The 57,671-nt window shown below is 56.4% G+C and carries 40 protein-coding genes and 1 tRNA gene (1 of these 41 running past the window's edge); 21 read left to right on the forward strand and 20 right to left on the reverse strand.

The annotated features are described in order from the left end of the window. Window positions 1–81: 81 nt before the first annotated feature. Entirely contained in the window at window positions 82–426 is a 345-nt protein-coding gene (locus NZ823_14145; GenBank protein MCS6806268.1) for a hypothetical protein, read from the reverse strand. 358 nt (window positions 427–784) lie between these two features. Here NZ823_14145 and NZ823_14150 point away from each other — a divergent pair, with 358 nt between their 5' ends. The 8 genes from NZ823_14150 to NZ823_14185 all read left to right on the forward strand — a co-directional run bounded on the left by NZ823_14150 (window position 785) and on the right by NZ823_14185 (window position 17,932). Further along, the gene (locus NZ823_14150) at window positions 785–970 is read left to right on the forward strand and encodes a hypothetical protein (protein ID MCS6806269.1); all 186 of its coding nucleotides are present in this window, start codon (window positions 785–787) and stop codon (window positions 968–970) included. Window positions 971–1,136: 166 nt separating this feature from the next. After that, window positions 1,137–2,669 carry a sigma-54-dependent Fis family transcriptional regulator gene (locus NZ823_14155; protein MCS6806270.1) on the forward strand — a complete coding sequence of 511 codons (1,533 nt, stop codon included), beginning with the start codon at window positions 1,137–1,139 and terminating at the stop codon, window positions 2,667–2,669. 721 nt (window positions 2,670–3,390) lie between these two features. After that, the gene (locus tag NZ823_14160) at window positions 3,391–8,133 is read left to right on the forward strand and encodes a right-handed parallel beta-helix repeat-containing protein (protein ID MCS6806271.1); all 4,743 of its coding nucleotides are present in this window, start codon (window positions 3,391–3,393) and stop codon (window positions 8,131–8,133) included. Window positions 8,134–8,691: 558 nt separating this feature from the next. Then, entirely contained in the window at window positions 8,692–12,825 is a 4,134-nt protein-coding gene (locus NZ823_14165; protein MCS6806272.1) for an FG-GAP-like repeat-containing protein, read from the forward strand. A gap of 815 nt (window positions 12,826–13,640) precedes the next feature. Beyond that, the gene (locus tag NZ823_14170) at window positions 13,641–15,713 is read left to right on the forward strand and encodes a DEAD/DEAH box helicase (protein MCS6806273.1); all 2,073 of its coding nucleotides are present in this window, start codon (window positions 13,641–13,643) and stop codon (window positions 15,711–15,713) included. A 106-nt stretch (window positions 15,714–15,819) separates the two neighbouring features. Beyond that, a complete protein-coding gene (locus NZ823_14175) occupies window positions 15,820–16,656 on the forward strand; it encodes a metallophosphoesterase (protein MCS6806274.1) in 837 nt (278 codons plus the stop codon). After that, a complete protein-coding gene (locus NZ823_14180; protein ID MCS6806275.1) occupies window positions 16,653–17,288 on the forward strand; it encodes a CDP-alcohol phosphatidyltransferase family protein in 636 nt (211 codons plus the stop codon). Before NZ823_14175 ends, NZ823_14180 begins: the two co-directional genes overlap by 4 nt. Window positions 17,289–17,500: 212 nt before the next feature. Beyond that, window positions 17,501–17,932 (forward strand): AI-2E family transporter, encoded by a 432-nt coding sequence (locus tag NZ823_14185; GenBank protein MCS6806276.1) that lies wholly within the window; start codon window positions 17,501–17,503, stop codon window positions 17,930–17,932. A gap of 90 nt (window positions 17,933–18,022) precedes the next feature. On the opposite strand, the gene NZ823_14190 is transcribed toward NZ823_14185, so the two are convergent. The 3 genes from NZ823_14190 to NZ823_14200 form a co-directional block, all read right to left on the reverse strand. Continuing rightward, the gene (locus tag NZ823_14190) at window positions 18,023–18,814 is read right to left on the reverse strand and encodes a hypothetical protein (GenBank protein MCS6806277.1); all 792 of its coding nucleotides are present in this window, start codon (window positions 18,812–18,814) and stop codon (window positions 18,023–18,025) included. Between the two features lie 286 nt (window positions 18,815–19,100). Then, on the reverse strand, window positions 19,101–20,390 hold the full coding sequence (locus tag NZ823_14195) for a protein phosphatase 2C domain-containing protein (GenBank protein ID MCS6806278.1): 1,290 nt from the start codon (window positions 20,388–20,390) through the stop codon (window positions 19,101–19,103). A gap of 65 nt (window positions 20,391–20,455) precedes the next feature. Further along, a tRNA-Thr gene (locus NZ823_14200) sits at window positions 20,456–20,531 on the reverse strand. A 480-nt stretch (window positions 20,532–21,011) separates the two neighbouring features. On the opposite strand from NZ823_14200, the gene NZ823_14205 reads away from it, so the two are divergent. Then, window positions 21,012–21,272, forward strand: a complete 261-nt coding sequence (locus NZ823_14205; GenBank protein MCS6806279.1) for a hypothetical protein — start codon at window positions 21,012–21,014, stop codon at window positions 21,270–21,272. A gap of 19 nt (window positions 21,273–21,291) precedes the next feature. On the opposite strand, the gene NZ823_14210 is transcribed toward NZ823_14205, so the two are convergent. The 6 genes from NZ823_14210 to dusB all read right to left on the reverse strand — a co-directional run bounded on the left by NZ823_14210 (window position 21,292) and on the right by dusB (window position 32,914). After that, window positions 21,292–23,226, reverse strand: coding sequence for a tetratricopeptide repeat protein (locus NZ823_14210; protein ID MCS6806280.1), 1,935 nt, complete (start codon window positions 23,224–23,226; stop codon window positions 21,292–21,294). Between the two features lie 483 nt (window positions 23,227–23,709). Continuing rightward, window positions 23,710–24,483, reverse strand: coding sequence for a hypothetical protein (locus tag NZ823_14215; protein MCS6806281.1), 774 nt, complete (start codon window positions 24,481–24,483; stop codon window positions 23,710–23,712). Between the two features lie 460 nt (window positions 24,484–24,943). After that, window positions 24,944–25,849 (reverse strand): zinc transporter ZupT, encoded by a 906-nt coding sequence (gene zupT / locus NZ823_14220; GenBank protein ID MCS6806282.1) that lies wholly within the window; start codon window positions 25,847–25,849, stop codon window positions 24,944–24,946. A gap of 122 nt (window positions 25,850–25,971) precedes the next feature. Beyond that, window positions 25,972–26,964 carry a 2-hydroxyacid dehydrogenase gene (locus NZ823_14225; GenBank protein MCS6806283.1) on the reverse strand — a complete coding sequence of 331 codons (993 nt, stop codon included), beginning with the start codon at window positions 26,962–26,964 and terminating at the stop codon, window positions 25,972–25,974. Between the two features lie 14 nt (window positions 26,965–26,978). Next, window positions 26,979–30,596 (reverse strand): FAD-dependent oxidoreductase, encoded by a 3,618-nt coding sequence (locus tag NZ823_14230; GenBank protein MCS6806284.1) that lies wholly within the window; start codon window positions 30,594–30,596, stop codon window positions 26,979–26,981. A 1,142-nt stretch (window positions 30,597–31,738) separates the two neighbouring features. Then, a complete protein-coding gene (gene dusB / locus NZ823_14235) occupies window positions 31,739–32,914 on the reverse strand; it encodes a tRNA dihydrouridine synthase DusB (GenBank protein ID MCS6806285.1) in 1,176 nt (391 codons plus the stop codon). Between the two features lie 69 nt (window positions 32,915–32,983). On the opposite strand from dusB, the gene NZ823_14240 reads away from it, so the two are divergent. From NZ823_14240 to NZ823_14265, 6 genes are all read left to right on the forward strand, one after another. Continuing rightward, the gene (locus NZ823_14240) at window positions 32,984–33,190 is read left to right on the forward strand and encodes a hypothetical protein (protein MCS6806286.1); all 207 of its coding nucleotides are present in this window, start codon (window positions 32,984–32,986) and stop codon (window positions 33,188–33,190) included. A 2-nt stretch (window positions 33,191–33,192) separates the two neighbouring features. Next, window positions 33,193–34,290 (forward strand): 3-phosphoserine/phosphohydroxythreonine transaminase, encoded by a 1,098-nt coding sequence (gene serC, locus NZ823_14245; GenBank protein ID MCS6806287.1) that lies wholly within the window; start codon window positions 33,193–33,195, stop codon window positions 34,288–34,290. Window positions 34,291–34,509: 219 nt separating this feature from the next. Beyond that, window positions 34,510–34,977 (forward strand): CBS domain-containing protein, encoded by a 468-nt coding sequence (locus NZ823_14250; GenBank protein ID MCS6806288.1) that lies wholly within the window; start codon window positions 34,510–34,512, stop codon window positions 34,975–34,977. A 71-nt stretch (window positions 34,978–35,048) separates the two neighbouring features. Next, window positions 35,049–36,908: a 2-oxoacid:acceptor oxidoreductase subunit alpha gene (locus NZ823_14255; GenBank protein ID MCS6806289.1), complete on the forward strand. Its 1,860-nt coding sequence runs from the start codon at window positions 35,049–35,051 to the stop codon at window positions 36,906–36,908. 13 nt (window positions 36,909–36,921) lie between these two features. Further along, window positions 36,922–37,977, forward strand: coding sequence for a 2-oxoacid:ferredoxin oxidoreductase subunit beta (locus NZ823_14260; protein MCS6806290.1), 1,056 nt, complete (start codon window positions 36,922–36,924; stop codon window positions 37,975–37,977). 135 nt (window positions 37,978–38,112) lie between these two features. Continuing rightward, entirely contained in the window at window positions 38,113–38,637 is a 525-nt protein-coding gene (locus tag NZ823_14265) for a CBS domain-containing protein (GenBank protein MCS6806291.1), read from the forward strand. Window positions 38,638–38,954: 317 nt separating this feature from the next. Here the strand turns inward: NZ823_14265 and NZ823_14270 are convergent, their stop codons facing one another. Both NZ823_14270 and thiS read right to left on the reverse strand, forming a co-directional pair. Then, the gene (locus NZ823_14270; protein MCS6806292.1) at window positions 38,955–40,112 is read right to left on the reverse strand and encodes an aminotransferase class I/II-fold pyridoxal phosphate-dependent enzyme; all 1,158 of its coding nucleotides are present in this window, start codon (window positions 40,110–40,112) and stop codon (window positions 38,955–38,957) included. A gap of 105 nt (window positions 40,113–40,217) precedes the next feature. Continuing rightward, on the reverse strand, window positions 40,218–40,430 hold the full coding sequence (gene thiS, locus NZ823_14275; GenBank protein MCS6806293.1) for a sulfur carrier protein ThiS: 213 nt from the start codon (window positions 40,428–40,430) through the stop codon (window positions 40,218–40,220). 44 nt (window positions 40,431–40,474) lie between these two features. Here thiS and lipB point away from each other — a divergent pair, with 44 nt between their 5' ends. Beyond that, window positions 40,475–41,155, forward strand: coding sequence for a lipoyl(octanoyl) transferase LipB (gene lipB, locus NZ823_14280; protein ID MCS6806294.1), 681 nt, complete (start codon window positions 40,475–40,477; stop codon window positions 41,153–41,155). A gap of 41 nt (window positions 41,156–41,196) precedes the next feature. Beyond that, window positions 41,197–41,769, forward strand: coding sequence for an ATP-binding protein (locus tag NZ823_14285; GenBank protein ID MCS6806295.1), 573 nt, complete (start codon window positions 41,197–41,199; stop codon window positions 41,767–41,769). A 75-nt stretch (window positions 41,770–41,844) separates the two neighbouring features. On the opposite strand, the gene NZ823_14290 is transcribed toward NZ823_14285, so the two are convergent. Both NZ823_14290 and NZ823_14295 read right to left on the reverse strand, forming a co-directional pair. Beyond that, window positions 41,845–42,720: a D-amino acid aminotransferase gene (locus tag NZ823_14290; protein ID MCS6806296.1), complete on the reverse strand. Its 876-nt coding sequence runs from the start codon at window positions 42,718–42,720 to the stop codon at window positions 41,845–41,847. A 1-nt stretch (window position 42,721) separates the two neighbouring features. Continuing rightward, complete coding sequence (locus NZ823_14295; GenBank protein ID MCS6806297.1) at window positions 42,722–43,714, reverse strand: dihydrodipicolinate reductase; 993 nt, start codon at window positions 43,712–43,714, stop codon at window positions 42,722–42,724. 107 nt (window positions 43,715–43,821) lie between these two features. Between NZ823_14295 and NZ823_14300 the strand changes: the two genes are divergently transcribed. Together NZ823_14300 and NZ823_14305 are read left to right on the forward strand one after the other, a co-directional pair. Next, the gene (locus NZ823_14300) at window positions 43,822–44,853 is read left to right on the forward strand and encodes a DUF4922 domain-containing protein (protein MCS6806298.1); all 1,032 of its coding nucleotides are present in this window, start codon (window positions 43,822–43,824) and stop codon (window positions 44,851–44,853) included. Beyond that, on the forward strand, window positions 44,850–46,271 hold the full coding sequence (locus NZ823_14305) for a SpoIID/LytB domain-containing protein (GenBank protein ID MCS6806299.1): 1,422 nt from the start codon (window positions 44,850–44,852) through the stop codon (window positions 46,269–46,271). The genes NZ823_14300 and NZ823_14305 overlap by 4 nt, the downstream gene beginning before the upstream one ends. Window positions 46,272–46,797: 526 nt before the next feature. Here the strand turns inward: NZ823_14305 and NZ823_14310 are convergent. The 4 genes from NZ823_14310 to NZ823_14325 form a co-directional block, all read right to left on the reverse strand. Beyond that, window positions 46,798–49,950 (reverse strand): efflux RND transporter permease subunit, encoded by a 3,153-nt coding sequence (locus NZ823_14310; GenBank protein MCS6806300.1) that lies wholly within the window; start codon window positions 49,948–49,950, stop codon window positions 46,798–46,800. A gap of 3 nt (window positions 49,951–49,953) precedes the next feature. Continuing rightward, window positions 49,954–51,159 (reverse strand): efflux RND transporter periplasmic adaptor subunit, encoded by a 1,206-nt coding sequence (locus NZ823_14315; GenBank protein MCS6806301.1) that lies wholly within the window; start codon window positions 51,157–51,159, stop codon window positions 49,954–49,956. Further along, on the reverse strand, window positions 51,156–51,830 hold the full coding sequence (locus tag NZ823_14320) for a TetR/AcrR family transcriptional regulator (protein ID MCS6806302.1): 675 nt from the start codon (window positions 51,828–51,830) through the stop codon (window positions 51,156–51,158). Before NZ823_14320 ends, NZ823_14315 begins: the two co-directional genes overlap by 4 nt. Window positions 51,831–52,133: 303 nt before the next feature. Next, a complete protein-coding gene (locus tag NZ823_14325) occupies window positions 52,134–53,237 on the reverse strand; it encodes a rod shape-determining protein (GenBank protein MCS6806303.1) in 1,104 nt (367 codons plus the stop codon). Window positions 53,238–53,712: 475 nt separating this feature from the next. On the opposite strand from NZ823_14325, the gene NZ823_14330 reads away from it, so the two are divergent. After that, window positions 53,713–54,516: an energy transducer TonB gene (locus NZ823_14330; GenBank protein ID MCS6806304.1), complete on the forward strand. Its 804-nt coding sequence runs from the start codon at window positions 53,713–53,715 to the stop codon at window positions 54,514–54,516. Between the two features lie 155 nt (window positions 54,517–54,671). Here the strand turns inward: NZ823_14330 and NZ823_14335 are convergent, their stop codons facing one another. Beyond that, a complete protein-coding gene (locus NZ823_14335) occupies window positions 54,672–55,757 on the reverse strand; it encodes a ferritin-like domain-containing protein (protein MCS6806305.1) in 1,086 nt (361 codons plus the stop codon). A 383-nt stretch (window positions 55,758–56,140) separates the two neighbouring features. Between NZ823_14335 and NZ823_14340 the strand changes: the two genes are divergently transcribed. Continuing rightward, window positions 56,141–56,731, forward strand: coding sequence for a methyltransferase domain-containing protein (locus tag NZ823_14340; protein ID MCS6806306.1), 591 nt, complete (start codon window positions 56,141–56,143; stop codon window positions 56,729–56,731). A gap of 185 nt (window positions 56,732–56,916) precedes the next feature. On the opposite strand, the gene fadJ is transcribed toward NZ823_14340, so the two are convergent. Then, window positions 56,917–57,671, reverse strand: partial view of a fatty acid oxidation complex subunit alpha FadJ gene (gene fadJ / locus NZ823_14345; GenBank protein ID MCS6806307.1) — the 3' end only. It continues 1,375 nt past the right edge of the window; 755 of the gene's 2,130 nt are visible here — the last part of the coding sequence; the start codon falls outside the window, past its right edge; it ends in the stop codon at window positions 56,917–56,919.

Genomic DNA, 57,671 nt, shown 5'->3' on the forward strand with positions numbered 1-57,671 from the left:
CACGTTACTAAGCCGACACGCCAGAGCGCAGCAGCTTGGCCGCCAACACCACGTTGCTCGATCCGCCTTTGCGCCAGACCTTCATCCCAATGGAACCCGCCGCTGCCCATCGGTCCAGAGGGGGCAGTACCAGGTTGATCCCTCGCACCACCTTGCCCAATCGTGAAGAAGAGACCCCATAAACCCCAGACATGGGTTGCCCCCGTTTCTGACCGTATCGTCCAGCAGCAAGTAGCCTCCTTCCCCGATCAGTCGCCGAGCGAAGTCCTGCCACAGGCGTGTTGGCCAGCAGCGAACTTCTCCCAGCATTCGACTGAACGGATCATGACTGAGGCCCTCAAAGCATTCGGCTACCTCCACACAATTGGCTCTCGTATCGCGATAGATCAAGGCGATGATGTAACGGGTCATCAGGGTTTCTATCATTATTTTGCTCACAATCTGGTGTAGAAACCCTGACCATACCCTCACTTCCCTCACCGGCGTAAGATCTGAGAAGAATCGCGCATGCGCTCCGCGCACGCCACGAAGCATGAAAACTTGGGAGCGCCAGCGTGCATCAGCCCGCAAGATGTGGGCCCACCAGACTAAATGCAATTGAAAATTGCTCTAGCCATTGGGCGCTGACCCTAAGCGCGGATAACTAACGCAGGCAATTTCCTACTCGATTGAAAATTGCTCTAGCCATTGGGCGCTGACTCTAGCCCACACAAGGTTTCGAGTGTTGTGCACTATAACGTGCGGCTGAAAATCTTTTTTCCGAGCATAGGAGCTGGCCGACCGTGTGGGGATCATGAAGGAGGGACGCAAGGTGATGGAGCGGACACGTGAAGAATTGACGCATGAAGACATCGAGCAGCTCTATCTCGATTACATGCACGGCAGTCCAGAACCAGACGCCGCGCACGAGGCACTGGAGCCGCACGCACCACAACAGGATTCGCTCAACAGGACGATGCTCAACCGATGAATAAAAGAAGCTCGGCGAGCCGCCGACGTAGCATTCGGCTGGACACGAACGCGTGACGGGCGATACACTCTCATCCTTCTCCGAGGAGAGCACGTTGACCCAATGTGACCCGATAGAAAGCTGAGCTACCCTCGGTCGCACATTGTGTTTAAGGGGGAATGGGCCGATGTCAGCAGAGGCGACATTGCCGGCGAATTTTCTTTCTGAGCTTTTAGGCTTCGCTTCGCGTCCGGCGAGCCGATTAGACGGGCTGCTGCGCTTGCTGCTGGAAAAAGCGTTGAAGCTGACCGGTTCGGATGTGGGTGGGGGCATTCTGATCTTTGCGGCAGAAGGGCAGCAGCCCACGTTGGTAACATCTGTTCTAGAAGGCGAGTTGGCAGACACGCTAAGCAATCTGTTAAGGGCGTGGCAGCAGCATCGGCGCAGTCCGGCGTTGATCGTTTTCAATTCTGGGCAGGCGTACAGCAGTGATGATCACCGGCAAGAGCCAGTTTATTTTCCGCTGCTGGCAGGGAGTCGGTCATCGGTGTGGGTGCCGTTGTTGGATGGGAAGCAGGTGGTTGGGGTGTTGCATGTGGAGGCGTCGCAGGCAGGGCACTACGGGGAGCGTGAGGTTGTTCAGCTTGAGGAGTTGGCGGCTGAGGCGGTGGCAGCGATCAATCGGCTGCTGTTGAAGGAGTGGATGGCGCACGGTGGCGCTTGGGTGGAGATTGTGGGAGCCAGCCCTGCGTTTGTGGCGTTGGAGCGGCAGCTCAAGCAGGTGGCCGGTTCGGCCAGTCGTTCGGTGTTGCTCAGCGGGGAGCGGGGCAGTGGGAAGGAGTTGGCGGCGCGGGCGATTCACTATTGGAGTGAGCGGCGGGACAAGCCGTTTGTGCCGGTGCTGGTATCGGCCATGACGGAGAGCATGGTGGCTGATGAGTTGTTTGGGCATGAGCGGTATGCGTTCACGGATGCGAAGCAAGCGCGGAAGGGGAAATTCCGGGCTGCTGATGGTGGGACGCTGTTTTTGGACGAAGTCGGCGATTTGTCGCCGGCGGTGCAAGCGGCATTGCTGCGGGCGATTCAGTGGGGTGAGATTCAACCTGGGGGACGAGACCTGCCGGTGCGGGTGGATGTGCGTGTGGTGGCGACCACCAACCAACATCTTCCAGAGTTGATCGCGCAGGGGCGGTTTCGGCAGGATTTGTATGATCGGTTGAGAGTCGTTGAAATCCGTGTGCCGCCGTTGCGTGAGCGGCGGGAAGACATACGGTTGCTGGCCGAGCATTTTCTGCGGAAGTATTGTCAGCAGACGCGGCGAGAGGTGATGAGCGAGGGTGTGTGCGCTGCTTGTTCACAGACCGAAGAGGTGTGCTGTGCCACGGCGGCGTTCTACGAGGCGTTACAGGCGTATGATTGGCCGGGCAATGTGCGTGAGTTAGAGAATTTGATCATTCGGTTGCTGACGGATGTGCGCGATGAGGTGCTGGATGTGAAGCATCTGCCGGAGGAGATTCGACGGGCTTCCATGCAGGTGAACAAGCCGACGGTGGAAGAGCTCCGTCTGGATGTAGCGATGAAGAGACACATCGAGCTAGTGCTGCGAATGACCAACTACAACCAGCGCCAGGCGGCTAAGATTTTGCGTATCCCGTATTCTACACTTCAGAACAAGATCAAAAAATTAGGAGTCGAGATCAAAAGAAAGCTGAGGGTTTAGGCTCAGATTGTCTCGAACGAAACGGGCTCCCTTCACCATTTTGTGAATACGAGGTTTTGATTCACCGTATTTGGTGAACGGGATTTCTTCTTTATAGGAAATAGCTTTCCTCGATTTTCTCGCCGCTCCTATTCTGAGTCACCATATTCGGTGAATCGGAGTCTTGAACCGGTTGACTTGGCAGATCGGCCTCTTTCGTCTATCCGTGGGCATGCAAGCAGTTAGCAATTTCCTTTGTTGTTAGCTTCTCTGGCACTGAGATTGCAAAGAAAAAGATTGATAACCAAGCTGAACTGGCATGCCGAACTCTTCTTGGTGAGAGAAGTGAATTGTGAAGCATGAGGTGAGTTTATGGTGGTGTTCAATAAGAAGTTTTTGAATGTAGTGGGGGGTAAGACTTGCGCGAGAAGAAACGGTGCACAACTTGGCTAACGGCAGGCTAGGATTTTGTTTCTTCTTCGGTGGCTTGAGTCCTCTTTGTGATTTGGCAGGACTCGCGGAACGAGTAGCTTAAGCCCCCAACGATCTGAAACAAGGTTCTATTGTTGTTAAGGTCTCGTTAAGGAGGGGACGATATATGCAACGCTCAAATTCATTTAGAATGCTCGCGTCTATCCTGGTTTTTGGCCTCATAATCAATCTCTTTTGGGTCCGGCATTTTCATCAAGCGGCTTCCGTAGCTCATGCTGTTTTGCCGGAGGCCAGGCCTTTTGGACACGTTATGCTACCTAGTCTTGACATTGAGCCTGCGGCGGCAGCGCCCATGCAAGGGCCGAGCGTGGACATCGAAGGCGGGAGTATCCTGATTGGTCAGCGGGTGCAGGGAGTGATTGACTCCAATTCGGATGCTGACGTGTATCAATTTCAGGGCGTCGCCGGTGAGTCGGTGAGGATCGAAGTGAATACCACATCGGGCGCACTCGATCCGGCGGTCACGCTCTTTCTCGATGCCTCGCGATTCTTCCCGCGTCCGCCGAGTCCCGCACATTCACTTTCCGCCGGCATGGAGGTCTTCACGCAATCATTCGCTGAAGACCTGGCTCAGCAGGGCACGGTATTTGTTGACATCACCGCGCCACCCGATGGCTCGACAATTCCTATTCCCGCCAATCCGACTAATATTCAGTTAAGCGGCAAGGCGGGAGTCACGGGAACTGGCGTTCCGACGAATCTCGAAGTCTGCATCGTGCTCGACGTTTCAGGCAGTGTGGACGATCAGGAGCACAGCTTGCAGGTCGCGGGTGTGCGCGCGATTCTGGCCGCCCTTGACCCCGATGGTGATGGGTTGCTCACATCGTCGGTCGCATTGGTTCAATTTCATACCACGGCCGCCATCGTCGTTCCGCTGACTCGATCGCGCGCCCAAATAGAGAGCGGCCTGGCGCGAATCGGATCGGGCAGCACCAATTACTGGGACGCGCTTGAGAAAGCCCTTCAGGCACTGGCTCCTTCCAGCGCGACAGATAATATCGCCGAGATGGTGCTCTTTTTCTCGGATGGAGAACCCAACACAGGTGGGGATTACAGAGCGCCTGGAGGCCCGCTCGAACGCTTCCGTCCTGCTGGGATTCGAATTGATACGTTCGGCATCGGCACTGAAGTGCGTGCATCCACACTGATCGAAATCGCCCAAGCCACAGGCGGCACGTTCACGGCGATTCCCACGTTCGCGGATGTTCCGAGGGTTACCGCCTCGCTGCCGGGCGTCGTTGGGCTTCAATCCGTCGTGATTGATACCACCGGTGATGATCGCGGCGATGTCACCGCCAATGTCGGCGTTGACGGGAGCTTCACTGCCACTGTGCCCTGTCGCGTCGGGCGAAATGTTTACACGGCGATTGCGACGGCCACTAATCCGAGTCTGCCGGCAGCAAGGGACACAATCACTGTATTTGGTCAGCTTCGGCCACATGTCGGTTCCAACATCGGCGTCATCCATGATGATAATTCCGGTCCTGGCAACAATGCGCTCATCAACGTAATTCAATTGCCGGTGTCGGGCAGATACCTCATTCTGGTAGCTTCCTCTAGGAGCGCTAGCAGCGGCGGTTATGAACTGATTCTCAGTCCGATTGACAAAAATAGCAACGCCGTGGCCATCGGTGTGGGCAACGAAGTCAGGATCCATAGTACGCAGACCGGCGCTCAAGCGCTGTCGCTTGGCTTGGCCACATTTCTCGGCTTTAGTCCGAGTGGCGAAACAGCCGCCATCGGTGTGGGCAATGAGGTTAGAATCCTCAACACCCAAACAGGCAATCAGACGGTCTCACTCGGGTTGGCGACGTTCTTGGCGTACTCGCCTGATGGAGAGGCGGTTGCAATCAGAGTTGGCAACGATGTTCGCATCCACAATGCTCTCACCGGCCAGCAGATGGTATCACTCGGCTCAGCTACGTTTCTCGGTTTCAGTCCGACTGGAGAAATGGTAGCCGTCGCCGTCGGCACTGATGTGAGAGTTCACAACACACGCACCGGCGCGCAAACGGTATCGCTTGGGTCGGCGACGTTCCTGGGGTTTTCACCTGAGGGGGAGACGGCGGCTATCGGTGTCGGCGCGGACGTTCGGGTTCATAACGCTCGTACCGGCGCGCAAGTGATCTCGCTAGGCTCAGCGACGTTTCTGGGATTCTCGCCCGATGGGGAGGCGGTCGCCTTCGGTGTGGGCACGGATGTTCGGATTCATAATACTCGGACGGGCGCGCAAGTGATCTCGCTTGCGGCGGCCACGTTTTTGGGTTTCTCGCCTGACGGACAATCCGTTGCCGTCGGCGTTGGAAGGGATGTTCGCATTCATAATGTACAGACTGGTCAGCAGGTGCTCTCACTTAGCTCGGCCACGTTTTTGGGTTTCTCGCCAGATGGAGATACTGCTGCCATTGGCGTCGGGACCGACGTTCGCATTCACAATACGCGAACCGGCCAGCAGATGGTATCGCTCGGCTCGGCCACGTTCTCGGCATTTTCGCCAGATGGAGAGACCGTCGTGATGACTGTTGGCGGCGATGTTCGCATCCACAATGTTCAGAGCGGCGCGCAAGTGTTGTCGCTCGGCTCGGCCACGTTCCAAGGGTTCAGCCCGGATTCAGGAGCAGTGGCACTCCGAGTGGGAAATGATGTACGCATCCACAACGCTCGCACGGGCGGGCAAACGGTGTCGCTGGCATCAGCGACCTTCTTGGCATTCTCGCCGGACGGACAAACCGCTGCTATCGGCGTCGGCACTGATGTGCGAATTCACAACACGCGGACGGGTCAGCAGGTGGTGTCACTTGGGTCGGCGACGTTCTTGGGATTCTCGCCTGAGGGGGAGACAGTGGCCATCGGCGTTGGCACGGATGTGCGGATTCATAACACACGGTCTGGTCAGCAAGTGGTGTCGCTTGGGTCAGCGACGTTTCAGGCGTTTTCGCCTGACGGAGAGACGGTCGCCATCCGCGTCGGCACTGATGTGCGCATTCACAATGCGCGAACCGGCCAACAGATGGTCTCGCTCGGCTCGGCCACGTTTGTGGCGTTCAGCTTGGATGGGGATGCTGTGGCCATCGCCGTCGGCACTGATGTGAGAGTTCACAACACACGCACCGGCGCGCAAACGGTATCGCTTGGGTCAGCGACGTTTTTGGCGTTCAGCTTCGACCATACGCGGGGACCCTCCGGCGGGCAAGGCCTGAACGATCTTTGCATCAACGCCAGAGAGATTACCAGAGTGCCATTCACCGAGACGCTCGATACGACGCGAGCGACCAGGTCCGATGACGATCCGCTGCAATCATGCACAGGTTCGCTGCGGAATTCCAATAGCGTTTGGTATAGGTTCACCCCAAGCACGAGCGGCACCGTCACTGCCGACACCGCCGGGAGTAATTATGACACAGTTCTCTCGGCCCATATCGGGTCGTGTGGTGCGCTGAGTGAAGTAGCTTGTGATGATGATAGCGGCCCCGGCCTCACCTCGCAGATAAGGTTCGAGGCGATTGGTGGGCGAGCGTACTTTTTCATGGTGACCTCCTTTGGTTCCAGTTCAGGGGGCGGCACGTTGGTGTTCAACCTGCAATTTGCGCCGCGCGGGCAGCGGATCATTCGTGTTGCTCAACGCGGCGGCGGCGATTTCGCCAGCGTGCAAACGGCCATTGACGCTGCACGACAGGGCGACATTGTCGAGATCATTGATTCGGAGACGTATCGTGAGAATCTGCTGATCACGACCAATGACATCACGGTACGTGCTGCGCAAGGTCGAACGCCGGTGATTGATGGAAGCTCCAGAGAAGGGCACGCCATCGAAATAAACGGCGCAACCGGCGTCACCATCGAACGGTTAACCATTCGAGGTGCAACTGGAGGCGGCGTGGCCGGCGTGCGGGCTCGCAACGGCGCAAGCGCAACGCTGATCAACAACGTGATCACGAGTAATACACGCGGCGTCAGCGTCTCTGCCTCGCAGGTGATTCTGCGAAATAATCGGGTCGAGAATAATCGTGGGACGGGCATCATCTTCTTCACTGGATCGTCCGGCTTCATCGAGGGTAATACGATTCAAAACAACAATGACAATGATCCCACTTCGCCGTTCGATCGGGGAATCGAGCTTCAGAATCTGGCACAGACGATGGAAATCAGGAACAACACGATCTCCGGCAATGCCAGCCACGGGGTCATTATTTTCAGCTCCAACGTGACACTGACAGGCAATACCATCTCGGGGAACGTTCTCGGTATCCTGGCAACGCTCTTCAGCAGCTCGGCCTCGGGGTCAGTCGCCATGATTCGGAGCAATACCATTGAGAATCACCAGCAAGGGGGTATCTTGCTTCTTGCTCAGACATCAGGAGAGATCACCGCCAATAAGATTCTCAATAACAACGATCGGAATGCCAGTACCTTCTTTGATCGTGGGATTGAGCTGGTCAACACGGCGGGCGAGATGCGGATCCAGAACAACGAGATCACCGGCAATGGGAATCAAGGGGTGATCATCTTCTCGACGCGAGCGCGGTTGATCAACAACTTGATCGCCAATAACACGGCGGGAGTTGTCCTGAACGCGTCCTCCGATACGCCGACGGTTGGGGCGCAAGTGAGTCTCATCAACAACACGGTCGCGTTGAACCGCGATCTCGGCGTCGGCGTCGTCACGGGCTCGAACTCGCGGGCAACCATCATCAATTCGATCATCAGCGGCAATACTGATGATCTCGATGGTGTGGCTGCCGCTGATGTGAGCTTCACGTTGATCGGAGACGGGACGTTCGCCACGCTGAACAACAATCTGACCGGCGATCCGAGGTTCGTGAATGCTGCGGGCGGCAATTTCCGGCTCCAATCTAATTCGCCAGCGATTGATCGCGGCAGCAATGCAGCCATCGCCGGCGTCACGACCGATTTGGCCGGCAACCCGCGCATCGTGGACGGCAATCGGGATGGCACGGCGACCGTAGATCTCGGCGCGTATGAGTTTCAATAGAGCGATTTGTGAATAAGTTGACCCTGGGGGCGCGTGCTTGCAGCGTGCATGAGCCGGCAAGATCCGAGGCCCCCAGTCAAAGGCAACTGAAAATCGCTCTCGATCACCCGGCAAAACACGCGGACGAGGCCAGATGAGAACCCTCACTATGACCTGCGTCAATTGCGGGATGACTGGTGTTTCAGAGATGAAACGGAGATTTCAAATATGAGCGGATCATTTCGACTATAGTTTTTGCGCTAGAGCTCATTGATTCGGATAGGATTTTTCTCAGCAAACCATCGGTTGGCGACACAACTTGTTGGTGAACTGGTTATTTGGTTCATTCTGTGCAGAAGGTGTTTCAGCATCGCAACGTGTAGAGCAAAAATAGAAGAGCACGGCTTGAAAACCTTCGAGGCAATCTCTAGCCAAGCTATTTTCAAATCAGGTGATTAAGCGGTTTGAGCTGCGCTTGCTGCTCTGGCACGTTGATTGCTTCGTAACGGCTGGTTCTCGGCAAGGAACTGAGAGCCAATGCTGATAGCGAAATTTTTGAAGCTAAAGGAGAGAAGAATCATGAATCGGATTTTGATAAGCGTTGTATCCGTGACCGCGCTCTTGGCCTCTGCTGCGGCCCTTCCGGTGGTGGATGCTTATCGGGACGGTGGACAGAAGGTGGTGGTGTCAGGAGCGAGGTCAGCTCCTCATCAATTGAACACTCATACAGAAACGAATTGGGCCAGGATGGCCTATGTGGTGAGGCCCGACACGGCGAAGACGGCATCAGCGCTGGCCGGGCTACGGGCCGTCCAGTTAATTGAGCGCGACTTCAACGGAGATGGACGGGCTGACATGCTGGCTGTCTACCGAGGCGCTGGTCAGGCTCAGGTGAGTTTGCGCTTAAATCAGGAATCGGGAGGTTTTTCTCAACACCATGTTTCGGCGCTGGCCGGTCAATCTCCAACAGCCGTGGTGGTGGAAGACATCAATTTCGACGGGCATCCGGATGTGTTGATCGCGTTTGAGGACCTTGCTGCTGTTTCCTTGGTTGAGGGCCTCGGTGGGGGCACTTTTGGCGAAAAGCAATTTGCTACTGGAACTGCTGTGCAGGCGATGACAGTGGCCGATTTTGACCAGGATGGCTATGTGGATATCCTTGCAGCGGGCGCTTCGGCTCAGGCTGTGGTGTTATTGCGGGGTAACGATCACGGGTTTGGATTGCCGGTAACGTTGTACACTTGGCCAGAGGAGAAGCGGATTGAGCCGGTCGCGCTGAACGTCGTTGATGTGGATCAAGATGGGTTATCCGATGTGGCTGTGACGCACCGTCGTGGAGTAGACGTGTTGGTGGCGGCCAACGTGTATGAGCCAACAACGTTAATCGTCACACCGGCGAGCGTGGTTGATGTAGCGTGGGCGGATTTCAATGACGATCAGAAGCTGGATTATCTGATTGCCTTAAGTAATGGCTATCTGCAGATAGGGTTGAGCAATCAAGATGGTCGTTTTAGCAGAACGCAGACGTTGCAAACTGGTATGCTGATCAAACAGGTTGCCACGGCTCAGTTGAATGATGACGGCTATGCCGACGTGGTGATGGTCTGCGCCGAAGAAAAGAGTTTGTTGCTTGCGCTCAACGATGGCAGTGGCGGCTTGAGCCGCACGTCTCGGTTAACGCTCACTGCCCAGCCCGATGCCGTGACAAAGACGCGGCTGAATAAAGATGGGATTGATGATTTGGTGATTGCTGCGGATGATGGTGGCATGCACACGGCGGCGAGCGTGACAGCGACGATCACCGTCAATTCCACACGCGATGTCATGGATATTCCAGCCAACGGGCAAATGAGTCATCTGCCTGGGCCGGATGGCCGAGTCTGTTTGCGGGAAGCCATCGTTGCAGCCAATAACACGGCTGGTCCGCAGACGATCGTGTTCAACATTCCCAGGTCAGATAGCGGGTTTGATGGCAGAGTATTTCGTTTGCAAGTGACGTCAGCCTTGCCGGAGCTGAGCGGCGGTGGAACGACGATTGATGGATCGAGCCAGACGTTGTTCACAGGTGACACCAACCGGGCCGGTCCGGAAATCTTTCTTGATGGCCGCGCTGCCGGTCGCAATGTGGATGGCCTTTCGATGACGTCCTCGCTTAACGTCGTTCAGGGGTTGATTGTGTCGTCGTTTTCAGGCAGCGGTGTGAAGATGCTCGGTCGGGCGGTCCAGAATATCTTGGTTGGTTGTTACATCGGCACCAATGAAACCGGCACAGAAGCTCGTCCAAACGGCTTCTCCGGCGTCGTGGTGGCCGGTCAGGGATCGCAATCCAACCTGATTGGCGGGACCGTCGCAGAAGATCGGAATGTAATTTCCGGCAACGGCAGTCACGGCATCACGATCCAATTTCCTTCATTCGACAATCGCGTGTGGGGCAACTATATCGGCACGACAGCCGCTGGCGATGCGCCACTGCCGAATCTGGCCAACGGCGTGTACATCACGAGCGCCCGAGAAAACTTGATCGGCGGCGTTTTTCCAGGCGCTGGCAACGTGATTGCCGGCAATGGGCGACATGGCATCAGCATTGAATCCGGTTTGAGCAATCAGGTTCAAGGCAATCTGATCGGGACCGATGCGACAGGCTCAGTCGCACTCGCCAACGGACAACACGGGATTGTCGTTTCATTTGGTTCCGACTCAACGCTCATTGGCGGCACAGGCGCGTTGGCCCGCAACGTCATTTCGGGCAATGGACTGAACGGCGTGGAAATCACCCAGAGCAGTCAGAATACGCGCGTGTCGGGCAATCTGGTGGGCACGAATCAAGCCGGCACAGCCCCGTTGCCGAACGGCGTCAACGGCGTGTTGGTAACAACCGGCGCCACACAAACTCTTATTGGCGGTTTGAACCCGCAATCGAAAAACGTCATTGCCGGCAATAAAGGAAGTGGCGTAGTCTTGGAACGCGATTCTTCATTGAACAACCTGCAAGGCAACTATATTGGTCTGGATGCAACCGGCGCAGCGGTGTTGGCTAACGGCGGTGACGGCGTGACGTTGCGTAACACGACCAATAACACGATTGGCGGCCGTGAGCCGGGTGCAGCCAATGTGATTGCCGGCAACCGTGGCAACGGCGTCATGTTGTCTGGCGCCAATGGCAATCGCGTGATCGGCAATATCATTGGCGCCAATGTGGATCAGACCGTGCAATGGGGCAATGCCGAGAACGGCATTCTCGTTCAGGACGCCGGCAGCAATACGTTCGAAGCGAACACGATCACGGCCAGTGGTCGAGCCGGCGTGATGGTGCTGGGCGCGTCGCTGCAAAATCGAGTCAGCAAAAATGCCATCTACAACAACCGCACGCTTGGTATTGATCTGAACGGCGACGGTGTGACGCATAATGATCCGAGCGACCTGGATTCAGGCCCCAACGGACTGCGCAATTTCCCCATCATCACCGGCGTCAGTGAAGAAGCATCGGGTTTGATGGTCAGCGGATTCTTGCCGGCGCCAATGGCTTCAACACAGACGATTGAGCTGTTCCGCGCTATGCCGAGCCCATTTGGGTACGGTGAAGGTGGACAGTTCCTTGGCGAAATCAGGCCCGGCGCCGATGGTCAGTTTTCAATCATGATGCCGAAGCTGTCGGGCGATGCGCCGCTGGCCACAGCGTTGGCTAATGGCGATCAACTCACGGCGACGGCGATTGATATTGCCGGCAACACGTCGGAGTTCTCTCCCAATTTCATCATTGGCATCGGCGACACCATCGCTCCCACGGTGCAACTGTTCTCGCCTAATGGCGGTGAGCTGGTCAATGCAGGTGAGACGATGACGATCCGCTGGCAATCGTTTGACAACGTTGGCGTGGTCGCGCAAGACGTGTTGTTGTCCACCGACAATGGCAGAACGTTCATGGCGCTGCAGACGAATCTGGCCGGCGCCATTCAACAACTTCAGGTGTCTGTGCCCATCGTGTTAGAAACGGCGCAGGCCGTGGTGTGCGTGGTCGCCCGCGATGGCAATCGGAATGAAGTGCGCGATTGCAGTGACAGTCCGTTTGTCATCTTCGGGCGCGATGTGATGCCGCCCTCGGTGAGGCTCGCTTCACCCAACGGCGGCGAAATTCTTGCAGCCGGTCAACCATACACCATCACCTGGCAGAGCAGTGATGATCGTCCGGGCATGACGTGCACCGTGCTGTTGTCCACTGACGGCGGCCTCAGTTACACGACGCTGGTTGCGGGCCTGACTGGTGTCAGCTCTTACACCTGGCACATTCCCGCGACGCTCGGTTCAACACAAGCGCGAATTCGTGTCATCTGCCGCGATGCCGCTGGATTGACCTCTCAGGATGAAAGCGACGCCAACTTCGCCATTGACCAACGCCGGCCAGAAGTTCGACTGGCCGAGCCCAACGGCGGCACAATCGTCCTGCGATTGGCAAACAATCCCGTGCGCATTCAGTGGGCATCGGCCGATGATGTGGCCGTCGCCTCCCACGACATCCTGCTCTCACTGGATGGCGGTGAAACATTCTCAATCACGGTGGCGGAGAACCTGCCTGGCTCGGCGCAATCCTACGATTGGGTCGTGCCGAGGCATATTCGTTCAGGCAAGGCTAAGGTCCGCATTATCTCCAAGGACTTTGTGGGCCGACTGAATCAAGATGATTCGGATCGGACATTTATTTTGTTCCGTCCCTAAGGTCTTCTCTCTGTAGCGTTGGCTCACAACCAGAAGGGCATCGCTCGCGTGCGGGCGATGCCCTTTTTATTTAGAGCGATTTTTAATTGCCTGTGGCCTGGGACCCCGCATTTGGTGTGCCAATGCACGCGCGCTCCCAGGCTTTGATGCTTCGTGGTGTGCGCGGAGCACATGCACGACTCCTCTGAAAAAGTCCGACATCAGCTTGCGCCGGAGGCGCAAACAGCAGGTAGCCCAGACGTGCAACGTCTGGAACAGCCGATCAAACAATCGTAGCGCGTTGGAGACGCGCTGAGCCAAGGGTGGTTGCGGCGAGCGGTTCGACGGCATGAACGACCCAGTGGGAGAACTGGTGGCGCCTCTGCAAGGCGCCCTGGAATTGGGAGGATGACACCCTTCTAGACGTTTCACGTCTGGCTACCCTCTTGTGGCGTCTGCCGACGCCGCTTCCCGAGATCGTTGCCTTGAAAATCCGTGGGCGTGCACGCCTGCGGCGTGCTCGTCGGCAGGCAAAGCCTGGCCCGCTGCACGCGCGTGCTCCCACGGTAAGATCATTCGCTAACCGCCCTAGGGCGTAGAGGGACGCGATGAGCTACTTCCATCGAAGCTTTTGCCACTGATCCGATCAGTCAGCTCAGAACGCCTGCTTTTTACCTCAGCGAGCCACTCCCCTCCTTTGTCACCCGCGTCACACGTGATCACAGATCCAAAGACGTTGGTGTGAACATCGGAGTTCATCTGCGACTGATTGCGTCTGTAAGTAGCATCATGAACGCTTCGATGGGTCTGCCTGCCGTGCCTGAGCAAGCCTGCTTTTGCTACCGTTGGTTCTTTTGGAATATAATCCCAGCGCGATGCCGTATTCGTTGCGACAAGTCTTCGAGCCAGGTGGTCTGATTGCTCAACATCATCCCAATTACGAAGACCGGCCAGGCCAGCTTCAGATGGCGCAAGCGGTGCTGGAAGCCATCTCTGAAGGCGGCCACCTGTGCGTTGAGGCGGGCACTGGCACGGGCAAAACACTGGCCTATCTGGTGCCGGCCTTGGCTGCCCATGAACGGGTGATCATTTCTACCGGAACCAAAAACCTACAAGAGCAGCTCTATGCCAAGGACGTTCCCTTCCTGGAACAAGCGTTAGGGCGAAAGCTGCGCATCTGTTACATGAAAGGCCGATCCAACTATGTCTGCCTCTATCGCCTCAAGAAGGCCGATCAAGCACCCATCCTGGAAGCGCTCGACGAGATGGATTACTTCAAAACTGTCCGCCAATGGGCTTTTCAGAGCGAGACTGGCGACCGCGCTGAATTGAGTGACTTGCCGGAGTCGTTAGGATTTTGGTCGAGTGTGGATGCGCGCTCGGAGATTTGCCTTGGTCAAAAATGTCCTGATTACGAGCCGTGCTTCATCACGAGAATGCGGCAGCGCGCGCTCGAATCCGACATCGTCATCGTCAATCACCATCTGTTTTTTGCTGATCTGGCGTTGCGCGGGCAGGACTACGGCGCTGTGTTGCCCGAATACTCAGTCGTCATTTTCGACGAAGCGCACGAGTTGGAGGATGTGGCCTCGGAATACTTCGGCGCACAGGTGAGCAATTATCGGATCGCCGAGTTAGTGCGCGACGCGCAGAACACGCCTATTACCGACACAATTGCTGCCGGTGAAATCGTCAAGGTCTGTGCGCGACTCAAGCAACGCGCTGACCGATTCTGGCAACACTTTGTCGCTGCCCCCGACAGGCTTCGGCGTCGGTGGGAAAACGAATCACCCTTTGGTCCCGAAGGGCGGTATGCGCTGGATGCTAGTTTCTGCATGCGCCGGCCCGGCGCGTTGAGCGGCAGGCCATCAGATGATGAGAGCCCTGAGGATGAGCCTGCCGACTCACTCGAATTGACGCCGGCAGGACAAAGTGTGTTGGCGTTGCTCAATGCGCTCACAAGGTTGGAAACGACGCTGGCATCGCTCAAGGACGCGCCGCCGGAGGTGAGCAACCTGGTGCGGCGAGCTGGGCAGGTTCGCCACGATCTGGAATTCATCATGAGCTGCGCCGAGCCAGAGTACGTCTACTGGTATGAACGGCGCGGGCGCGGCATCTTTCTTCAAGCAACGCCGATTGACGTCTCGTCTCTATTGGCCGAACGGCTCTTCGATCGTGTGCCGACGGCGATTCTGACGTCGGCCACACTGGCCAGCAATCAATCCTTCAGCTTCATCCGTTCTCGTCTTGGGATCAAGCAAGCGCGTGAGTTGATCATTCCCTCGCATTTCGATTTTGCGCGGCAGGCCATTCTCTACCTGCCGCCCCATTTGCCTGACCCGCGTGAGCCGGGCTTTCTGGAACAGGCCGTTGAGGAGATCATCAAGGTTTTGGAGATCACGTCGGGCCGGGCGTTCGTGCTCTTCACGTCGGTTAATCAGATGACGGAAGCCTACAAGCGCGTCAGCGCGCGGGTTTCGTTCCCATGTTTGCTTCAAGGGCAGGGTTCCAAAGGGGGCCTGCTGCAACGATTCCGGCGCACGCCTCACGCGGTGTTGTTTGCCACGAGCAGTTTCTGGCAGGGCGTTGACGTTCAGGGCGAAGCGCTCAGTTGCGTCATCATTGATCGGTTGCCCTTTGCTGTGCCGACCGATCCGGTGGTGGCAGCCCGTTGCCGTTACATCCAGCAGCGCGGCGGCGACCCCTTCTACGAGTATTCACTGCCTCAGGCGGTGCTCATGCTCAAGCAGGGACTAGGGCGACTCATCCGCAGCAAAGATGACGTCGGCGTCTTGTGCGTTCTTGATCCGCGACTGCGAACAAAATCCTATGGAGAAGTTTTTCTGCGAAGTCTGCCGCCCTGTCCGGTGACCACCGATATTAACCAGATCGCTCGCGTGTTCGATTGAAACCTTCTGTTGCAGGCTGTGAGATGGCCTGTCTATAATGGCCGCTTCCAAGCAGTCTTTGGCAACCCAGGTGACCATGCTCATCAGGCAACGAAGAACAAGACGAATGCAGACCTTGACCAGGACGCTGATTGAAGCGGCTCGCCACGTTCATAACGAAGCGCGCGATATTGAAATCGTCCAGCGAGCGATCTATCTGCCGAATTTACCCGCCGCCTTTGAAGGGTACACGTTGGTTCAGCTCTCTGATGTTCATCACGGCGCGCTGGTCCGAGCGGATTACATCCTCTCGGCTGTCGCCATGATCAATGAGCGGCAGCCTGACGTCGTGGTGTTGACGGGCGATTACATCACGCATTCGCGAGCGTATATGGAGCCGTGCGCTGAATTGCTGAGCCAGCTCCGGGCCAAAGATGGCGTTTTTGCCGTGCTCGGTAACCATGAATTTTGGACGGACGCCGATAAGATGACGCGGTCGTTCAAAAAGCACCACATCCATGTATTGCGCAACACGCATACGCACCTTGAGCGCAAGGGTGAGCGCCTCGCCCTGGTCGGCGTGGATGACTCGACAACGGCACAAGATGACATACGCGCGGCGTTGCACGGAGTACACATCAACGCGCCGACAATCTTGCTCTCACACAATCCCAATGTGCTGCGCAAAGCAGCTCATTTCGGCGTGCACTTGATTTTATCCGGCCATACGCATGGCGGTCAGATTCGGCTCTCAACGCGCCAGCGGCCGCCGCATCGCTGGCTACGCTTCTATCATGGCTATGTTCAACTGGGCATGACCCAACTCTATATCAACCGTGGACTGGGCACGGTCATCGTGCCTGTTCGCTATCAATGTCGTCCTGAAATTACTGTGATCGAACTCAAGCGAACAATGCCGGAGCCAGCCAACGGCTTGAGCAGCGGCTCCCACGACGATGAATGAATGTATCACCTGGCCAATCGCCGGTGGATGTACCGCCTGAGCGCCAAGAACGCCCCACGACGATGAATGAATGGGTCACCATTGCCAATCTCCTCACCATCCTGCGAATGGTTCTTATTCCGGTGTTTGTATTGCTTGTCGTTTATCAGCAATTGAGTTGGGCGTTGTGCGTCTGGGTCGTGGCCGGATTGACCGACCTGTTTGATGGGCTATTGGCGCGCAAGCTGAATCAGACAACATCGCTTGGCGTGATCCTCGATCCGATTGCCGACAAACTTCTGGTGGCCACGGCGTTCATTGTCTTAGGCATGAAATCTATTTTGAGCGATCCGATTCCATTCTGGTTGACGGTGACCGTGATCAGCCGCGACGTCTTTATCGTGGTCGGTGCGTTGATGATCTTTATCAAAACGGGATTCCGCAACTTTCGTCCGTCATGGCCGGGAAAAATTAACACGGTGGTTCAACTGATGCTGATCACGGCGTTTCTGGCTCATCAAATTGTCGGACGCTATGCGGATTCCATGCGCGTGCTCTATTACGTCGCATTTCTGATGGCCGTTTTCTCTGGCTTCCAATACATCTTTCACGCGACACGGTTACTCAACGAACAAAAGCTTCATGAGTCATGATCTGCGACAGTTACGTTGGCCTCGCTGGGTGCCGTGGATTATCTCGGCATGCGCGTTGTTAGCATTCTACCGATTGAGTCACGACATCCTGATCGAACTGGCCGGTATCCTGCGACCAATCCTTGTTCGATTGCTCCTCTGGCTGGCGCTAGCCTATCTGACCGAACTGTTATTGGAATGGATGGAGCGCCGATTGAACTGGAATCGGGAACATGCCAGTCTGGCTGATCGGTGTTCCGTTGAGTCTGGGCACACTCACCGGCTTCGGTTATTTAATCTCCTATGTCGGCGCGTTCGTCTCTGTTGTGTTGACGCTTTTGTTGGTGTTGCTCACCACTGAGGGATGGTGGCCGCTGCTGGGCGTCATCGTGGTTTATGTGGGTGTGCACGCGCTTGAAGGGTTCTACTTGACGCCGCGGATTCTGGGCGACCGATTAGAGCTGCACCCGATGGTGGTCATCATCGGATTGATTCTGGCAGGAAGCGCCTTTGGCATACTCGGCATTGTATTGGCATTGCCGGTGCTGGCGGTGTTAAAAGTCTGGTTGGAAGTCTTGCTGGAGCCATATCTCCAATCGTTGGCTGCACAGCAACCGATCACGGCGACCGATGCCAGGGACCTCGCTAGCCTACCGGATGGCTAAGAGGCGCTTGCGCGGCTCCGCCCCAGAGCCGGAGACGATGACGCTGGCAAACTCAGTTCATGCGTTGAGCATGGCCAATCAATCGTGCAGTTATTTCTTTGTGTATTTGTCCAGTGCGGTTGGAGGCTTTTCTGGCGGCGGCGGTGTTGGAACTTGATCAAGCGCCGCCGGGTCGAGCGCAGCAATGCGCGCCACGGCTTCAGCTTTCTCCGGTTCCTCCAGTCGCTCTTTGGCCACCTGCACGTAGAGGGCGACGGCTTCTGACTTTTTGCCTTGCAACTCGAGCGCCCGCGCCAGCGCCAGTTGAAGTTGAGGCTTAGGCAAGGAACCAGGATCATCCACGAGCTGTTTGTAAAGCGATTCAGCCCGACTGTAATCGTTTTTCGCGATAGCGTGTTCAGCAAGCGCGACGCGCGCCAGACGGCTTGTGAGGGAATTTTCCTTGGCCAACGCTTCCAACGCCGATTGACCTTCGGTTGGATTCAAGTGTAACTGGCACACAGCCTCGTAATACTTGGCCATCGCGCCATAATCGGTCCAGCGATAGAGCCACGACGTGCTCACGCGCCGATAAGCTTGCAGAGCGGCGCGATACTTTTCTTCCTCTGTTTTGAAGGTACGAGCAGCGGCGCTGGCCGGCGGTGTTGTGGTCACTTCAGCGTTGAAGATGTCTGAAGCTTCTCCCAGCCGGCGCTCAGCCCGCGCGGACCACCAACTGTATCCGATCGTGACAATCAGAACGAGGGCGATAGCCAACCCGATGCGCTTGATAGTTTGCAGAATAACATCGCGATGCGCCGCCGCTTTTTCGGCTTGACGCAGATACCAATCCTGAAATGGATCATGCTTCAGTTCTTTGGCTTTGATTTTATGCTTTGGCAATTTCCTATCTCCTCAGAAAAAGTGGCACAGGCGTTCCCGCCTGTGGTGTTTTTCATCGTTTCTCTCGCGTCTTCCAGGCGGCATGTAGAACTCCTCGGAAAAGGCAAGCGCAGATTCACTGATCAGCAGATTTTCGATCAGTCAATCGGCGCTTGTTTTTCATTGTTTCTGAGTGTCGCTACTGGCGACAACTCCTGCAAGAACTCATATCGGCTACGACCGATGTGATCGTTGACCGTTTCTGGGCAAGGTTGTTTCCTCTGCGGGCCGCGCCTCTGCTGATGGGTTAGGCAGCCAGACAGAGCAGCCACCATGAAGCCAGCGGATGGGTGATCGGCGATCCTGTCGTCATCGGCGAGGAGACCGGCTCGGCAGGACGTTGCTGTCGGTCTTGCCACACGCGCATGTACCACGTGACCGCCATAATCGCGCCGATGATCAACGCAATCATCAGTCCCATGAGGATGCGCACAATGTTTCGTTCCACGCCGCTTGACCCAGCGCCCACCAAGGACATCACCGCGCCAGACGGCTCCGACGGGTGGTTTTCCATCTGCTGTGGACCGATGAAGGGCGACTGCGAAAACTCTGCGCCGGACAGTGTCCGGTCGAGGTCTGGCAAGGGGTCTATCGAAGGCATGTCGGCATCGAGCAACTCCGGCAGTAAGTAAGCCGGCAGTGACTCATCTCGTTCGATGCGTTCGAGCTGCAATGAGAATTCGGCAGGCGGCTCTGGCAGGCCATCTCCGGAAAACCGACAAAGGACAACTGTGATATTATCTTCACCGCCGCGCGCGTTGGCCAGCGCAACAAGCGTTCGGCAGGCTTGATCCAGGTCTGTACATGACGCGACAGCCTCAGCCAGTGCTGCGCCGTGAACCTTGTTAGACAATCCATCACTGCACAACAGAATCACGTCGCCGCGGTAAATGGTCAGTCGGTCCAGAACCACCACAGTGTCAGGCTGAGCGCCGAGCGCTTGCAAAATGACGTTCTTATAGGCATGATCCTGCGCCTGCTCTTCGGTGATGTAACCCGCGTCAATCAATTGATTGACGAGCGATTGGTCTTTGGTCGCCTGCGCGATGTGGTGGCCACGAATGACGTAGGCCCGACTATCTCCTACTTGAGCCAGATAAGCGTCTCCTTGGTAGTAGGCTAGTCCGGTGAACGTCGCGCCCATGCCGGAAAACTTCGGCGACGATTGACTGCGACGGTGAATCAGTTTGTTCGCTTGTTCCAGCGCCAGACGGAATTGCTCGCTGAACGGCAGCGCGTGATACTCCGGTATGGATTGGAATTTGTGCAAGTAAGCGCGAACCGACTGCACAGCCATCTGACTGGCCACTTCGCCGGCCAACGCACCACCCATCCCGTCGGAGACGGCTGCCACATAGCCGTGCCGGCCAATCTCAATGCTCATGACAGGGCTGCCCGCCGGAGCCGACTCGGTCGCTGTACGATACTCGCCGCGTGTCAGGTCGGCGAGCAGAAAATTATCCTCGTTGTTTTGTCGTACCTTGCCGACATCTGTTTGCGCCGCAACAGACACGACGACTGATTGGGGCTCAGTCATAGCGCCAAACCCCTCAATCGGCATAATTCAAGACGGTTGCGCATTGGAAAACTACCCAGAAAAGCTGGAGCCGGCGATCGGACTTGAACCGATGACCTGACGATTACGAATCGTCTGCTCTACCAACTGAGCTACGCCGGCTTCGCAGAGCCGAACAGTGTAGGAAAAACCCTAGGAGGTGTCAAGCTGAGGTTCAGCCGGTCAAGCGACCGCGCGTGATCGAATCTCCTTTGAAAATAACATTTGAGCGATTCCTCGGAAACACCACTGATGAACACAGATGGACAGTACCAATTGCGGGTTGAAGAATTCGGTTCTATCCGCTCAGACGCATTCTACGCGGGGGCCCACAGCGAGGCCCCCATACAGGCCTGCCCGCTTTCCTGGCGAAAACGCGGGCCCACAGCCACCCTGTACGGGCGGCTCGCCGTGGCCGCCCGACTCCTCTGCAAATAACCATTTTCATGCTTCGTGGCGTTTAATCGCATACGGACGATTCCCTCCTATCTGACTCCTGGCTCCTGATTGTTCCAATGAAGAATTTTCATCGGTCGTTGTGGGCTGATTGCCTATGAGCGGTTCGTGCGACACCTCGGTCGTGATTGGCACAGGAGAGCCGCTGTGCTACACTGGGGCTGCATGAATCCGAACGTGGCCATCATTTCTGCCGTGCTTGCTGTGTTGACGCTTGTACTGGCTATTTTTGGCGCGTCATGGTTGAACCAACGTGGCATGGAACGATTGATTGATGCGCTTGCTGCTGAGTTTCGCGCTGAAGTCAAGCGTTTGGATCAGCGGCTTGATTCGATTGAGCAGCGTCTGGATCGCATTGCGCGTCAACTGGAAGCGATTTTCAAACCGATGCTGCCGCCGCGCGGATAATCATGACGCCCCCTTGCGCTCATGAGCCTCGCAGTTTGGCCAATGTTTGCTCCGCCTTCCGGCGATTCACAAGTGTTTGCCCGTCGCGATAACCGCTGCTGATTCGCAGGTATTCTTCTAACGCCGCGCGCGCATCTGCTGGACGGCCCATTTCCTCATAAAGTGTGCCCAGCAAAAACAGCGCCCGGTGGGCATCCGACCAATGTTCTTCTTCAACATACTCGCGGATTGATTCCAGCTCGGCGAGCGCTTCTTCTTTTTTGCCGGCTTGGTGCAGGATGACGGCCAGATTGGCTGTGAAGCGTCCTTTATATTGAGGAATGGCTGCGCGGCCTTGACGAATGACGTTGGCCGCCTCCTCAAGCCGGCCTTGACGATGATAACAAACCATCAGTTGATCGTAGGCAGCAGCAACGTCCGGTGTCCGGCGGATGACTTCCCGAAAGTAGCGTTCAGCTTGAACAGTTTTTCCTTCCTCCATTGCGATCACGCCTAGACTGATCATCGCACTGGGCCGGTAACGAATGGCCAGCGCGCGCTCAAACGCTGCTTTAGCCTCCTGATTGCGGCCGGCCCGGCGCAGAACGTAACCGTATTGGGTCCAACTGATCACCCCATGGGCATTGGTTTGAACGCCCCGCTCCCATAGCGACACTTCGTTCGTCCACAGGCGGTTGTAACGCACGGTTTGCAGCGTCAACGGGACGCATACCGCCATAGCGACCATCAGGCACACCCATTGTGCTCGCCATGCCGACATAGGAATGAGCTTCGACAGCGACCGGGCGGCTGCCGGGATGATGACCGTCAGTACACCCAGCAGCGGCAGATACAAATATCGGTCTTGGACGATATTTTCCAAATAGAATGCCCGGATGTTCAACGCCGGCGCGAATGTAGTTAGAAAGAAGGCCAGCCCGATTTGCCGCACGGGATCGCGGTCTGCCGCAGCCACCAGAAGTGTGCCCATAATGATGATGAGCGCCAGCGGCAGTCCCACGTTCATCAGATCAACTTGCGCATAGGTGATCGGGCGCAAACCGTAGGATGGACCGATCCAGTAGGGGAAAATCGTTTGACGAATATAAAAAGCCAGCACTGATGGCAATGTAGCCAGCACGTTGCCAGGGCCTTCGGTCTCGTGGGCATGAACGAAGAATTGTCCGAGGATGAAATAGCGAGCGCTGAAGAATGCCACCGTGACCAGCACAAACGGCAGTGCCTCGCGCAAAGCGCGCCCCGCGCGTGAGGCGAACGACGCCCCCGGCGCGCGGTCCAGAACGAATATGGTGACCAGCACGAGCAATGGAAACAAGCTCACCGTCTCTTTGGCCATCACTCCAAGCGCGAACAAGAGCACGGCTGCGCCCCGTTTCCACGGGCGTGGTCGCTGCCAAGCAGAGATGACCAGCCATAAGGCGCCGAGCATACCAGCAGCCGACAGCATATTGGGTGAGCCGGAAATCCACGCCACCGATTCAACCTGCACCGGATGCACGACGAAGATCAAAACAATCGCAAAGGCCAGCGGCCAGGCCAGATTCAACCAGCGGAGCCAGCCATAAGCCAGCGTCGCCACCAGCGCGTGCAACAGGATATTGCCTGCGTGCCAGCCAACCGTGCTGTCCACCCCAAACAGCCGATAACTCACCATGAGCCACACAACAAACATCGGTCGCCAGTAATTGCTCCAGGGTTCTTCCTTCTCGCCTTTGAACGCCCATACGTCGGACGTCAGCGCCGTCCAAATGTGTTTGTTCTGCTGAATGAGCTGGTTCTGCGCAATCTGCATCGTGTCGTCGTAAATGAACGGGCCTCTGAGTGTATTAGCGAACACAGCAACGGTCACGGCAACAATCACCACCACGACAATCGTATCGAGCCGTCGCCACCCTGCGATGGATGTAGCGACAGATGGTTGCGGTTGTCGGAGTGAGTGTTGCTGTTTGCCCATGTCAATTCCAGTACGCACTGCACATCGCGACGATCGTATCGAGCCCTCGTCAACCAGGAATGTCGGGACGGAGAAATTTACCATCTGTTGCCGCGCTCTCACAATTCACGGTTATCATGTTCAGCCAATGGAGCGCATTGATGAGTGAACCTTGTCCCGTCCGGCTCCGGATCAACACGAATCGGCCGGCCCGCGCCGTTCGTCTTTTACGCAGGCACGACGAAACACTGTGCAAGGATAGTTGCCGCGAAAGCGCAAGCGATTCCTGAGCATGGGCAAGAATCGTTGCATGAACTGAAGCAAACAGCTAACGACTAAAAACTGATCGCGCACCCAGAGCAAGTCTCCGTTGCCTCAAGCTGGAGGTCACACATCTTCCGGGCTCATGCACGCCGGAATCGTGCGCCCCCAGGGCACACTCATTCATGAACTGCTCTCGCGCGAGAAAACCGTCGGCTCATTGCATGAGCTAACGGTACGGGACTACAAAGTTGTCCACGCGTGGACCCCTTCCTCCCAGAAAAAGACTTTCCCATCTTGCAGCCACGGGATCATCTGGCGACGCGCCGCATCCTCAGCCCCTTCCGTGGTCGTTTCGCCGGCCACAACGGGAATCGCTCGATAGCCGGCCTTGCGCAACAACTCAGCACGCCGCCGCGCCCGCTCCACATCGTTCACGTCAACCGTCGTGGAAATCTCCACCGCCAACCACAGCTCTGGCCCCTCCGGTTGCTCTTGCGCCGGCCCGCACAGCAGCAAATCCAACAACAGCACATCGTAAATCTCATCCTTGGACAGATGCCGCTCCAACGTATCGAGCAATGACGGCAGCTCCACCACGCGCGGCCGCCGCACTAAGCGGCCAAAGTAGGCTTGCGCCCGCTCCCGGTACTTCCGCTCAAGCTCTCTGCCTTCCAGGTTCCCCACCCGGCCTTCCAGCCGAGCGAACCGGCCTTCCAGCCGATCCATTCTTTGTTCGAGTCGTTGCTGGCTTTCGAGCATCATGCGTTGCGCTTCGGCCAGACTTCGCTGCGCTTCAGCCAGTGCTGCCATCTGCTCTTCCACGCGGGTCAGCCGTTCCTCCGTGCGCTGCTGCGCCTCGGCCAATGCTCGTTGCGCTTGGGCCAGCTCACGAACGATCGCCGGCAGCTCGAGCAATTCATCGGTCAATAGCAACCGACGCAACTCGGCCCGCCACTGCGGATGGTCGCTCAATAGCCGAACCAAGTCGTAATAATCATGCACCTCAAACGCCATGTCTGATCTCCTGACACGCACAGTGTAGTTGCTGCTCATAGCAAAGAGCAAGGCGAAGTTTGCCCGTGCAAGAGGCTCAAGGCTTTGCCGGGCCCTGCTTCTCGTGCGTGAAAAGTGTGTCCGCGAAAAGCCCTGGGAGCGCACGCCTCAGCCGCACCTGTTGAGCCTGCCAGAGGCAGACGCTCCCGGCTATGCCTGGCGCACACGGGCGATTCGTTCGTGAGGTGGGATCACTCATGGCTGATTCTCCTGGATTGGCTTACACCATTTACAGAGGGAAAGACCAGTCCATGAAGCCCCAAAGCATGGCGAGACCTGAACTGACTGAGCGGGACTGTGCGATCTTCACTTGGCATTTGCTCTGCGTCTTATCAATCCGCATTCCGCGCCAGTTCAATCCGCATTCCGCGCCAGTTAACGGTCGTGAAGCTGTGCTGTCAATGGCCTGCGCCGCGGCAGACTAGCTCATCAGCAAGAGACTGATGGCCATGACCCCCATACCGGCCATGAGGCCGAGCAGGCTGTCGTGCCCCCTGCCGTAGGCGCGGCTGGTCGGCAGCAGTTGATCCAAACTGATGTAGACCATGATGCCGGCCACGCCACCGAACAGTACACCTACGACTTCGCTCGGGATGGCTCCCGTTTCACCACCCGTTAGCAACCGCAGCATCACATAGGCCACGATAGCGCCTAGCGGTTCAGCTAAACCGCTCAGACAGGAATACACGAATGCCCGCGCGCGGTTTCCTGTGGCATAGAAGATCGGCACCGCCACGCTGATTCCTTCAGGAATGTTGTGCAGCGCAACCGCCACGGCGATAGCGACGCCGACGTTTGGGTCTTGCAATGCTGTCACAAAGGTAGCCAAGCCTTCGGGAAAATTGTGAATAGCAATTGCCGTCGCTGCGAACACTCCCATGCGCATGAGCTTTCGGCGATGGCGACGATGATCGTGCAAGCCGGAGAGCGAATACTCCGTTGGATGCTGGGCAATCGTGTCGAAGTCCGGCAGCGGGGCTGATGCGCTATGCAGTGGGGCGGTCTCATCGTGGGCGTGGACCTCATGCGGATTCTCAGCGGCTGGAATCAGATTGTCCACGATACCAATCAGCAGGAGACCGCCGAAAAACGAAGCCAGATGAATCCACTGTCCCCAGTATGCGCCATAGGCTGCGCTCAGCACATCAACGCCCTTATGGAAGATCTCCACGAACGATACGTAGAGCATGACGCCTGCTGAGAAGCCTGTGGCCACCGAGAGGAGGCGGTAATTCGTGCGCTCGGCGGTGAATGCGATGGCACTGCCGATGGCGGTGCTCATGCCGGCAAACGCCGTCAGGCCCAGTGCAATCCATACGTCAGTCATGTTCTCGTCCCTTGTTCGCTTATCTGCACGTTAAGTGATCAGCGATGGCAACCAGCGGCATGCCGACGCCGTTTCTGATCTGTGTGATCCATTGGTCTTACCGACGGCGTTATCCGCTGTTGTCAGAGGGTGAGTTGATTTGCGCAGTAACCATGCTGCTCAATGTCGGTAATGTTGGCCAGCGTTGTCTGAGCGATGCTTTCTAACGCATTGCGGGTGAAAAAAGCTTGATGCCCGGTGATCAACACATTGGGAAACGTTAGGAGCCGCGCGAACACGTCGTCTTGGAGCACAACATTAGACAAATCCTCGAAAAACAGTTCTTCCTCCTCCTCGTAGACATCCAGGCCGAGGTAACCAATTTTGCCTGACTTGAGGCCTTCGATCACAGCCGTTGTGTCAATCAACGCTCCGCGGCTTGTATTGAGCAAGACAACGCCCGCCTTCATCTTCTCTATCGCCTTGGCGTCAATCATGTGGTACGTCTGCGGTGTCAGCGGACAATGCAGCGTGATGATGTCTGCCAATGTCAGCAGCTCGTCCAGTTCGACATAGCGCAGCCCAATCCGCTCACTGTCCGGGTGAGGCGTCAGGTCGTAACCCAGTAACGAGCAGCCAAAGCCGTTCATAATCTTGGCTACCTCGAATCCAATTTTGCCCGTTCCGATGATGCCCACCGTCAAACCATACAGGTCAAAACCGAGCAAGCCATCGAGCGCGAAATTGCCTTCGCGCACCCGATTGTAGGCCCGATGCACTTTGCGGTTGAGGGCGAGCAGCAGCGCGACCGTATGCTCAGCGACGGCGTGAGGCGAATACGCCGGAACCCGCACAACGCGGATGTGATTGGCTTGTGCCGCTCGCAGATCAACATTATTGAACCCGGCACAGCGCAGAGCGACCAGATGAGTGCCGCCTTGCGCCAATGCCGTCAGTGTGACGGCGTCCAGTTGATCGTTGACAAAGATGCACACTGCTGGAAAGCCTTTGGCCAACGCGGCTGTTGCCTGACTCAGCCGAGCGTCAAAGAAGACCAGCTCGTGGTGGTGTCGCTCATTGGCCGTTTCCAAAAATAAGCGATCGTAGCTCTTGGTGCTGAATACGGCGACGCGCATGCGAACGGCCTCCTTCAAACCATCTGCACTTCGCGTTGCTCAAACAGGTGATCCAGCCACAACGAGGTCAGTTTCTCGGCTGCTGAGTTCTGCCGCAATCGCTCGCTGAGGAACCGGAAGTCAACATGGTCAAGCGGCTGATCCTGATTGAAGCAACTGAACACCAGTGTCTCACGACCGGTTTGCGGGTCTACGTGTCGTTGCAGACATTGCGAGCAGACTTCCTTCATCATGCATTGCATCGGCGAGTTAATCGAACCGATGGCTACTCGTTCGTGCAACACGTCGCGCAGCACCGTATGACGGGCTTCGCGCACAGCGTTCATCATGCGATCAGACCCGATGCAGATGAGCCGATCCACCTCCTGCAAGCGGATGGGCTGGGGTCCCAACTCGCCGCGCGCATACCGATCCATTGCCTGGACGATATTGCCGACAGTGGTTCGGTCTTGCGGTCGGTGAGGCGGGATCGGCTCGCCTTCATCCACGCTCCAGACGACGATGTCGCAAGCATCTTCAATCGCCCGGCGCTTGAACAGGTCAGCGCGGCGCTTATAACCGGCGAAGTAGATGACGCGGTTACCGCGCTGCTTCATCGCCGCGGCAATCGAAAACAGCACCGCATTCCCCAATCCGCCGCCGGCCAGCAGCACGGTTTCGCCATTAGGAATTTCCGTCGCCGTGCCGGTCGGCCCCATCAGCACGACTTCTTCGCCAGGCTCAAGAATGGCGCACAAGCGCGACGACCCACCCATCTCTAACACGATGAGCGAAATCAATCCACGCTCAGGGTCTGTCCACGCGCCAGTCAACGCCAGTCCCTCCATCGTCAGGCGAATACCTTCGACCACTTCGGCTGTGCTCTCGTAATTTTGCAGACGATAGAACTGACCCGGACGAAAATGCCGCGCTGCCATCGGCGCGCGCACAATGACTTCAACAATGCGATCCGCCAAGCGAATGGCATCCACCACGTGCGCGCGGAATCCATCTTCTAGCACCTCAGCAAAGCGCACCCAGGCATTTTCCCGTTCGGGCTGTTCCTCAAGGTCCTGCGCTGCGACTTCCTCTTCAAACAGCTTGGCGATCTCCCGATAGCCGTGATAAGCCGACGCCATCGCTTTGACGACACTGCCGGCAAAAACCGGGTGTGCATCGCCGTAAAACGTGATGAATCGTCCATCGCGCTCATACGAAGTGAAGAAGCCGACCTCCCCCGGTCCCACGCGCTCAACGTGACGCGAACCATCAGCCGCCCGCACAACACGGTGCATGGCGAAACACTTATTTTTCTCGTCAATCACGAATGTACCCGGATGCTCTTTCTCATAAACAATGTTGGGATTCGTACCGGCCGCCACCATCACGGCGCGGGCCGGAAATTCGACAATCTCGCCGGTATCTTTCAACTGACCATCTACGAATTTCATGCGCGTGAATTGAACAGCTCGCACATGGTTGTATTCATCCAGCAGGCATCCCACCGGATTCATACACTCGACAAAGCCAATGCCTTCCTCGAGCGACTTGATGATCTCTTCATGGTTGAGGCGATAGGCGGGTGAGTCTTGCAGGCGCCTTCGGTAGACAATGGTGACGCCGCCCCAGGAGCGCACCAACCGGGCAAAATCAGGCGGACGATTTGCGGCAGCGGCGGCGGCTCGTTCGGCCTGCACCATGCGGCCATGCATTAACCAGGTGCGCACGGTTCGCTGTTCCTCCTCGTCGAGCTTAGCCCAGATGGCGTCTTCACCGATCAATTGCTTGAGTCGCTCAAATCGTTCCAGCGTTTTCTCCACCTGGGTCACGTAGTAGGCTTGCAGTTCGGTGGCCGTATCAATCGCCGTCAGACCGCCGCCGATGACCACCGCCGGCAGCTCGACCTGAAAGTTGGTCAGCGAATTTTTCCGATAGGCGCCCTGCCCTTGCAAACCCATGAGAAAATCGGAGGCCATGCGCACGCCGCGAGCCAGATTATTCTTCATCGGCACGATGGTCGGTCGTCCGGCGCCGGCGGCGATAGCGATGTGATCAAAGCCCAGCTCCCATGCGTCCTCAATCGTGATCGTGCCACCGAATCGCACACCGTCCAGCAGTCGAAACTTCTTGCGTCGCATCAGGATGATGTAATTGATGTCGAGAAAATTCTTGTCCCAGCGGACCGTGATGCCATACTCAGCCACACCGCCGAATCCGACTGTGGGGCGCGTCGAAAGCGGCCCCATGATTTCACGCACGTCGCGAATCGGGCGCGGGACGCGCCGCTTGGACCCGCGCAGGTGCACAGCCAACGGCTCGATCTTGAGGCCATCAATGCCAACAACGCCGAACCCCTCGTTGAGCAAATGGTGGGCCAGTGTGTAACCGGCCGGCCCCATGCCAACAACCAGAACGTTTTTGCCGTTGTAGCGCAGCGGATAGGGTCGGCGCGCGTTCAAGGGATTCCATCGAGTCAACAGGGAGACGATCTCAAATCCATAGGGCAGGTGCAGCACCTCGGTGAGGATGCCCGTTTCAATCTGCGGGATGTTGACAGGGTCCTGCTTTTGAAAGATGCACGATTTCATGCAGTCATTACAAATGCGATGACCTGTGCCGGCCAGCAGCGGATTGTCAATCATGATGACGGCCAAGGCTCCAATCAGGTGTCCGTCGCGGAAGAGCGCGATCATCTCGGAGATTTTCTCGTCCAGCGGACAGCCGACCAGCTCGATGCCCAGCGGGTTGCGTTGCACGGAGCCATCTTTGTTCAACAGCCCGATGCTGCACGAATCTTTGCCGCGCAGATGGCACGTCAAACAATAGTGCGCTTCGCGCAAATTTTCTCGCCGCGTGTACCGCGGATCTGTCAAATCAAAGCCATCACGATAGCGCCGTGTCTCCGGCGGTCCCATGAAAAACTCCGGCAGATCAGGCCGTGGATGAATGCGTGCAACCAATTCATTGAAGTCCGTTTTGTGTGGTAGGTGAAAACTGGCCATCTGCTTTCGCCGCCCGGCCAGCGCCGGATGAAATGCCAAGGCTTGAATCCATTGTTCCACCTTGGCCAGATTGGCTTGCGCCGTGGCTCGCGTCTCCGCATCAGTGGCTTGCTCAATCGTCTGGTGGAGCGTCATATAGACCACAGCCAGCTCACGCTCCGGATCGGCAAACAACGCAGCATCCGAGATCAACGCATCGGCCACCTCGCGGTAGGCAAATTCCAATTCGACCGGGTCCATCTCAGATAACGCCTCTGGCGTCGGCGGCTCCTTCAGCAAACGACGGTCGAGAAACTGGCGTTTCCACTTGAACACAATCTGATCGGCTCGCACCCGTTCGCACAGCGCGCGATATTCATCCTCAATGTGAAACAGGCGAGCAATGAAATCGCCGACATAGGGAGCTACTCGCATCAACAGGTCGGATTCCTCAAGCCGTGTACGATCTTTGCCGCCTGAATCGCGATACCGCATGAAGTCTTCCGCCAGCGCCGGATCAATTCGTCCCAATTCGCTGAGAAAGACACGATCCAACGCTTCAATGCGCCGGACGCGATTTAAGTCGGCGTAGCGGAATCCCGGTATACCCAGTTGAAAATTCCACGCCCGCGCTTCATCTCGAATACTCGCAGGCAAATGTTTCAGTGCCATCGTCTCACCTCGTTGTTTGAGTTATCGTCAAGCCATTGCATGATACTGTTTCAGTCAGAGCGATCAGTCGCCTTATCTGAAACCGGCAACCTGACCGCTGCCATCTGTCCTTGAAAGCCAACAAGCCTGGTTTCACGGCGACCATATCACGCCAATGTTTCAGCCATGCTGGTTGGCTCTTCGCGCGAGAAAATTGACAGAAGTTATACCCGCCCTAAGTGCCGTAGGGCAAGCGTCCAGTTGACGCATCCATTGAAGCGCCCGTCGTCAACCAGAGAAACCGAGACATCACACGTCGTGCGTGGCCCATGGGCGCCGACAAGAGTGAACGTGCAGCTCAGCGCGATGCTGCTGCTGAACGATGTGGCACAGGTGTTCCCGCCTGTTCGCCATTTTCATCCTTCGTGGCGAGCCTCAGCTCGTCAGCGATTCCTATGAAAATAGCCCACGAAACACGCGCATCACACGAACGAATTGTATTTTCATCATTCGTGGCGCGCGCGGAGCATAAGGGGGATTCCTCGAAAAACGTGAAAACTCGGCTTGCGCCGGAGGCGCAAACAGCAGGTAGCCAGATGTGCAACGTCTGGAACAGCCGATCAAACAATCGTAGCGCGTTGGAGACGCGCCAAGACATGGCTGTTCCCGGCGAGCGGTTCACCTGCATGAACGACCCAATAGGAGCACTGCTGGCGCCTCTCCAAGGCGCCTTGGGCATTTGGGGATGACGTCCGACCCAGACGTTTCACGTCTGGCTACCCCCTTGCGGCGTCTAACGACGCCGTGTCCAGAGATCGCTCGTTCAGAAATAACTATTTTCATGCTTCGTGGCGTGCTGTTGCCATAGGTGAATCCTCGGAAAAAAACCATTTTCATGCTTCGTGGCGTGCGTGGAGCTCACGGGCGGTTTCTCAGAGAATGTGGCACAGGCGTTCCCGCCTGTTCGCCATTTTCATCCTTCGTGGCGAGCGCAGAGCCCATGGGGGGATTCCTCAGAGAATGTGGCACATGCATTCCCACCTGTCACCCATTTTCATCGTCTCTCCCGCGTCGCTGCCGGTGACATGCAACTTCTTATCAGCAACATGAGCGACTTCGCACACTGAGGAACAGCCAGCCTGTTGCAAGCTGGCGCGCCCACGTTAGCCCCAGCACGAGGCGGCGATGTCCTCCGATTCGCCAGCAAGGCTCACGAAACTGGTGTCAGCTTCTAACCGCTGAGCAGCTTCATCAAAAAACTCGCGGACACGGTCCAGAAATCGTCGGCGTGTGGTCAGTTCAGGCATCCGCCCGCGAAACGCAGCGGCGTTGGGCAACCCTTTGACGTAACCGCCAAGCTGATTACGAATTTCGATGACTGCTCGCTCTTCGCCTGAATAAGCGCAGAACAATTCAAAATGCCGCAGCAACGTAGCCTGCCGTTCCAGAAGCGACGGTTGAGCCGGCGGCAGCGTCTGTCGAATCTCATCCGGGAGGTTCAGTTGTTGTGCCTCGCGCAGCACGCATTGACGAAAAATCCATGGATTACCGATCGCGCCGCGCGCCACCATGACGGCATCGCAGCCGGTTTGCTCCAGCATGCGATGCGCATCAGTTGCCGAAAAAATATCGCCATTGCCGATGACTGGAATGCTGACAGCTTGCTTGACGCGAGCGATCAACTCCCAATCCGCTCGACCTGCGTAGCCTTGCTTGCGCGTGCGCGGGTGAAGCATGATGGCATCCACGCCTTCGTCTTCGCAGAGCCGCGCTACCTCGACGGCATTGACGCTTTGGGCATCCCAGCCGGCGCGCATTTTCACGGTCAACGGAATCCGCACGTGCGGACGGAGAGTCCTCAGAATATGACGCAGCGTCTGCGGGTTCTTCAACAGCGCCGCGCCACTGCCGCCTTTGACAACTTTGGCCACCGGGCAGCCACAATTCAGATTGAGAATGGTCGCGCCATACTCTTCAATGATCTGAGCTGCACGCAGCATGACCGGCGCATCCGTGCCGCTAATCTGCACCATGACCGGATGCTCGCCGGGCAGAAATTCCATCATGCGAAAGCTCATGTCAGTTTGATAACTGAGGGCGACGCTGCTGAGCATCTCTGTTGACATCAGCGCCGCGCCCTCAGCCTGCGCAATCACACGATAGGCGAGGTTCGTCACGCGGCACATCGGCGCCAGCAGATAGCGGCTGGGAATCAGCACCGAGCCGATGCGAAATGATGTAAGCGGCAGCCGGCGCCACCACACGCTTTCTGCCGACAGATCAAGCGCCTCGAAATACGCCGGGTCCTTGAGGTAGGTCACCGTTCGTTGCTGTGACATGCTGTTCATCTTTGACGATTCTCACGCCGGTTGTCAATCATCGCGTGGTGACCGAGCAGGCTACCAACAATGAAAATGGACTACAGGCAGGTCCTCATCCCGATTGTCAATCATCGCGTGACGACGGAGTGTAACCGACAGATGCTTGACCGTGGCCGAGCCGGCGCGTTGCGTATGGTTGAAGCCAAATTGGGTTGTGACGTAGAATCAGACGGCAGACCGGCGACCGAAGACCGGAAGCTTGGGTCGCCGGTCTCGTCATTAAGGAGACCGTGATGATGGAAAAGCGTGTCTACAATTTTGCCGCTGGTCCGGCGATGTTGCCGCAGCCGGTGTTGGAAGAAGCTCAACGGGACCTGCTCGCGCTGCCCGGCGTCGGCATATCGGTTCTGGAAATCAGTCATCGCTCCACATGGTTCGATGACATGCTGCAAGCTGCCGAAGCAAATCTGCGTCGGCTGCTCAACATTCCTGAGCACTATAAGATTTTGTTTCTGCAAGGCGGAGCCAGCCTCCAATTCTCGATGGTGGCGATCAACTTTCTACGTGGAACCGGTCTGTCAGCCGATTACATCGTGACCGGTTCATGGGGCGAACGCGCGCTGCGCGAAGCTGAACGGGAAGGCGCAGTGCGTCTAGCCTGGCACGGCCAAGACGATCACTACACGCGCGTACCGCAGCCGGCTGAGCTTGATCTGAACCCGCGCGCGGCCTATGTCCACTTCACGTCGAATGAAACGATCCAGGGCGTTCAGTTTCCTTCAGAGCCAGAGGTCGGCGATCTCCCGTTGATCTGTGATAGCTCATCTGATTTTCTCTCGCGGCCTATTGCGATTGAGCGGTATGCGCTCGTATATGCCGGCGCACAGAAAAACGCTGGCCCAGCCGGCTTGACTATCGTCATCATCCGCGAGGATATGCTGGATCGCGTGCCGGACGACCTCCACGCAATGCTCGATTATCGTCTGCTTGCCAAGCATAAATCGGTGTATAATACCCCAACCGTTTTTGCTATTTACATTCACAAGTTGGTGACGCAATGGCTGCTCGATGAAATCGGTGGGTTGGAGAAGATGGCTGCGCGCAATCGGCAAAAGGCACAGCAGCTTTACGAGGTGATTGACAGCAGCGATGGGTTCTATCGCGGGCATGCGCATCCCAGCAGTCGTTCACTGATGAACGTGACCTGGCGCATGGCCGATCAGCAACTGGAAAAGGAATTCCTGCAACAAGCTCAGGCGCGCGGTCTGGTTGAATTGAAGGGGCATCGTTCCGTTGGCGGCCTTCGCGCTTCGATCTACAACGCGATGCCGCTGGAAGGTGTACAGGCGCTTCGTCAGTTCATGATTGAGTTTCAGCGCCAGCATCAACGCTGAGCGATTCGGCTCGGCTCCAGATCAAATCAGCAGGATGACGATGCCGCCGGCTTGCGGTCTTGGGTAGTTGGTTCTCGATCTGTTGTGAGTGGCGCTCGATGCCATTGAAGTGGCTGCGTGGCCGGCTTGAATCAGAGCTTTACGCTCTTTGGCCTTTGCAGTAAAATGGCTCCTCGCTCATGATGGCGTCGAGTTCAAATCAAGGAGTGGCAATCGAGTGTGTCTGTTGAAGCCGAGTTAAAACAGTCCAAGATTCGTTCTCTCAATTTGGCGCCGCCGGTCTCTGTTTCGGTTGGAACAAGCCTTGGCCAGGTTATTGACGTGATGAAAACGCAGCGGGCGGCCTGCGTTCTCGTCTGCGAGCAGGACCGCGTCAGAGGCATCTTCACCGAGCGGGACTTGCTCACCAAAGTCATCAACACGGCGAGCGATCTGGCAGCGCCGATTGACGATTTCATGACGGCTGCGCCGCGTACACTCAGTCTGGATGATCCGTTGAGCGACGCGGTCATGCTGATGCATGAAGGCGGTTATCGTCATATCCCGTTGGTGGATGGCTATGGACGTGTGAAAGGGCTATTGGATGTTCGTCACATCATAGAGTTTCTTGCCGAGCAATTTCCTACCGAGGTGCTCAATCTTCCGCCGCGGGTGCACCAACACCTGAACACGCCTGAGGGGGCTTAGTTCAACGAGGTAGCGTCAACGGCGGGCATACATCCTGATCATTGAGGGGCTAGAGGAGTCAAATAGCAATTATGGAAGCAGCAACCGTATTACCTTTAGAGCACCGGATCGAAGAACTCGATTCGGTGACAATTCGATTTTCGGGGGATTCCGGCGATGGCATGCAGTTGACCGGAACCCAATTCACCAATACGACGGCAGTGGTCGGCAACGACTTGGCAACGCTGCCTGATTTTCCGGCTGAGATTCGCGCGCCGGCTGGGTCGCTGCCCGGCGTCAGCAGCTTTCAGGTGAATTTCAGTCGTCATGATATTCGCACGCCGGGCGACCAACCCGACGTGCTGGTCGCCATGAACCCGGCAGCCTTGAAGGTGAATCTGCCCGATCTAGTTGAAGGCGGGATTTTGTTGGTCAACACCGATAGCTTCACTGAAGTCAACTTGCTCAAAGCTGGCTACAAAACCAATCCACTGGAAGACGGCAGTCTGGCCAAGTACCGCGTTTACAAAGTCCCAATTACGACGCTCACCCTGGCTGCCTTGAAGGATGTGGAGATTCCTCATAAACAAGCTGAGCGGTGCAAGAATTTTTTTGCATTGGGATTGATGTACTGGCTTTATGATCGTCCGCTGGACACAACCTACAAGTGGATTCAAACGAAGTTCGCTAAGAATCCCGCTATCGCGCAGGCCAACACACTGGCTGTGAAAGCCGGTTATGCCTACGGCGAAGCGACGGAGATGTTCACCACGCATTATCGGGTGCGGCGCGCAGCCATTGAGCCGGGCGTCTATCGTAACGTCACCGGCAATGAAGCGACGGCCATCGGTTTTATTGCCGCCTCGCAATTGGCCAATCGCCCGTTGTTTTACGCCAGCTACCCGATCACCCCGGCTAGCGATATTCTGCACGAGCTTTCGATGCACAAAAATTTCGGCGTCAAAACATTTCAGGCCGAAGACGAAATCGCTGCCGTGTGCGCGGCAATTGGCGCAGCGTTTGCCGGGTACCTGGGATTGACCGGCACAAGCGGTCCCGGCTTGGCGTTGAAGTCGGAGGCGATCAATCTGGCCGTGATGACTGAACTGCCGCTCGTGATTGTGGACGTGCAACGCGCTGGCCCTAGCACAGGCATGCCGACCAAGACGGAACAGGCCGATTTACTGCAAGCGATGTTCGGACGTAACAGTGATAGTCCTGTTGTTGTCGTGGCGCCGGCCAGCCCAGCCGATTGCTTCACGATGGCGATTGAAGCGTTCCGTCTGGCCACCAAATACATGGTGCCGGTGATTTACCTATCTGATGGGTATCTGGCCAATGGCGCCGAGCCATGGAAAATTCCTTCAATTGAGAGCCTCCCCAAATTCGATGTGAAGTTTCGCACTGATCCGGAAGGCTTCTATCCCTACCTGCGCGACGAGACGACGTTGGCCCGGCCATGGGCCATTCCGGGCACGCCAGGCCTGGAACATCGCATTGGCGGCATCGAGAAGCACCATCTGACCGGCAATGTCAGTTACGATCCGGAAAACCATCAACTGATGACCAACCTGCGCGCTGAAAAAGTAGCGCGTATTGCTCAAGATATTCCCGAAGTGGAAGTCACGGGCGCGCCGGAAGGCGACTTGCTGGTCGTTGGCTGGGGCGGCACCTACGGAGCGATTACTTCGGCTGTGGAGCGTGTGCGAGCGCAAGGCGCCGCTGTCTCCAGCGTCCATCTGCGTTACTTGAATCCGTTTCCGCGAAACCTGGGCGACATTCTTCAACGATTCAAAAAGGTGCTGGTGGCCGAGTTGAATAATGGTCAGTTGGCCCTGTTGATACGTGCTCGCTACCTGGTGGACGCGCTCTCCTACGCCAAGGTGAAAGGTCAACCGTTTAAGATCGCTGAACTGGTTCAACGGATCGAGCAGGTCTTAGCTACGCTCTAAGGAGTCAACACGTATGAATGCACAGAGCCAAGAACGTGGCGGCAACGGGCATGCGCCGACGCCGCCGATCAAACTGACGCGAAAGGATTTTGTTTCTGATCAAGAAGTGCGCTGGTGCCCCGGTTGTGGCGATTATGCCATTCTGGCCCAAGTGCAAAAAGTCATGCCGGAACTGGGTATTCCTCGTGAAAATATCGTGTTCGTCTCCGGCATCGGCTGTTCCAGCCGGTTCCCCTACTACATGAACACCTATGGGTTCCACGGCATTCATGGAAGGGCGCCTGCCATTGCCACTGGCATCAAGGTTGTCAATCCCAAGCTGTCGGTCTGGGTTGTCACCGGCGATGGCGATGCGTTGAGCATTGGTGGAAATCACTTCATTCATGCCCTTCGTCGCAATCTGGACATCAAGATCATCATGTTCAACAACCGGATTTATGGCCTGACCAAAGGGCAGTATTCGCCGACATCGGAATTTGGCAAGAAGACCAAGTCCACGCCGCAAGGTTCAATTGACTATCCGATCAATCCCATCAGCTTGGCGCTGGGCGCGGAAGCCACGTTTGTCGCTCGCTCGGTGGACCGCGACACCAAGCACCTGGCCGAGATGATCGAGCGCGCGGCGCACCACAAGGGATCGGCGTTCATTGAAGTTTTTCAGAATTGCAATATCTTCAACGACGGCGCCTTTGAGGCCTTTGTGGATCGAGCAGTCAGAGATGATCGCATGATCAATTTGGAGCATGGTCAACCGCTGCGGTTTGGCAAAGACCGTCAGAAAGGCATTCGCTGGACCGGCCAGCGACTGGAAGTGGTGGAACTGGGCAACGGCGTGAGCGAGTCAGACTTGCTGGTTCACGATGAGCGGTCGCCGAATCCGGGTCTGGCCTTCCTGCTGGGACGCATGGAATACCCAGCATACCCGGTGCCTGTTGGCGTGTTTCGCGCCATTGACCGGCCCACGTATGAAGAGCTGCTTGAACAGCAAGTTCAAACAGCTATTCAACAGCAGGGCGCCGGTGAGTTGAGCAAACTGCTGCACGGCGCCGAGACGTGGACGATTGAATAGAAGAGAGCGGATTGGGCAGATAGATCATCCACGAGGACGCCACATTCTTTTGAGAGTATTCAGGAAGAGATGCTGTTTAGTCGCGCTTGAACCGGACTCAGCGCTGTTTGCCCTCCGCGCTTGAAGGAGGCATTCATGATTTGTCCTTTTTGTGGTTACGACAATATCCCCGGCAGCGACCGCTGCGCCGAATGCATGCACTCGTTGCGTGATTTAGACCTACCGCAACCGAAGGAAGGGCTGCAAAGGCATTTGATGCAGGATGCGGTCAGTCTCTTGAACATGACTCATCCGGTCAGCCTTCAGGTGGACGCCTCCGTGGCAGAGGCCATTGAGCTGATGAAGCAACACCGCGTCGGTTGCACGTTAGTGCTTGATGGCGAGAGGCTAGCCGGCATCTTCACCGAACGGGACGCTTTGTTCAAGCTGGCTGCCTCGCCACACGATCTCAGTCAACTGACGCTGCGCCAGGTCATGACGCCGGACCCTGCCAAACTCACGCCGAATGATTCAATGGCCACTGCCTTGAACAAAATGTCTGTCGGCGGGTTCCGCCATCTGCCGATTGTTGATCAGGCCGGCGTGCCACTTGGTTTGATCTCAATCAAAGACATCCTCGGCTATATTTACGACACCGTGCTTCGCTCAGAACCGCTGTAGTGAGCGTGGATTTCACAAAAATCGCTCATGGCACAGCACCGTGATCGCTTGTTCTGTTTGTTGTGACTGTAGTGAGCGTGGACTTCACAAAAATCGCCATGGCGACACCGTTGCGTCATCGTTGGAGATACCACGCCGTCGTGAGCCTGGCAGACAATGATCGGGCCGTGTTTGGAACATTGAGATTTTGACGTTTCAGCTTGTTTCGGATTTCGATATTCGGATTTAGGATTTCCCTCAAAGAGGGCTTCGGATTTGGAATTTCCCTCAAAGAGGGCTTCGGATTTCCCTCAGAAGAGGGTTCAAAATGGTCAGGCTCACTCCTTCAAGGCCTGGTCAAAATCGGCGATCAGCTCCTCGGTCGCTTCAAGGCCGACGGAAACACGAATCAAGCCGTCGGAAATGCCCAGCCGTTGCCGCTCCTGAGGAGACAAGCCGCGATGAGAGGTCGTCGCCGGGCGTGTGATCAACGTTTCGACGCCGCCAAGACTCGGAGCAATTATGGGGAGCGTTGTACGCCTCATGAATCGCTCAGCCGCTTCGGTTCCACCATGCAACTCGAAGCTAATCATCCCGCTGAATCCATTGAACAATCGGCGCGCGCGTTGATGACGCGGGTGAGTGGGCAAACCGGGATAGTTAACACAGGCGACCGCTGGATGCTCTTGGAGAAACTGCCCCAGTTGCAGCGCCGATTGATTATGCTGCTTCATACGAACGGCTAGGGTTTTCAGGCCACGATGGAGCAAAAAGCAAGCATGTGGATCAAGCGCGCCGCCCAGATGATCGAGTTTTCGCTTAATGGATTCAACCAGATCACCACGACCAATCACAGCCCCGGCCACCATGTCTGAGTGACCGTTGAGGTATTTCGTGGCGCTGTGCAATGACAGGTCGAATCCCCATTCTGCCGGACGGAAGTTGATTGGAGTGGCAAACGTATTGTCAATAATCGAAACCAGGCCGTGCTCGCGGGCAAACGCGACGACCGCTTCCAGATCGCCCACTTGCAGCAGCGGATTGGTCATCGTCTCGACATAAATGGCCTTTGTGCGAGGCCGCAGATAGGAGGCCCACGACGCTGGATCATCAGCGTCTATGAAATCATAGGTAAGCCCCAGCGCAGCAAAATCCTTTGTGATGAAATCATGAGTGCCACCATAGAGGCACGATTGCGCCAGTAAATGATCGCCGGCGGAGAGAATGGTCATCAGCGTCGTGGTGATCGCCGCCATTCCGCTGCCGGTCACAAGCGCCGCCTCAGCATTTTCCAGTGCGGCCAGCTTTTCGTGCAGCGCCAGATGATTGGGCGAATTGCTCAAGCGAATGTAGCGCAGGTCATGATAATCATCTTCGCCGGCATATTCGAACTGGGCGGTTTGAAAAATCGGCAAACTGACCGCACCGTTGATCCGGGGCACAGGCTCGCCGGCGTGAATGAGTTTGGTTTCAATATGCTTGAACGTTGTTGTCATAGTGAGTCATCTCCTGGGTTAGTTCGGAGCCCGATTGATGCGACATACCTAAGCCTCGAATCATGCTCCACGCCACTAATTGCCACACCCGGCAAGCCATCGGCTTCAGCTCACTGTTGCTCCGCCGCCGACAAAATGAACGATTTCCAAACGGTCATTTTCCTGAACGAGCGTCGTCGCCCAATCGGCACGGCGGACAATCTCCTGATTCCGTTCGACGGCGATGCGCTCTTCGTTCACGTTCAAGTAGCGAAGCAAGGCTTGCACAGTCAGCCCTGCCGGGATGTCGCGCGGTTCACCATTGATTATTACTTTCATGGTTTTGGATTGTAGCACTGCTCGGCCAAAGATAAAATCATTCTATGTTGCAAGTCGCTCAACTGGGTCGCGCGCGTTACGGGCCGGTGTGGCAATGGCAGCGGCGCTGCCTGCAACGACGGCAGCGCGGCGAAATTCCCGATCAGCTCATTTTGGTTGAGCATGAGCCGGTCATTACGTTGGGCCGGAACGCGGCGCTGGACAACGTACTCGTGGACGAAGCGACACTAGCCGCTTATGGCATTGAGCTGCATCACATCGAACGCGGTGGCGACGTGACATTTCATGGACCAGGTCAGTTGGTTGGCTACCCGATCGTTCACCTGCGCGAGCGGGGCATCGCCGGGCCGGTTCGTTATGTGTGGATGCTGGAAGAGGTGTTGATAGAGGCGCTGGCTGAGTACGGCGTCGAGGCGTTTCGTCGCGAGAAGATGCGCGGCGTCTGGACTGATCGAGGAAAGATCGCCGCCTTGGGCGTCCATGTTTCGCGTGGCGTTACCATGCACGGGTTCGCGCTCAACGTCAATACCAACCTGGACTACTACCAACTGATCGTGCCATGCGGGTTGACAGACCGGCGCGTCACGTCGCTCAGTCAATGGTGTGGACGGGAAATTCCCTTGCGCGAGGTTGAGGAACGGGTGATCGCCGCTTTCGTCCGTCTCTTCGGATATGAATCAGTGCAAAGGAATTTTGATTGCCAAACCATCGAACGAGGGATATAAATGAAGGCGAAGAATCGAATCGGACCGGGGGCGCGAACAAGATGATGAAGGTTGCCATCATTGGCTCACATGGGTGTGGTAAGACGGCATTGGCGTTCTCGCTGTGCACTGAGTTACAGAAGCGCGGGCATCGTGTTGAGCTGGTCGTCGAAATGGCCCGGCGCAGTCCATTTCCGATTAACGAAGCAACGTCTGAGGAGGGACAGCTTTGGATTCTGCATCGGCACATTGTCGCTGAGTTGGAAGCCTCAGCGCGGGCCGCAACCGTCGTCTGTGATCGCTCGGTGCTGGACAACTACGCCTACTACAGTCATAAATTCGGGCGGCGACCTCACCTGGATGCGCTCGTTCGTGAATGGACCAAGACGTATGCGTTGCTAGTGAAGGTTCCAATCGTGGATCACTGGCTGATCAACGACGGCGTTCGCTCGGTTGATCGTCAGTTCCAAGCGCAGATTGACGCGCTGGTCGAGACCATGTTGAAAGAGCTGGCTCACGGCAACACCGGCCTGCTTCGGCTCAGTTATCCATTCGATGTCGAACAAATCATCGCGGCGCTGCCCACGAGCGACGCCACGCAGGCCTTGAGCCAACAAGCCGCTTACCCGGCTTGATCGCTCATTCTGTCACACGGACGCGATGACAATCTGCTTGTGGCGCCAAACCTGCTGGTCGCCCGGCTTGATCGCTCATTCTGAAGAGCGCACTGTCGCTTGGTAGGCAGCGTAGAGTTGGCGAAAGATTGGCCCTGGTTGACCGTCGCCAATCGGCTCATCATCAATCTTGACCACCGCGAGCATCTCCATCATCGTGCTGCTGAGAAAGACTTCCGATGCTGCTTTGAATTCGTCCAGTGTGGCGTTCCGTTCAATCGTGTGGAGTCCGTGTTGCTGAGCAAGCTGGAGCACCAAGTTGCGTGTCACACCCGGCAGGATGTGAGGTCCGAGCAACGGCGTCACCAACGCGCCCTCGTTGAAGAAGAAGAAATTGCTGCTCGTGCCTTCAGTCACGATGCCCTGACGAACGAGCAAAGCTTCCTGCGCGCCGACGCGATGGGCACGTTCTTTTGCCAACACGTTGGGCAGAAGATTGATGGATTTAATGTCACATCGTCCCCAGCGTTCATCAGGAAACGTTTTGACGGCAATGCCGCGTTCCCGCCACTCCAGCGGGACAGGGCGCACAGGCCGCACGGTCATCACGATGGTCGGCGGCACGCCCACCGGAAACAGATGATAACGCCGCGCGACGCCGCGAGTGATTTGCAAGTAGTACTCCGCCTCGCGCAGGCCGCTGCGGCGAATCAACTCGCGCGCCGTCTCAGCCAGTTCTGCATCAGACAGAGGAATATCGAGCTCAATCTCACGCAAACTCTGGCGCAGTCGAGCTAAATGTGGCTCGAGCGCAAACGGACGGCCATCATAGACGCGAACCACCTCATATACGCCGTCACCAAACTGAAACCCACGATCATCAATGGAAACCTTCGCGGAGGCGAAATCCATGAACTCACCGTTGAGCCATACTAACCCTTCTGATGTTGCGTGTTCTTCCGTCTGGGTCATGTCAAAACGCTCCGGCATATCGGATGGGAATGTCAATCATAGTGAGCAAGCCTGGCGCCGCGCGCTGCACTAACGGGATGGCATTGACCGCCATGGCGACAGTGGCCAGATCACCGTGCGTGCCGCCGGGAATCGTCAGATGAACATCGGGAACGCCCTTGATCCAGATGGTATCAGCCGGGGCGTCGGCGCCGACGTACATGCGAAGCTCCAGAGTGAGTTTTTCTTCGCCACCCTGCGTCGCGCGACAAATCTGCTTGACGCCAGCCACCTGACCGGCAGCGACGTGCAAGTACGGCGTGGTCACATCGCGCTCAGCGATGACCGGTTCAATTGTTTCGCTGATGTCATCCAGCGGCATGTTCAGTCCATGAGCGATCATGGCCGCTGATTCGGGCAAACCGTGATGCTTGATGCGACCGGCGGCAACCTCTTGATGAAACTCTTCAACGGTCAAGCCAGCGCCGACTTTCTTCTGCAACGGAAGCCGTCGCTGCGCAGCGTCCACCACGCGCAGCACACGCACTGCGTCAACGCGTTGACAGACCGACGAGGCAGTGAGCACCAACTTGTCCATCACATAACCGGGATTGACGCCCGTGCCCAGCACCGTCACGCCATTGGCTTTGGCCGCCGCGTCTATCCGCGCAGAAAGTTCCGGCGATTTTCTCAGCGGATAGGATAGCTCTTCGCATGTCGAAACGACATTGCTACCGGCTTCCACGCACGCAATGAGCTGGTCAACGACGTCCCTGAGATAAGACGAGGTGGAGTGAATGACTACGTCAGCCTTCCTCGCCAACACCTCAGCCGCGTTGTCTGACACAACGACGCCCCATGTCTCGTCCAGTCCAATGGCGTGAGCAAGGTCTTTCCCAACTTTGTTCGGATCAATGTCAATGGCGCCGATGAACGCAGCATTAGGTTTTTGCTTGGCCAGCGCAACGATCGCAGCGCCAATCGGGCCGATGCCGTATTGAATCAATCGTATCATTGGATGAATCCTCTTTGTGAGAAATTGAGCAAACCAAGGCCGGTATTATAACGCGCTCTGCGCGGATCAGCTATTGCCTCATCTGTTTTTGCTTGTGTGCGCCGCCGGTGAATGTAGTAAACTTGCCCCGCATGTCGTGGGATACGCGCATTCTCAGTCACGCCGAGTTAAGCGCCTTTGAACAGACGACGCGCTCGATGGATTGGCCAGCGCAAGTCAGGGCGCTGATCCGTCACCAACTGGCGCACTGGCCATTGCTGGCCGAGGGCGTCGAGTCGCTTTCACAAGTATCGGTGAAAAAGCTCTGGCTGTCGGATTACTGCGTGCTCGCCCAGTTTAATCCGAAACGGCTCGCCAGCGCATCGGCAGCCGTTGACACAGTCTCCGTCCAACAGCGCCCCTGCTTTCTCTGTGATACGAATTTGCCTGCAGAGGAAAAAGGCTTGGCCTACGGCGATGATCTGGTGATCCTGTGCAATCCATTTCCAATCGTGAGCCATCATCTTTCTATTGTGCACCGATGTCATATCGAGCAGACGATCATTGGAGAGTTTGAGCGCGTGCTCGAGCTGGCCAAAGACCTGTCGCCTGATTGGTTCATTCTCTACAACGGCCCGCAATGCGGCGCATCGGCGCCCGATCATTTCCATGTGCAGGCTGGCGCGCGTCAAGGATTGCCGCTGGAGCGCCACGTGACGCAGCTTCGCATGCGCTCAGTCTCCCACGCCGATGAGGTTCACGTGGTCACGCCTGAGCAATACCATCTGAATCTGCTCATCGCTCAGGGAGCAAATGGTCAGGCGCTCGCTCGGTGGTTCTACCAAGCAATCCATCTGTTGACTGAACTCACGGCCAGCCCTGCTGAACCGCTCATCAACCTAATTGTGACGTTCGACCAACCAAGCTGGAACGTCTACCTGTTCCCGCGCGCCAAGCATCGTCCGGCGTGCTACTTTGCTGAAGGGGACGACAAGCTGCTGGTCAGTCCCGGCGCGATTGATCTGGCCGGTTACGTGGTCGTTCCCATCGAAGCGCACTTTCGCAAAATTGATGCGCCGACTGTCAAGCAGATTTTCTCGGAAGTCACGCTCAGCTCGAATGTGTTCACTCAGCTCGTTGAACGGTTGAGGAGCTTATGAACGTTTTCACTGATGAACCGACTATCGCTGTCGGTTTGCTGACGGGCGTCAAGGAAGTTCATTTCGAGCTTTCCGGCGAATTCCAAACAACGACCAGACAAAGCCTGCGGCCAGGCCAGTATCAGGCTGTCGAAGAGCAGGGGCGCGTTCGCGTCATTGGTCCTGCCGGCGAACCGGCGGTTGATGCGCCCGTTGTCATCTTGATGCCACGTGAGCTTTCATCCAGCTCGTTTACGCTGGGCGTCACAATTGGGATTGACTTCCATTGGCAGCGCCAGCAGCGGCAGAGCTTTCGTGGCACGCTCAAACTGATGGCGCTACATGAACGGGGCTTGACGGTGATTAACCAAATTCCTTTGGAGTCGTATTTGATCAGCGTCATTGCGTCCGAGATGAGCGCGCTGTGTCCATTGGAGTTGTTGAAAGCCCATGCGGTCGTCTCTCGCAGTTGGCTGCTAGCTCAGTTGCAGAAGACAGAAGACCGGAGCCACGAATCACGAACCCCAAACCACGAATCACGAACCACGAACCACGAATCACGGATCACGCATCACGGATCACGGATCGTGGATCACGAACCACGACCCACGATCCACGAACTCATCCGTTGGTATGATCGGGAAAGTCACGCTGACTTCGACGTCTGCGCTGACGACCATTGTCAGCGGTATCAGGGCATCGGCAGAGCTTTTTCTTCAACCGTGTTCGATGCAGTTGAGCAAACGCGCGGGCTGGTGCTAGTTCACGGTCAAGACATTTGTGACACGCGCTTTTCTAAGTGTTGTGGTGGCATGTCAGAAAATTATCGCGCTGCATGGCAGGACGTAGAGGTTCCCTATCTGGTCGGCGTCTATGATGGGCCGGACTGGCCTGCCGGCTATGGACTGCCGCTGACCGAAGAAGCAAATGCTGAGCGTTGGATCACCGGCGCGCCGCCGGCCTACTGTCATACATCGGACGCAACGATCATAGAAGAAATCCTGCCCGACTTTGATCAGGAGACGCGTGACTTTTATCGCTGGCAAGTCTGTTACGCGCAAGATGAACTACAAGCGCTGTTGCGTCAGAAATTGGGTTTTGATCTGGGCAGCGTCATCTCGCTGGAAGCTATTGAGCGGGGCGTTTCGGGTCGTATCGTGAGATTGAAGATTGTCGGCGACAAGATGAGCATCGTTGTTGGAAAAGAGTTGGAAATCCGCCGCGCGTTGTCGCCATCACACCTGTATAGCTCAGCATTTATCGTTCGCGCTGAAGAGGCGGGGCGCGTGCCCGAACGATTTCGTTTGATCGGCGCGGGTTGGGGACATGGCGTTGGGCTGTGCCAGATCGGCGCGGCGGTGATGGCGCGGCAAGGAAAATCCTATCGGGAAATTCTCACTCACTACTATCGCGGCAGCTCGTGGCGCATATTGTATTAGCCGCGCTTGTCGGTCTGAGTTTATGCCAATTGCGGAGGAAGAGACCGCCTTCTTTGTTGGGACGCTGCTGTGTGAACGCTTGCTGAGGTGTCATGTTTTTGTGTCGCAGCGAAGCACGTTTGTAGGGGCGTCGCTGTATGGATGCCCGCTGAGAGGGCAGCTAGACGTGCAACGTCTGGGTAGGCGTCACCCTTAATCGTTCGCGCCTTCGATAGCCGCCACCTCGGTCTCCCATCGGCTCGTTCATGCTCTCCCGTCGCTGGCGGCCACAAACGCGCTGCTCTGGCGCGTCTCAAACGCGCCACGCTGGCTTGCTTTGCTGCTGGAGACGTTGCATGTCTGGCTACCTTCTTGCAGGCTGCTTGCGCGGCCTCTGGTGGGTGAACCACCATCATGATAACTTCATAAAATGCCCACAGAAGATCGTAGACTGCCGCTTGGGAGATTCTGTTCCTGCTCTCCCATGTCACTTGGTCAAATATGGTCTTTCGTTGGACTATTGGTGTAAGCTCACCGGCAAATCGCTCTAGCGAAATGTCGGCATGGACTCCAATTCTTCTAATTCATCTTCGGGTAGGAGCGGTTCCGGCTGAGCCTTGCGCCAGCGACGCAAGCGATTATTCAACCAGTTCTGCGCGTCGTCGAACAAGGTGTACATGACGGGAATCACCAACAGCGTGATGAGCAAACAAAGAGTTTGTCCGCCAATGACCACGATCGAAACAGGACGTCGCAACGAGGAGCCGGGACCGAAGCTGAACGCCATCGGCAGCATGCCGGCGACGATGGTGATCGTCGTCATCAAGATCGGTCGTAAGCGATCGCGATTGCCCTGGATAACCGCTTCGTGACGAGGGACACCCGCTCGTCGCAGCGCATTCATGTGATCAACCTGAAGGATCGAATTCTTTTTCACAATGCCGAGCAAGAGCAGCAGTCCCACTGCCGAGAAAATGTTGAGCGTTTCGTTCGTCAGATAGAGCGAGAGCAAAGCGAACGGAATGCTCAGCGGCAGGCTGATCATGATGGTGACAGCGTCCAGATAACTCTCAAACTGCGCGGCCAGGATCATGTACATGAAAATGACGGAGAGCACAAAAGCGATGAAGAAATTCTGCATCGCGCGGCCGAGCTCGCGGCCACGGCCGGTCAACACAGAAGAGTAACCGGGCGCTAAGCCCATGCGGCTGGTCTCAGCTTTGAGCCGATCCTGAACCTCAGCCAGCGCGATGTTTGTGCCTTCGATATTGGCCAACAACGTCAACTGCCGTTGCCGATTGAGCCGTTCCACTTGGGCTGGACCGGTGCGCTCATAGAGCTTGACAAGGTTGACCAGCGGCACGTTTTCTCCACGCGCCGACGGCACATAGATGCTATTGATCAGCGACGGATCGTTACGGAATTCCGGCGCCACGCGCAGCCGCACCTCGTACAACTCATCGCCTTCACGCAAAGGTTGCGTGATGCGGTTGTCGCCTTCATAGACGGTGCGCAGGCTACGGGCCACATCCTCGACGCTGACGCCTAGTTGCGCTGCCCGTTCGCGGTCAATGGTCACACCGATTTCAGGCTTGCCCGTTTCCAACGTCGAGTCCACGTCTACAATGCCTGGGATTGACCGAAGAAAGTTTTGTAAGTGCTCGGAATACCGCGCCAATTGGGCTAGATCAGGTCCCTGCAAGGTGTATTGCACGGCTGCTGCACGAAATCCGCCGCCAGCAATGGTGGCCACATTTTGCACACTGGTCCGCAACTGAGGATATTTCTTGAGCAATCGTCGAGCTTGCGCCATCACGTCGAATTGCGTGTAATCGCGTTGGCGTAAATCGGTCAATGTGACGTAGAGCGCGCCGTTGTTGACCCGTTGTTGGCTGCCAGCGCCAATGCTGGTGAGGATGCTGACGACGCCGGGCAGTGAACGCAGGTCGCGTTCGATCTGCTGCATAATCGTATCCATGCCTTGCAGCGAAGTGCCTTCTGGCGCGCGCACCGTCACCTCGAATTGATTTTCATCCTCAAACGGAATGAAGTCTTTGCCCAACGCCATCGCCAGCGGAACAGTGGAGATGACAATCAACGTGGCTACCAACACTGTCGCGCCGCGATGGCGCAAGCTCCACTCCAGCAGCCACAGGTAGCCCTGTTCTATCCAGCGATAGAATCTCCGCTCCTTGCTGGCCACCGTCCGCCCATGCGCATTTTGGCGTGCCTTGAGAAATCGCGCGCATAACATCGGCGTCAGCGTGAAACTGACAAACAGCGAGACCATGATGGCAAAGGCCGAGGTTAGCCCGAAGCTCTTCATGAACCGCCCCACGATGCCCGACATGAATGCCACCGGCAAGAAGATCACGGCCAGCGACAATGTCGTTGCCATGACGGCCAATCCAATCTCCTGGGTCGCTTCCTTGGCTGCCCGGCGCGGTGATTTGCCTTTCTCCTCAATATGCCGATAAATGTTTTCCAGGACAACGATGGCATCATCAATGACAATGCCGATCATCAACGCCAGGGCCAACATCGTCTGTGAATTCAGCGTGAAGTCGGCGTAGTACATCAGCGCGAACGTAGAGATAATCGAGATGGGAATGGCCAGGCCGGCGATTACTGTCGAACGCCAATTCCACATGAAGAGCAACACGACTAACGCGGCCAGAATGCCGCCTTCAATCAAGTGATCGCGAATCGCCTCAAATGACGAATTGATGTAAGCAGACTGATCACGAATGACGCGCACGGTGATGTCCGGCGGCAGCGATGGGAGAAGCCCGTTGAGCCGGGCCTTGACGGCCTCGATGACCTGCACCGTATTGGCGCCCGATTGTTTGCGCACGTCAAGCAGCACCGCCGGTTGACCGTCCAACCGCGCCAGCGTCCGCGGGTCTTCGATGGAATCAACGACATAACCAATGTGAGAAAATCGTATCGGCGCGCCGCCGCGCTCGGTGATGATGATATTCTCAAAGTCGGCTGGCTGCTCAATGCGGCCTAGTGTGCGCACGGTCACTTCGCGTTGACCTGCTTCAATACGTCCGCCGGGTATCTCCACGTTTTGACTAGCCAAGGCGCGGCGCAATTGCGGGATGGTAATCCCATAAGCGACCAGTTTCTTCGGATCGAAATAAACTTGAATCTCGCGCTTGCGGCCGCCAATCAGGCGAATCTGACCGACACCAGAGGTTGATTCCAATACTTCCTTCAATTGTCTCTCAGCGATTTCGGTGATCTCGCGCAGGTCGCGCGGGCCTGAAACAGCCAGCGACATGATCGGCGAGGCATCAGTATCCAGCTTCTCGATGATCGGTGGATCGGTTCCTTCAGGAAAGTCTCGCAGAATGCGACTGACACGGTCACGCACATCTTGCGCGGCCGTTGCCACATCGCGCTCCAGCGCAAATGTGACGATAACCTGCGAGACCCCTTCGACGGTCACCGAACGCAGCTCGTCAATCCCTTCAATCGTGTTGACGGCCTCTTCGACGCGCTTGGTGATCTGCGTTTCGACCTCTTCCGGCGAAGCGCCCGGCAACACGGTGGTGATGGTGACAATGGGAAAGTCAACGCGAGGAAAACGGTCCACACCGAGTCGCAGGTAAGAGAACCCGCCAATAACCACCAGCGCAGCGATCATCATGACGGTAAAGACAGGACGACGAATGCAGACTTCAGCCAGCTTCATGCCTCACCCTCCGAGCGTGACCCGCGCGCCATCAAACAGCGAGCCAGCATTCTCGATCACCACCTGTTCACCTGATTTCACGCCCTCTTGCACTTCGATGAACCCATCAAGGTTCATCCCCAGCTTGACCTGCCGCTCAACGACATGATCACCGTCGAGCACAAACACCTTGCTGATGCCGACATACGTCACCACGGCGCTCTGGGGCACGACTACCACCGTGGCCTGAGGATTAACAACCAGCCGAGCGCGAGCGAAATAACCGGGTCGGAGCTCGCCGCTGTGATTGTCCACTTCGGCTTCAATGGTCAGCGTCCGTGTCTCTGGATTGACAACCGGATTGATGCGCGTGACGCGGCCTTGAAAAACCTTGCCCGACAACGCATCCACATTGAATGACAGCGGGCGACCGACAGCGACGTTGGCAGCAAATGGTTCGGGCACTTCGCCACGCAGGCGCAGCGGATTGAGCTTGACCAGTGTGACGACACGGTCGCCAGCCCTGACACGCTCGCCGGCCGAGACGTGCCGCGCCGTCACGCCGCCCGCGATCGGCGCGCGGATGTCTGTTTTCTCCAGATTCAGCCGAGCCAGCGCCAGCGCCGCGCGCCGTTGTTCAAGTTGCATCCACAGATGGCGAGCTTCTTCCAATGCGCTTTGATACTGCGCTTCGGCAATGCGAAAATTGGCTTCGGCTTGATCTAGCTCCTGCTGTGAAATGACGTTTTCTTCTCGAAGCTGACGCAAGCGGTTCAACCGTAGCACACGGTCATCCAACGACGCTTTGGCTTGTTTGACCATCGCCGTTTGGTGTGGATCAAAGGTCTCTTGTCCTTCAGGGATGCCCAGTCGAACCCAGATTTGTTTAAGCGCCGCCTCAGCCTCCTGCAGTCGCAATTGAAAATCGCGTTTGTCAACATGGGCGATGACCTGCCCTGGACGAACTACGCTGCCGATGTCCACCGTGATCTGCGCGATGACACCTTCCACTTCACTGCTCACGATCACTTCATCATCGGTTGCCAGGACGCCAACAATTTCAATCGTCCGGGCTACTGTTCGCGCTTGAGCCGGCGCAACCCGGACCGTCGCCACTGTCGCCGGTTGCGCATTGGCGCTGGCCGGAGGCTGATCGCCCTTGCTTGAGCACCCGGCGCCACCGAGCGCGAGCATGATACCACAGCACGCCACCATCCAACTTCGACTCATGATGACTTCTTCTCCTTCTTCGATTGCAACACGCCATGCAAGAAGACTTGCGCAAACAATCGCGCTGCTTGGCGACTGCTGAGCTTCACAATCTTGCCCTCCGGATCGAATAACTCTCTGACCTGCGCCTGGTAAACAACCATGCCGAAAAATGCTCGCGCCATCGCCTTGGGCTCTACGGGACGATAAACGCCGTCTTTGATGCGTCGGGCGATGTAATCGGCAATGAACTGGAAATTCGGTGCGGCCTGCGACTGAAAAAACATCCGGCTCAGCTCATGCCCCTCCAACGCGCTGTGCAACAAGAGGCGCAAGAAAGTCCCATCCTGACGGTGCAATTCCAGAAGGCCATAGGCGAGGTCTTCAAACAGCGCTTCGTCATCCAGGCGCTCAATGTCGCGTTCGAGCACGCTGCGTATCTTCTGTTGATACTCGCTCATCTTGAAATCAATGATGGCTGAATACAAATCCTGCTTGGTGGGAAAATGACGAAAGATCAACGCTTCGTTGACGCCTGCTGCTGTGGCGATTTCTTTGGTCGTCGTCCCTTTGAATCCCTTTTGAGCGAACTGTTGCATCGCCGTGCGAATGATTTGCTGCCGTCGGTCGGCGGCGGTCATGCGCAATGGCTTCGCTCGTTGTTCAGTCACTGCCAGTCCTGGTGCGGCCATAGTCTTGGTCTCCTCGACGAAAAGTAAGTAACTACTTACCACGTTTTCCAGAATCTGGCAAGAGGCTTGCCGCGAATTCCTGCTGGGACGTGGTGCGCGCTCGGCCGATGGATCGTTGCGCGAGAGGCGACGTGCGCGTTTCCGGTGAATTACACAGTGCACCGGGCACACCACGACGGATGAAAAAGAAATTCTTCCGCGTCGGCGGCCGTGTTTTGTAGGCTATTTGGAGAGACGAAACCGATTCTTCCTAATGTAGGAGAATCGGCGTGAGTTCATGCAATCTGTGATTTTGAACAAGAGTTACGCGCTTTCCGCTTCCTGCATTGCCAGTGTGTGATCAATCTGGGTTTCAAGACCCCACGACGGAATATCGTCGTTGACGAGGAAGCGATCGAGCAATTCCGGTTTATCGAGTAAATATCCGGCGCCGCAGGCCACTGTTTCTAACGGGCGTTCTGCGCGCATCACTGGCAGGTTGATGTCATGCTGGAGCCGAGCCTCCAGACCGTGCAGGAGCGAGCCACCACCGGTCAACAGGATACCGGTCGTAAACAAGTCAGCAGAAACATCCGGCGGAACCTCGCTCATGACCAAGCGAACGCTTTCACTGATAGCCCGAATCAGACGGTCTAGTACGTTGAAAATCTCATCGCTGTCAACCTCAAGTTGATGTGGCGCGTTGTCAACCATGCTTTTGCCAACTATGGTCGTAGCGCGACGTTCCGCATCGGGCAATGCACATCCGAGTTGAATTTTGATGGATTCAGCCGTTTGCTCTCCGACGAGAACGCGGTAGGTTTGGCGAATGTATTCGGCGATGGCTCGATCCATAGCCAGCCCGGCGATGTCTACCGAGTGCGATGAGATGGCGCCGGATGCCGACACGATGCTGATGTTCGTTGTTCCGCCGCCAATGTCCACAATCATTCGGGCGCGGGTGTCTTGGAAGAGCACGCCGGCGCCAATAGCTGCTGCGACGCCTTCCTCGACCAATGAGACATGGGCGCCGCTGGCTTGCGTGACAGAGACCTGGATGCCACGCCGCTCCAGGTGAGTGGCGGAATTCGGCGTGCCGACAATCATGTGGTAGAGCCGGCGCGGCAGCAACCAATGTTGGCCTGCCTTACGTAAAAATATGCGCAACATGCACTCGGTTAATTCGTAGTTGGCGACGACGCCATGCTCAATCGGACGATGCACGATGATGTCGCGCGGTTCACGACCCATCAGGGTCAGCGCTTCGCGCCCGGCCGCCATAATATTACCGGTGAACCGGTTCAGCGCGATCAACGAAGGCTCATTCAGCACGATGCCGCGCCCCGGCGAGTAAATCAGCGTGTTGACCGTTCCCAAGTCAATGGCCAATCCTCTGTTGAACAACCGCTTTATTTTCCTGTGGATCATACCTTCTACTCTCACCTCACTCCTGCATCTATTGCTCGGTGTCGAACGCTTGGATGCACAGATTCGTGTTTGCGTTTCACTGAGATACTGATGAGATCAAAAATGACGATCCGTGCAGCGCCGATACGCTTGCTTCTTGGCTCTCCGGCTAACCCCTGCGCGTTACACGCCTTCTCACGATCGCTTCACGCGCCAGGAGCTTGAGCCGATGGACCGATGGGGGCATACACCGGCGCTGAGTTTTAACTTTGAATTTCAACTTTTGTAACACGCGTGCCGTATAGTTGGAGCTTCTCGGTGGGAACTTAAGGTCCCCGATGCGCGTCCATCGAGGAGGAGTTGTTCATGTCATCAGTAGGGAGGCGTGATAAGAATGAATCACAGGCTGAATGCCTGCGCCACATTCTCACAGGAGTTGTCACTATGCAACAGCACGCCACGAACCATGAAAATGGTTATTTTTGAAGGAGTGATTATGATGTTTGAAAAGTCGTTGATTGTGACATTGCCTCAACGCAGCCGGCAGCCATTGAGAGGTTTCTTGGTTGGCACGTTTATCGGCTACAGTGCCTTGATTGCCGCGGTGTTGGTTGGCAGCATTTTATTAACACAGCCTCAATTGAATGAAACACTGATGGGGTCAGTTTTTATTTCATCACCGCCGCCGCCACCGCCGCCACCACCCGCAGATGGCGCAACTCGACCTGTATCCTCGGCTACAGCCGTGCGAACCATCGCATTTACCTATGTGGGTCCAACGCTCACGCCACGCCAATTGCCGTTGACCCATGATCTGCCCGGTGATGGTGAACGATCTACTGTGGGCCTCTCTAGTGGCGTTGAGGGTGGGGTGCCAGGCGGTGTTGCCGGCGGTGTGATCGGCGGTATCGTCGGGGGTGTGCTTGGCTCGATGCCTGCGGCCACCGCAACGCCTCCATCTTCGACCGTCAGGCCAGATGAAGCTCGTGCGACACCACCAATACCTTCTGCAACGCCCCAACGGGTGAGCACGGGTATTTTGTTAGGCAACACGGTCCGTCAAGTGGCGGCTGCATACCCGCCGATTGCTCGTAGCACCGGCATTGAAGGCGTCGTTGAAGTTCAGATCGTGGTTGACGAGCAGGGCAACGTGATTGCAGCGGAAGTGTTGAGTGGCCATCCGCTGCTGCGGCAAGCTGCGCTGGAAGCGGCTCGTCAATGGAAATTCCGGCCCACGATGTTGAACGATCAGCCAATCAAAGTATCGGGCATACTGAAATTCACATTCAAGCTGACGTGAAGCTCGGCGTTGCACAGGAAGCACATGCATCAGCCGAGCGGAGCGTGATCTCACAACCAGATCGTTGATTACCGTGGCGCGGAGAGTGGTCGCCGAGAAAGTTGGCCAAGCGCCGCCGGCGGCTGGCCGACGGCGCGCCACTTGCATCGTGTGCCTCATTCAGCGGCGGCAATCGTCTCTTGCACATGAGCGGCGCGCGCAGCGCGCAGCCGATCATACTCAGCGGCCACGTCTTCGTCCATGCGGCTGAGCTCATCAAGATCAACCTCGGCAAATTCGAGCACGTCCATATCAACAAACGCCCTCTGGATGCGCGGGCCCCACACGCCAATATCCTTGAGTGTTGGCACAATGCGCGTGAACAATCGCCGTTGGTATTGTTTCATGAAGAAGGAATTTGCTACGTACTCTATACACTCTTGGACAGGCAGTCCGAGGTGCTCCCAGACTTCTTGGCCGAGGAACCGGTCGCGCATCAAGTAGCACGCTTCGACGGCGAACTGTTCGCGCTCGTCGCGCTCCGCCTCGGTCAACTGTGGATAGTAGTCGCGCAATGCCAGTCGGCCAAACGCAACGTGTCGCGCCTCGTCTTGCATGACAAAAGAGGTCAGGGCTTGACCCAGTGGCTCGCTGGCCAGATCACGGATTGTTCCGAAGGCAGCCAGCGCCAGTCCTTCGATGATGACCTGCATGGCCAGATATGTCATGTCCCAGCGCGAATCGGTGATCGCCTGAGTGAGCAGAATCTTCAAATGCGGATTGATGGGGTAGGATAACTGAATTTTTTCACGCAGGTATCGAGAAAAAACTTCGACGTGCCGCGCTTCGTCAAAGACCTGCGTTGCCGCATAAAATTTCGAGTCTATATCCGGCACCGTTTGGACGATCTTGGCTGCGCAGATGAGCGCGCCTTGTTCTCCATGCAGGAATTGCGAGAATCGCCATGAATCCAGATGACGCCGCACCGTGGCTCGCTCCCGCTCGTTCAGTTTATCCCATACGTCCGAGCCGAAGATCGGCACGTATTCATCAGGAAAGCCAAGCGGATTATCGAGGTTGACCTCAAGCGACCAATCTAATCGTTCGTTAGCGTTCCACTGTTTGGTTTTCCCTTTTTCGTAGAGGTTGAGCAGCTTTTCACGACCGGCGTCATAATCCCAATTGAATACGGTCTCAATGCCGACCGTCGGAATGATCCATTCGGTTTGATCCACAGGTAACGTGTATGTTTGCGTCTTCACAGTGTGCCTCCTTCTATATCAATTCTTCTCGCGCTCATCATACTCATTGCGTTCGTTTGAAGCAACTGTGTTCAAAATAGAGTCGGGACAGTTGCCTGAGATACGCTGCGCAACGTGGAGTGATTCTGGGGCCGGCAGCGCGCCCGTTCATTGTCATTCAATAACGAACACGCTTCCATCCTGAGCGAGTTGAGGTGCGCTGATTCTCCTCGGGTTGGTGTGCTGTATCGTTGAGCTAAGCGAACTGGATTGCCACTCTTGCCGTTGTCTAACGACTGGCCTATACTGCCTCTGCTCTGGGATGGTTGGAGTATGGACGAGCGTTACGACATTGCGGTCGCCTTTGAGTGGTTCACGCGCGGCGCGTTTCTGGGAGGGAACGCATGAGTTTGAAGACCTTCGCCACGGAAGTAGTCTCTGACTTTTACACCACAGCAGCCATTGCTCCCAGCTCTCGTTATTTGACCGACGCCATGCTTAAACCATTGCCGCTGGCTCGTGCCCGGCTGGTCGTGGAGTTTGGTCCTGGCACCGGCGTCATGACGCAAGCATTGCTCGATCTGTTGCCGCCGCGCGCCAAGTTGTTTGCTTTTGAGATCAATCCTCAGTTCTTTGAATATCTGCGTGAGACCATTGCCGACCCCCGCTTGGTTCTCTTCAACGCAAGCGCTGAGACACTCGCGCAGGAATTGCGTCGGCGAGGCCATCACCGCGTGGACGCTGTTGTCTCTTCATTGGGACTTGGCTTGATGTCGGAGCAGCAACGACATGCTATTTTGAGCGGGCTGATTCCGTTCATGGACAAGCGCAGCGTGCTCACACAATTTCAATACATTCACAGCATGCAGATGCACAATGGCCGTCCCAGCCGTTTCAGCGCAGCGCGTTTCTTGCGCCATTACTTTCGTTCAGTTGAACGCAAAATGGTCTGGCGCAACCTGCCGCCGGCATTTGTTCTAATCTGTCGCCGGTGAGTTTGAAATTTGCCGCCCATGGCAGCCAACAACCTGACCGCAGAAGCCAGTTCCGTCGGTTCGATCATAGCAATTTTCAATTGTCTTTAGCCTGGAGGCCCCGCATCTTGCGGGATGATTCACGGTGGAAGCATGTGCTCTCAGGGTAGACTCATTCACAAACCGCTCTATTGGCATACCGTGAGCTAATAAAATGTGTGCCCGGCGCGAGCCATATCAATCAGCAGTGGCGCGGGGGCGAGACGTCCGCCAAGGCGCGAAGCCAGCGAGTCCAAGCGTGCAACAATCGTGCCGACGCCTTCAGCATCAATATAACGGAACGGGCCGCCGCGGAATGGCGGAAAGCCTAGTCCCATGATAGCGCCCAGATCACCATCGCGCGGACTGCGCAAGATGCCCTCCTGTAAGCAAAGGGCTGCTTCGTTGATCATCGCCAGGCTCAACCGCTGTTGAATATCGGCGAGCGGAAGAGCTTTTCGTTGGCGGCCGTGCGGCAACAGGTCGTAAACAGTTTGGTCAACTCGCTTGCTTTTGCCGTCGTAGGTGTAGAACCCGCGTTTGTTTTTGCGTCCGTAGCGTCCGTCGGCGACGATGCGTTGCATGGTGTCGGGCGGTTGCAGCCGGTCGCCGAAAGCCCGGTGCATGATCGGCGCGACGTGCGCGGCCACATCAATGCCGACTTCATCGAGTAACGTGATCGGCCCAACGGGAAATCCCCATTGCACCATGGCGCGATCAATATCTTCAATCGCCGCGCCTTCGGCCAGCAGATGGGCGGCTTCATTCATGTATGGAGCCAGTATCCGCGACGTGTAAAAACCAACGCCATCGCGCACGACGATCACCGTTTTACCGATTCGCTTGCCGAAAGCCACGCAGGTCGCCGTTACCGAATCGTCGGTCTGATTGGTCACGATGATTTCCAGCAACGGCATCTTGG

This window comes from Blastocatellia bacterium, assembly GCA_025054955.1.
Lineage (GTDB): Bacteria > Acidobacteriota > Blastocatellia > HR10 > J050 > JANWZE01.

Coding starts and splice junctions, on each gene's coding strand:
- NZ823_14145 (MCS6806268.1), bottom strand. CDS start 426: ATGATAGAAACCCTGATGACCCGTTACATCATCGCCTTGATCTATCGC.
- NZ823_14155 (MCS6806270.1), top strand. CDS start 1,137: ATGTCAGCAGAGGCGACATTGCCGGCGAATTTTCTTTCTGAGCTTTTA.
- NZ823_14160 (MCS6806271.1), top strand. CDS start 3,391: ATGCTACCTAGTCTTGACATTGAGCCTGCGGCGGCAGCGCCCATGCAA.
- NZ823_14165 (MCS6806272.1), top strand. CDS start 8,692: ATGAATCGGATTTTGATAAGCGTTGTATCCGTGACCGCGCTCTTGGCC.
- NZ823_14175 (MCS6806274.1), top strand. CDS start 15,820: ATGCAGACCTTGACCAGGACGCTGATTGAAGCGGCTCGCCACGTTCAT.
- NZ823_14180 (MCS6806275.1), top strand. CDS start 16,653: ATGAATGTATCACCTGGCCAATCGCCGGTGGATGTACCGCCTGAGCGC.
- NZ823_14185 (MCS6806276.1), top strand. CDS start 17,501: ATGCCAGTCTGGCTGATCGGTGTTCCGTTGAGTCTGGGCACACTCACC.
- NZ823_14195 (MCS6806278.1), bottom strand. CDS start 20,390: ATGACTGAGCCCCAATCAGTCGTCGTGTCTGTTGCGGCGCAAACAGAT.
- NZ823_14210 (MCS6806280.1), bottom strand. CDS start 23,226: ATGGGCAAACAGCAACACTCACTCCGACAACCGCAACCATCTGTCGCT.
- NZ823_14215 (MCS6806281.1), bottom strand. CDS start 24,483: ATGGCGTTTGAGGTGCATGATTATTACGACTTGGTTCGGCTATTGAGC.
- zupT (MCS6806282.1), bottom strand. CDS start 25,849: ATGACTGACGTATGGATTGCACTGGGCCTGACGGCGTTTGCCGGCATG.
- NZ823_14225 (MCS6806283.1), bottom strand. CDS start 26,964: ATGCGCGTCGCCGTATTCAGCACCAAGAGCTACGATCGCTTATTTTTG.
- NZ823_14230 (MCS6806284.1), bottom strand. CDS start 30,596: ATGGCACTGAAACATTTGCCTGCGAGTATTCGAGATGAAGCGCGGGCG.
- dusB (MCS6806285.1), bottom strand. CDS start 32,914: ATGTCACAGCAACGAACGGTGACCTACCTCAAGGACCCGGCGTATTTC.
- NZ823_14240 (MCS6806286.1), top strand. CDS start 32,984: ATGAAAATGGACTACAGGCAGGTCCTCATCCCGATTGTCAATCATCGC.
- serC (MCS6806287.1), top strand. CDS start 33,193: ATGGAAAAGCGTGTCTACAATTTTGCCGCTGGTCCGGCGATGTTGCCG.
- NZ823_14255 (MCS6806289.1), top strand. CDS start 35,049: ATGGAAGCAGCAACCGTATTACCTTTAGAGCACCGGATCGAAGAACTC.
- NZ823_14260 (MCS6806290.1), top strand. CDS start 36,922: ATGAATGCACAGAGCCAAGAACGTGGCGGCAACGGGCATGCGCCGACG.
- NZ823_14265 (MCS6806291.1), top strand. CDS start 38,113: ATGATTTGTCCTTTTTGTGGTTACGACAATATCCCCGGCAGCGACCGC.
- NZ823_14270 (MCS6806292.1), bottom strand. CDS start 40,112: ATGACAACAACGTTCAAGCATATTGAAACCAAACTCATTCACGCCGGC.
- thiS (MCS6806293.1), bottom strand. CDS start 40,430: ATGAAAGTAATAATCAATGGTGAACCGCGCGACATCCCGGCAGGGCTG.
- lipB (MCS6806294.1), top strand. CDS start 40,475: ATGTTGCAAGTCGCTCAACTGGGTCGCGCGCGTTACGGGCCGGTGTGG.
- NZ823_14285 (MCS6806295.1), top strand. CDS start 41,197: ATGATGAAGGTTGCCATCATTGGCTCACATGGGTGTGGTAAGACGGCA.
- NZ823_14290 (MCS6806296.1), bottom strand. CDS start 42,720: ATGACCCAGACGGAAGAACACGCAACATCAGAAGGGTTAGTATGGCTC.
- NZ823_14295 (MCS6806297.1), bottom strand. CDS start 43,714: ATGATACGATTGATTCAATACGGCATCGGCCCGATTGGCGCTGCGATC.
- NZ823_14305 (MCS6806299.1), top strand. CDS start 44,850: ATGAACGTTTTCACTGATGAACCGACTATCGCTGTCGGTTTGCTGACG.
- NZ823_14310 (MCS6806300.1), bottom strand. CDS start 49,950: ATGAAGCTGGCTGAAGTCTGCATTCGTCGTCCTGTCTTTACCGTCATG.
- NZ823_14315 (MCS6806301.1), bottom strand. CDS start 51,159: ATGAGTCGAAGTTGGATGGTGGCGTGCTGTGGTATCATGCTCGCGCTC.
- NZ823_14320 (MCS6806302.1), bottom strand. CDS start 51,830: ATGGCCGCACCAGGACTGGCAGTGACTGAACAACGAGCGAAGCCATTG.
- NZ823_14325 (MCS6806303.1), bottom strand. CDS start 53,237: ATGATCCACAGGAAAATAAAGCGGTTGTTCAACAGAGGATTGGCCATT.
- NZ823_14330 (MCS6806304.1), top strand. CDS start 53,713: ATGATGTTTGAAAAGTCGTTGATTGTGACATTGCCTCAACGCAGCCGG.
- NZ823_14340 (MCS6806306.1), top strand. CDS start 56,141: ATGAGTTTGAAGACCTTCGCCACGGAAGTAGTCTCTGACTTTTACACC.